Here is a 57,671-nt window from a genome sequence, read left to right on the forward strand (position 1 = left end):
GCCCGATGCGATGGTGGTCGATATCGGCGGCACGACGTCCGACGTTGGCATGCTGATGCAGGGTTTTCCGCGCGAGTCGGCAGTGGCGGTGGATATCGGCGGCGTGCGGACCAATTTCCGCATGCCCGACGTCTTGGCGACCGGCCTTGGCGGCGGCTCGCTGGTCCGCGACGACGGTGCCCGTATCGGCCCGGACTCGGTCGGTTATGAGATCACCGAAAAGGCGCTGGTTTTTGGCGGCGACACCCTGACCACCACCGACATCGTCGTTGCCGCCGGGCTTGAGGACATCGGCGACCGTTCGCGCGTCGCCCGCATTCCGGCGGCGACGATCGAGACCGCGCTTACCACCATGCATCGCATGATCGATGAGGCCGTCGATCGCATGAAGACCTCGGCCGAGCCGCTGCCGGTGATCCTGGTCGGCGGCGGATCGATCTTGATCTCCCGCGATCTGCCGAGTGCGTCAAAAGTGATCCGGCCCGAAAACGCCGCCGTCGCCAATGCGATCGGTGCCGCGATCGCCCAGGTCGGCGGTGAGGTGGATCGGATCTTCTCCCTCGAAGGCACTTCGCGTGAGGTCGTACTCGAGGGCGCCAAGCGCGAGGCGAGCGCCAACGCCGTGGCGGCCGGTGCCGCCGAGGGCACAGTGAATATCATGGACATCGAGGAAGTCCCGCTCGCCTATCTGCCGGGCTCGGCCACCCGCATCCGGGTCAAGGCCGTCGGCGATCTCGTGATTGGATGAAGCCCATGAAACTCGACACAAACGATCTGAAGGACTTGGCGGTCGGCGCAGCTTTTCTGGGAACCGGCGGCGGCGGAGATCCTTATGTCGGCCGGCTGATGGTGCAGCAGTGTCTGGACGAGGGGCTGGAGGTCGAGCTGATCGACCCGTCCGAGGTTCCGGACGAGGCACTGGTGATCCCGACAGCGATGATGGGCGCGCCGACCGTGTTGGTCGAAAAGCTGCCGAGCGGCGACGAGGCGGTCGCCTCGCTGAAGCGGCTGGAAAGCCATCTCGGCCAACGCGCCTTCGCGACGATGCCGATCGAGATCGGCGGTATCAATTCCACCATTCCGCTGGTGGTTGGCGCGCGTCTCGGCTTGCCGATCGTCGACGCCGACGGCATGGGCCGCGCCTTCCCCGAGCTGCAGATGGAGACCTTCGGCGTCTATGGCGTGCCGGGCAGCCCGATGGTGGTGTCCGATGAGGACGGTGATCAGGCGCTGATCCTCGCCAAGGACAACAAGGACATGGAGTGGCTGTCGCGCGGCGTCGCGATCCGCATGGGCGGCTGCGCCTATATCGCCGAATATTCCATGACCGGCGCCGATGTGAAGCGTACGGCTATCCCCAACACCTTGACGCTGGCGATGCGCATTGGCCGCACCTTGCGCGAGGCCAAGAAGCGACATCTGAACCCGTTCGAGGCGTTGCTCGAACTCTTGCCGCAGACGCTTTACCATCACGGCCGGATCATCTTCTCCGGCAAGATCGCTGACATGCAGCGCGAGACCCGCAACGGCTTCTCAATGGGCCGCGCCCGGATCGACGGACTTGGCGAGCATGCCGGCGTTATGGAGATCGAGATCCAGAACGAAAATCTGATCGCCCGCGTCGACGGCGTGGTGAAGGCGATCGTCCCGGATCTCATCTGCGTCATGGATTCCGAGACCGCCGAACCGATCACCACCGAAAATCTGCGCTACGGCCAGCGGGTGACGGTGATGGCGGTGGCAGTTCCGGAGATCATGCGCACGCCGGAAGCGCTGGCGATTTTCGGGCCGAGCTGCTTCGGCCTCGACCACCCCTTCACCCCGATTGAGACGATGCCGCGATGATCGAAGCCGTCACCCTCGCCGATCTCGACGATCTCGCCGTCGGTGCCGCAATCCTTGGCACCGGCGGGGGCGGCGATCCCTATATCGGTAAGCTCGTCGCCCGCGCGGCGATCGCCGAGCACGGGCCGGTGCAACTGGTGCCGCTCGACCAGGCGAATGACGACTGGCAGGTCCTGTCCTGCGGGGCCATGGGCGCGCCGACGATCCTGATCGAGAAGCTGCCCCAGGGCGAAGAAATGGACCAGGCCGTTGCCGCCTGGGAGCGCTGCACCGGCCGCGCCGTCGACGCGCTGATCCCGTTCGAGGCCGGCGGGGTGAACTCCACCGCGCCGCTGGCGCTGGCCGCCCGCCGCAAGCTGCCGGTGCTCGACGCCGACGGCATGGGCCGGGCCTTTCCGCGCCTCGAAATGGAAACCTTCAACGCCTATGGCGTGCCGGCCTGTCCGGTCGCGGTCGCCGACGAGAAGGGCAATGTGTCGATCGTCGAAACCGGCGATGCCGCCCAGGCCGAATGGATCGCGCGCGGGCTGACCATCCGCATGGGTGGGCAGAGCTACATCGCCAATTACGGCATGGACGGACGGACGGCGAAGCGGGTGTCGGTGCCCGGCACCGTGTCGCTGGCGATCGAGATCGGCCGTGTCGTCAGCGGCGCCAAACGCCGCCGCGAACGTCCGGTGGAGGCGCTCGTGTCTTATTTCGCCACCACTCATTACGAAGCGGCGGCGCTCATCGGCTCCGGCAAGGTGACCGATATCGCCCGCCGCGAGGTCAATGGCTGGTCGGTCGGTACCGTGCGGATCGAGACCTTCGACAAGGAAGACGCCGATATCGAGGTCACCATCCAGAACGAAAATCTCTCCGCCACCCAGGGCGGCCGGGTTCTCGCGGTGGTGCCGGATCTGATCTCGATCCTCGATCGCGACACCGGCGCGGCGATCTCGACCGAGCGGCTGCGCTACGGCCAACGGGTCGACCTCTTGGCGGTGCGAGTGCCGGAGATCATGCGCACGCCGGAAGCTTTGGCACTCTTCGGACCCAAGGCTTTCGGCCTCGATCACCCTTACGTTCCGCTCGGGATGGCGAAGGACGACTGAGGCGCTGCTCGGCGGCCGAGCCGGTCGACGGGCCGGCGGCCGATGGCCTATAACCGGTCGAAGATGCCACCCTTTCGCGGGAGGCGTCAGATCAACACGGGGACGTCACGGCCATGGGACGGATGGCCGTTGGAGGAAACGGCAGGGGCATGGCACGAATACCCGTCGCGCTGGCGCAACGGCTGCGTCCGCCCCGGCGTCCGGCACTGGGCATTGATCGGCCCTATTTGGTCGGCAAGGTTCTGGTTGCTCTGGACGGGCAGGTGGTGTTGCTCGAAGCGCCGGCCGGTTTCGGCAAAACCGAGCTTCTCGCTCAGGTGCATGCGCGGCTGAAGGCCGATGGCGGCCAGATCGGCTGGCTGACGCTGCCGGACGAGCCGATCGACACCGCCGAGCTGGCCGTCGAAATCGCCTACGCCTTCGGCTTTTCCAGCATCGACCGGGCGGTCGAGCGGCCGCTCGAAACGGTTCTCGACATGCTGGCGACGATCCCGGCACGACGGTTGGTGCTGTTTCTCGACAATCTTCATCCGGGCGTCCAACAGCCCGTCGCCAAGCTTTTGGCCGCTCTGCCTGACGCGATGCGCCTCGTTGTCGCGGCGCGGGACCATTCTGTGATCCCGCTGTCGCGGCTGCGGATGCGCGGTCTGGTGAGCGAGCTGAAGGCCGCCGACTTCGCTTTCTCGCGCAGCGAGGCGCGGCGCCTGCTCGACGGGCTGACGGGCGCCGAGCTGGAGGAGTTCTTGACGCTCTGCGAGGGCTGGCCGGCGATCGTCGGGCTGGCGGCCTCACGGCTGCGCGGCGGGATCTCCGGTGAAGAGCGTCTCGCCGTCCTCTCCGGCAATCACGCCGATTTCGCTGCGTTCCTCGACGAGGAGCTGCTCTCGGCGCTGCCGCCTCCGATCCTCAAGCTGCTCGACGTCGGGGCTTGCCTCGACGAGGTGCCGCCGGAGCTTGCCGGCGAACTGGCGGGGCTGTCGCCGGAGGAGGTGCGCCAGGCCTTCGTCGATCTGCAGCCGTTGGCTGCCTCTCTGCCGTCGCGGCCTGGCTGGTTCGCGCTGTTGCCGTTGCTGCGCTCGCTGCTGCTCCAGCGGGTCGGTGAGGCGCAGCTTCGCCACCGTCACACCCGCGCCGCCGCGTGGTTCGCCGCGGCCGGCCAGATCGAGAAGGCGGTTCGCTACGCCGCTGACGCCGGCGATTTCGCCTTCGCCGCCAATACCATTCGGGCGGCGGGCGGTGTCGGTCTATTCCTGCGGGCCGGCTACACGGTGCTCAAACGGCTGATGCAGGGGCTGCCCGCCGATGTCGTCCACGATTCGCCGGGCCTGACGCTGTGCGGGGCGCTGGTGCTTGCCAAGGAGGGACAGATCCATTCGGCTCGCCAGATCCTGGAAGAGCTGAAGACGCTGGCGCGGGAGGGTCAGCTCCACGAGGTGCCCGAGGCGGTGATCATCCACATCGACAGTCTTTTCGACGTCTATGAGGACAGCCATTTCGAGGACGAGCAGGTCGACTGGCTGGAACGCCGCGTGCGCTCGCACCGGCTGCGCGACACCTGGGAACGCGGCTGGCTGCACAACCATCTGTGCATCGCCCACACGCGCCGCGGCCTGTTGCGTCAGGCAGCCGCCCACGCCGCCAAGGCGCTCGAATGCTATCGCGAAGAGGGCGCGCATTATGCCCAGGCCTTCATGCTCATCCATTTGGCGCTGGTCAATCTTCTCGGCGGCCGCCTGACGGTTGCGACGCGCTATGGCCGCGAGGCCGAGCATATGATTCAGACCACCCAGTGGAGCGACGAGAACCTGCTCTCGATCGCTCGCATTCCGATGGCCGAGACAATGTTCCGGCAAGGTCATGTGATCGAGGCGGCCAGCGCGCTGGAAGTCGCGATGCCGGTCACCGCCGCTGGCGAAGGCTGGGTCGACGTCTTTTCGCGCGGCTATACCACGCTTGCGCGGTGCCGCCGCCTGCTCGACGGCGGTGAGGCGGCGTTGGAGGTCGTCGAGGCGGCGAAAGCCGTCGCCGAGGATCGCGGTCTGCCGCGGCTCGATCTGTCGCTTGATACGCTGCGGGTCGAGATTCTCACCAACGAACGGCGCTTCGAGGCGGCGAGCGACTGGCTCGCCCGTCTGCCGGATCCGCTCGACGACACGCTGTGGCCGGTGCGCCGGGAGAGGCGCGACGCGATGATCGCCGCTGCCCGGCTGACATTGCGGCGCGGCAGCTATCAGACCGCGCGCGATGCGCTGACCCGCTTTGTGGAGACGGTGGAAGACCAGGATGACGGCCTGACGATTCTGTGCGCCGAAATCCTGCTGGTCGAGGCGGTCCATAAATGCGGCGAGGGGGAGGCGGCCCTTGGCCATCTCGTCGCGGCGATCGACAAGGCGATGCCGGAGAACCTCATCGAGCCGTTTTCGTCCGAGGGCGAGGCGCTGAAGGGCGTCGTGCGCGCGATTGTCCGCCAGCAGGGATTGTCGGCCTTTTCCGCCGCCGCCACGGAATTCGTCAACCGGATCATCGCCGTCGACGAGGATGGCTCGTTCCGATCCAAGATCGGCATTCTGTCGCCGCGCGAAGGCGACGTCCTGGCGCTGCTCGCCCGCGATCTCAGCAACAAGGAGATCGCCCGTGAGCTCGATATCGGCGAGCCAACGGTGAAGTTCCACGTCAAGAACCTGTTTGCCAAGCTCGGGGTCGGCCGCCGGGCGATGGCGGTGACGGTCGGGCGGACCCTCGGCCTGCTGCACTGATCGCGAACCACGATCGTCCGCAAGGACCGTGATCGTTGCGGACCTCGCATCTCATGGGGCGATACCGGAACGGTCCGGGCGGCTGAAATGGGAGCAGCGGGCTCGTTTGAATGGCCATCGCGAACTATCATGCCGGGATGGATGATCAGGTAGCGATCCTTATCCATCCGGCAGCGGGTCGTCGCTGTCATGATGCGGGTTTTGGGGTAGCGTGCAGGCTGGCGACGTCCGGCGGTAGGAAGGTATGATGGCCGATCTCGACGCAACATTGGCTGAAATCCTCGGGCCCAGGGGGTGGCTTTCGGGCAGCGAAGCCGACAGCTATCGACGCGACTGGCTGGATCGCTATGGCGCGGAGCCGCTTGGCGTCGCGCGGCCGGCAAGCACCGACGAGGTTTCCCGTCTTCTCGCCGCCTGTCGGGTCGCGGGCGCCGCGGTCGTTCCACAGGGCGGCAATACCGGCCTTTGTGGCGCTTCGGTCTGTGGCCGCGCCGGCGGCGTGATCCTGTCGCTCGCCCGGATGACGGCGATCGGCGACGTCGATGGTGCCGGCGGTTCGGTCGAGGTCGAGGCGGGCGTGGTGCTGGACCGTCTGCACCAGACGCTGGGATCGTCTGGACTGATCTTCCCGATGCATCTCGGAGCCGAGGGCTCGGCGCAGATCGGCGGGCTGATCGGCACCAATGCCGGCGGCAGTCACGCAGCGCGCTACGGTATGATGCAGGATCTCGTCCTTGGGCTCGAGGTCGTTTTGGCGGATGGCTCCGTCTGGAATGGGCTGCGCGGCGTCCAAAAAGACAATGCCGGCTATCAGCTCCGCCGGCTGTTTTGCGGCGCCGAGGGCACGCTCGGCATCGTCACCAAGGCGGTCCTGCGGCTGCACCCGGCGCCGAAGGGGCGGGCGACGGCGCTGTTGTGCCTGGCCAGTGCGGACGCCCTCGTCGCCTTCGGGGCGCGGCTGCGCAGCGAGGCGGGCGAATTCGTCAACGGCCTCGAATTCTTCTGCGATCTCGGGCTCGATCTCGTCCTCAAAAATCTCGACGGCATCGACTTTCCGCTGGAAAGCCGCGCGCCGTTCTATCTTCTCGTCGAATTGACCGCGTCCTCGGCCAAGGTGCCGCTCGACGAAATTCTTGAAGAGGTTTTGACGGCCGGCATGGAGGAGGGGCTCGTCACCGACGGCGCGCTCGCCCAGTCCGAAGCGCAGCGCCTCGCCTTCTGGCGGTTGCGCGAAGAGCAGCCGGAGGGGCAGCGTCTGGAAGGGACGCAGCTCAAGCACGACATTTCGGTGCCACCGGGCAAGCTCGCCCGCTTCATCGCCGAGGCCGCACCGCTTTGCGAGGCGATCCTGCCGGGCGTGCGGCTCAATCCCTTCGGCCATCTCGGCGATGGCAATGTCCACTACAATTTGAGCCCGGCCGCCGGCGCCCCGGACTTCGCCGGTCACGGCCAGCGCTTTGCCGTGGAGCTCGGCCGGCTGGCGAGCGAACTGGGCGGCAGCTTTGCCGCCGAGCATGGTCTTGGCCGGGCGAAGATCGCGCTGGCAAACGCGCTGCGCGGGGCGGTCGAGCGCGATTTGATGGGGCGGATCAAGGCGGCGATCGATCCCGCCGGCATCCTCAATCCGGGCGTGATCGTCGACCCGGTCTTAGCAAGGCAAAATGTCTCGTAAGACGCGTTTTATCCCGATGTCAGCGGCGTTCGTCGATCGGCCGCAGACCGAAGCGCACCAAGCGGTTCTTGGCGCGGATCGTCAAACAACCGAGCTGTGAAGGCCTGTGCGCAGCCGAGGACCGCGCAACCCCGTCATCTGAATTGACGCGTAGATTAGATCCAGATGCGCAAGAAGTCGATCGCGTCGGCGTGGAGGTCTGGGGTCGCCGCCGCGATCACCCGGCCTTGCGACTCAAAGCCGAGGGGCTCGCCGCACCAATCGGTGATGACGCCGCCGGCGCCCTCGATCACCGGCACCAGCGCCATGAAGTCATAGGGCTGCAGTCCGACCTCAAGCACCAGATCGCAGTACCCGGAGGCCAGTAGACCGTAGATGTAGCAGTCGCCGCCGAAGCGCCGCATGGCAACGCGCGCGGACATCGCGGCAAGTGCCCCGGCAGTGTTGCTTGTCGTAAAGCCGTCCGGGCTCGTGGTATAGAGCCGCGCTGCGTCAAGCGCTCGGCAGTCGTTGGTGCGCTGCTTTGCACCTGCCAGCCGGGTTTCTCCCGGGGTGCCGATCCAGCGCTCGCCGGTTGCCGGAATGTCGATCACGCCAATCCGCGGGGCCCCGTCTACGGCCAGCGACACAAGGGTTCCAAACAGCGGAAAGCCGGTGATGAAGCTCTTGGTGCCGTCAATCGGATCGAGCACCCAGATGTGCTCGTCGCCGTTCTTGATGCCGAACTCTTCCCCATAGATGCCGTGGCTCGGAAAGTGGGCCTCGATCATCGCGCGCATTTCCGCTTCGATGGTTCGGTCGGCGATCGTCACCGGGCTTTCGTCGGCCTTGGAATCGACCGGCAGCGCGGTGCGGAAATAGCCAAGCGCGATTGGTCTCGCCTTGTTGCAGAGTGTTCCAGCGAAGTCAGCGAAGTCGTTCCAGTCGGTGGCGGCAATGTTGGGAGAGGCGGTGGGCATCAAAGCTCCTTTGGACGGCAGGCCAGCACGGATCACAGATAGTCGATCAGACGCGCGGGAGCTTCCATGCACCATATTTGTGACAACCGAAATCGACGGGTGGAGACACGGTTCTCCACCATCGCCCAGAGGCCCCATTTGTAGTCGGCAAGACCCTTGTGGACCACATCAGCCGGGCGAAATGGCTGCGCTTCGCCGCGCCGAAATAGGCTCCTACAGCATCGGCCCGAAAATCGGAATCGATGTTCGGCAAAGCACGATGCGTCAATCCAAAGAGTGAGAGGATCCCTTCGACGTCCGATCGGACGCATCCCGCCTGCAGTTCGTGATCGGTCTTGTCGTCGAAGACCATTTCGCCCGACCCAATGGCGATATAGGTATCAGGCACCGATTTCCTTGACCCAATCCCAATAAACCTTGGTGATTTCTTGGGTCTTGGGCCCCGGCTTGCCGTCGCCGATCACATGGCCGTCGATCTGCGTGACGGGGGTGACGCCGCCGAGCGTCCCGGTGACGAAGGCTTCGTCGGCCGAATAGGCCTGGGTCAGGGTGAAATCCTTCTGAAAGGATGGGCCGATCTTTTCGCCAAAGAGCGCGATGACATGGCCGCGGGTGATGCCGTTGAAGCTGAAAAGCCCCGGCGAGGTCCACAATTGGCCTTTGCGCACGATGAAGAAGTTGGTCGAATTGCAGCTTGCGACATAGCCGCGCTGATCGAGCATCAAGGCTTCGTCGGCGCCGGCGGCGATCGCCTGCACCAGCGCCTGGATCAGGTTGAGCCGCGAATGCGAATTGAGCCGCAAGTCGAAGACGTCCGGGGTCGAGCAGCGGAAGGTCGAGGTAAAGAGCTTCAGCCCGCTTTCAGCAAATTCGGTGCGCGGGCGCTTGATCTCGGCGATGATCACCACGGTCGCCCCCGACGCCATGAAGCGCGGATCCTGGTTCGGCGTGGTCTTGCGGCCGCGCGAGATCATCAGCCGGATATGGGTGTCGGTGGAAAAGCCGTTCCTCTCGCAGGTCGCCAGAAGCGCGTTCGTTACCGCCTCGCGAGTCATGCCGATGTCGAGGCTGATCGCCCGGGCGCCCTCAAAGAGCCGATCGAGATGCAGGTCGAGGGACAGGAGCTTGCCGTTGACCAGACGGATGCCTTCCCAGATGCCGTCGCCGAGGACGAAACCGGCGTCGAAGACCGAGACGGTCGCCTTGTCGCGGTGGACGAAGTCGCCGTTCAGCCAGATCAGGGCATCGTCGTTTCTCGGATCGCCCTCATAGGACTGGGCGCTGGAATGCGGGGGCATGATGGATCCTTTCGTCTGTGATGCTGCCGCTCGAATGACATGACCGTTTGCCGTTTCCCTCTCGGCCTCGGTTCAAACGCTACGCCGGCGTGAGATGTATGGCCATCGCCTGCCGCTTGGCGTCTGGCAGGGGCTGCGCGGCAAGCCGAAGTTCAATCAGGGGCATCGCACCGCCCATCGGCGCGGCGATGGGCGGTCCGCTGGCTACAGCATCGGCCCGAGCATCGGAATCGATTTTCGGCAAAGCACGATGCGTCGATTCAAAGGGTGAGAGCATCCTTTCTGCGTCCAAAGGGACGCAGGGCGCTGGAGGGTGGTTCTTTCGGATGAGCATTCGACACCGCTCTCGGCGCGATCATCGCCGAGATCCGCACGCATATGGTCCCTGGTGCTTTTCAAATGGAAGCCATGCCCATCGAGCGGCAGAAACGGATAGCGCCGGGGATTGGATCGTCGGCCGCCATGCTGCGGTCACTGCGGATCGCCCGGCGATGCGGGTTCAGACGGACGCGTCGGACTTAGCCTCTGAAGCCGCCAGCCATGCCCCGACCGTCTTGGCGTCGATGGGTTTGGAGAAGTAGTAGCCTTGGCAGTGGTCGCAGTGTTCGCGCTTCAAAATCTGATATTGACTGTCGGTCTCGACACCTTCGGCTGTGATGTCGGCGTTGAAGGTTTTGCCAAGGCTGATGATCGCGCGGATGATCGAGAGGCTGTTGGTCGAGTGGTCCAGCTCGGTGATGAAGGACTTATCGATTTTGATCCTGTCGAAATGAAATTTCTGCAAATAGGACAAGCTCGAATAGCCGGTGCCGAAGTCGTCAAGGGCAATGTGCGCGCCGAGATCCTTGAGGCGCTTCAGAACAGCGAGATTTTCTTCGGTGTCGCCGAGGAGAACCGATTCGGTGATTTCCAAAACGAGACGGTCGGCTGAGAGGCCGGAATCGGCGAGCCCCCGCTTGACCTCTGTGATGAGGTTGGGGCGAGCGAACTGACGGACAGATAAATTGACCGCGACTTTGACGTGGCGCGGCCATGTCGCGGCGGTTTCGCAGGCGCGCCGCAAAACCCAACAGCCGATTGAGCCGATCAGGTTGATACTCTCGGCAATGGGAATGAACTCGACCGGCGAGATTGGCCCGAGTTCGGGATGGTGCCAGCGCAGCAACGCTTCGCAGTCGACCGGTCGCTTGGAACGGGCATCCACGATCGGCTGATAGACGACGTCGAGCTGATGGCGCTCGAGGGCATGGATGAGATCCCGGCGCAGCCGCCGTTCGCGATCGGCCTTCTCTTCCATTTTCGGGTCGAACAGGACAAAGCCACCGACGCCGTTCGCTTTGGCGGCATAGAGTGCGAGATCGGCGTGCTTTAGCAGTGCGTCGGCTTCGCGACCGTCCTGGGGATGGAAGGCGATGCCGATGCTGCAGCCGACCGTGACCTCCTGTTCGTCGATGTCGAACGGCTTCGAGAGACTGGCGGTGACGGCGGTGGCGAAGTGTTCGATCGCGTCCCGGCTCGCGCAGCTGCGCCCGATGATCGCGAACTCATCGCCGCCGAGACGAGCGACGATGTCGTTGGGCCCCTTGATGTCCAACAGCCGATTGGCGACCTGGCGCAGCAGCGCGTCACCCGCCAGGTGCCCGAAACTGTCGTTGATCGCCTTGAATCGATCGAGGTCGAGGAGATGCAATGAGAAGCCCGGACTTCGATCCGCGTCGATCGAAAGTTCCAGATCGAGCAGATCCTGAAAGGCGAAGCGGTTCGGCAGTTCGGTGAGAACGTCGTGGCGCGACAGATAGCGATTGCGCTCCTCGATCTCGATTCGTTCGGTGACATCTTCCGACACGCCGAGGATGTAGAGCGGATCGCCGTTGCTGTCCGGCACGGGAACCTTCTGTGTGCGCAGGATGCGGGATCCCCGCGGCAAACTGATCTTGTGGTTTTCGACGACAACCGCGCGGGACCCGCTCTGCACCCTTCGATCGGCTTCGAGATATTTCTCGATCTCCGCAAAGGGCAACAGCTCGCTGGTCTGCTTGCCGATGACCGCGTCACGATCCTGATCGAGAAAGCGTTCGCCGGCCCTGTTGAGCAGGACGATCCGCCCGTCTTTAACGGTCTTGACCAGCAGCATGGAGGGAATGTTCTCGATGATCGCATCGAGGAAAATCTGCGTGCTTTTCAGCTCGTTGGCGGCTCGTTCGCTTTCCGTTACGTCGATGACGGCGACGACGATCGCGAGGCGGCCCTTGTATTGAATCCGCCGCGCGAACGTCAGAACCCGGATCCGCGCACCATCGGCCTTCACATGTGTCCAGGGTGTCGTGGGTTCGTAGGATTCTTGGACGCTGGTCAAAATCCTGGCGGCCTGTTGACGTTCCTCAGGCAGCCGGACGTCAAGGACCGACCGCGCCAACATCTCTTCGCGCGAATATCCGTAGAGTTCGCAGACCGCATCGTTCGTTGCAAGAAAGCGCAGATTGCCCGTGTCGATGATCCACATCGGAACGGGGCTCTGCTCGAACAGCATTTGAAATGAGGCTTCGCGACGCTTGCGTTCGGAAACGTCGCGAATAATGGCGCCCATATGGATCACGTCGTCGGTCGTCCAGAAGCCGGCCGAGAATTCGATGGGCACGTCTCTGCCGCAGGCGTTGCGAATACGGGTCTCAACCGTCGACAAGGCGGTATGGCGCTGCGGCCATTTCTCAAACCGCCGCGCGGCCGCAGCGATCCGCTTGACCAAGGATGCGGGCAGCAACTCCGCCAGCGGCTTGCGGAAAAGCTCGTGCTCGTTCCAGCCGATAATCCGCTTTGCCGCGGAATTGGCATAGGTGATGGTGCCGGGCAGAGCGACGTGCAGAATGGCGTCCGAGGTTGTTCGGCTCAAGGCGAGGGCGGCATTGTGTTCTTCGGTCAACCGCTTCAGTTCGAACTGGTCCATGACCAACTTGGCAAGCGTGAGCAGGCGCCGCTGGTCTTCGTCGGAAAAGTCGAGGCGGGCGCGAGTGTCCGCGATGCTGAGAGCGCCGATGACATAACCACGTGGCGTGATCAGCGGCGCTCCGGCGTAAAAACGGACGTGCGGATCTTCGACGACCTGTGGAGCGAATTTGAAACGGGGGTGCTCGTGTGTATCAAGGATGGTGGTGACACTATTGTTGTCGACAGTATAAGCGGAAAACGAGCTTTCGCGCGATGCCTCGTTATCTTCGAAGCCAAACCGCGATCTGAACCAGATGGAGTCTTTCTCGATGAGCGAAATGAATGCGTATCGGGCGCCAAAGATGTCCGACGTCAATCCGACGATGTGATCGCTGAGGTGAGGAGGCCGCTTCTTCAGAAATTTGTACTTTGAGACTTCTTCAAGACGAAGCGATTCATAATCGCTCAACGTCGTGTCGGCGGGCGCGTGGCGCATGTCCGGAGCCTACGATTTTCGAGAAAAGGTTTTGTGAAGAGGTCTGATTGATGCAATGTCATTCTGTTGCTCATTCAACCAAAGGAATACTAAATATTCAATAAGCTCGCCTATCGAATTGGGCGGACAAACGGCCAGTCGGTCACAGCGCTTGCCGCGGCTTTGCCGCATCGGCACTGCAGCGCCAGCCGTGACGTCAACCCGGCGTGATGGTCGACGCCTGGTCGTGGATCGTTCCTCCACGCCGGAGAGTTTCGGTGTTGTCGCTTGCGCTTCGGGCCGACGATGCGACCGAATTTCAACGCACAAATATCATAATATCAAAGAGTTATGGCGTCACCTGGGATCTGTTCGGACGCAGAGAGTTTTCATTTGAATTGATAATCAAAGCGAAATGCGCTTGTGCCCGCCGTCCGCGGAGGCGAAGCATCATCCGGTCCATAGCCGGCCGGCGGGCGTCATTATTCGGGATTTTCGAGGCTGAAGCGATCGGTCTCGTCATCATCGGCAACGAGTTCCGCGGAGCGGCCCCACCGCGTAATCATATGCAACTTATGATCGAGATGATTGGCGGACAGGTGGCCGTCGCATTCGTCGCGGATGTGCCGGGCACGGATGTCCTTGATTGGCGTGTGAAACGGTGGCGCCAAGTGAACGCGTGGATGCGGTCGCTCGGACGCAGGGCGCCTTAGTGCAGGCCGAACTCCGCCATCAATTCCTGCCGTAGCGCGACGAAGGCGCTGCTCGTGCGCTCGCGCGGCCGCGGCAGCGAAACGTCGATCAGCCGCGGTGCCTGCGTTCTGTTGCGCGAAAGAACAAGCACGCGATCGGCGAGAAACACCGCTTCTTCCAGGTCATGAGTGACGGTAACCATGGTGACGTTCTCTTCGCGCCAGATGCGCACCAACTCTTCCTGCATCGCCAGCTTGGTCATCGCGTCGAGCGCACCGAAGGGTTCGTCGAGGAGCAGGATCTCGGGCTGCGTGGTCAAGGCCCTGGCGATGCCGACTCTTTGAGCCATGCCGCCCGAGAGCTGCCGGGGATAAGCCTCTTCAAAGCCGGCTAACCCGACCAGGCGCAGATAGCGGCCGGCCCGCTCCCTTGCCGTTGCCGGCGCGGTCCCGCGGGCCTCGAGCCCGAAGGCGACGTTGCGCAACACCGTCAGCCAAGGCAGCAGCCGCGGCTCCTGGAAGATCACCGCGCAGGCGCTGCCGAGCCCGCCGGCCGGCTCGCCGTCGATCAGGATATCGCCGGTATCGGCGGTCTCCAGGCCGGCGAGAATACGCAGCAGCGTCGTTTTGCCGGCGCCGCTCGCGCCGACGATTGCGAGGCTTTCGCCGCCGCGGATGGTGAGATCGAAATTTGTCAGGATCGGAATGCTCCGTCCCTCGAGGGCGAAGCTCTTGTGAAGTCCGCGCAGGGCGACTTCGCCGCGCAGCGGCACCGGCAGCGTGGTCATTGTGCCGTCTCCTTCTGATTGATCGCCTGCCGTTTGTCGCCAGTCACCAGCAGCACCTGAGACGGGGTGAGTTGGCCGGGCTGTAACTGACCGCTGCGGGTCATCACATCGATCCAGAAGGCGACATCGCGATCGGTCGGTAGACCGCCGGGGCGAACGCCATAGCCGGAGAAATATTGCGCGAGGTCGGGGTTTTCGTTGCGGCTTTTCAGGACGCGGGCAAGAATGGTCTTGGTTTCGGCCGGATGCGCCCGGGCGTAGTCTAGCGCGCGGGCTGATTCCTTGACGAACAGCTGGGCGGCTTGGGGGTGCGCTTTGACGAAGTCCCGACGCAGCACGGTGAAGCCGCCGGCGATGGTGCCGAGGACGTCGGTATCCGTGAACACCGGCCGGATACCGCCATGGGATTGGGCAAGGCCAGCAAAGGTCGTCTGCCAGTAGCCGAAGGCCGCAACGTCCACTTGATGCGAGCGCAACACCTGTTCGAGCTGCGGACCCGGCACGGTAACGAGTTTTGCCGCATTGGCCGGCAACCCGGCCGAGGCGAGGGCGACCCGTGTGGTGTAGTCGAGATGGGCACCCAGCGTGTTCACGGCGATGGTCTTGCCGGCCAGATCCTGAATCGAATGGATCGGGCTGTCGTTCAAGACGGCGAAGGTGCTGTGGACGGTCTTGTCGATGCCATTGGTCGGATAGGCCGCGACGAAGGGATTGCCGCTGGCGATCGCGTTGAGCACGGCCGGCGTCGCCGCCGTGCCGATATCGGCGGTGCCGGAGGCGAGGGCGAAGAGCGATTCCGGGCCGCCCTGGGAATAGCCGACATTTTCAAAGCGGATGCCGGTGCCTTTAAAATAGCCGAGCTGCACGGCGAGTTCGTGGGCCGAGAGCTCGCCACGTTCAGCCATATAGCGCATGGTGACGGTGTCCTGTGCGCGGGCTTCGGCGGCTAAAAGGCCGAGGAACGGTGCGGCCAGAGCGAGAATGCGAAGTGTCTTGAGCATGTCGATGTCCTGTGGGTTCAAGGGAGGCGGAGGAAGGTTGCGCGCGCAAGCGCCGCCCTTGTCAGACGATGCGCTCATTCCAGCGGCACAGCCGCCGCTGCAAACCCAGGAGGAGGGCGTTTGCGGCCAGTCCCAGCAGCGCCAAAAGGACGATCGCCGCGAACATCAGCGGGATCTGAAAATTGTACTCGGCATTCATCACCTGGAAGCCGAGGCCGCTGCGGGCGCCGATCATTTCGGCGGCGATCAGCAGCAACAGGGCGGTCGTCGCGGCCAGCCGCAAGCCGACGAAGATCGCCGGAATGCTGGCGGGCAGGATCACCCTGCGAAACACCGTCAGCTGGTTGGCGCCATAGCTGCGGGCCATTTCAACGAGCTTCGGATCGACCTCCTTTACCCCGCCGATGGTGGCAAGCAGGATCGGAAACACCGTCGCCCAGAAGATGACGAACACCTTCGACATCTCGCCCAGCCCGAACAGCAGGATGAAGATCGGATAGAGCGCCAGCGCCGAGGTCTGGCGGAACAGCTGAAGGATCGGATCGAGCGCACGCTCGATCGGTTCAAGTTGGCCCATCAAGAGTCCGAGCGGAATGCCGAGGCCGACGGCGGCCAGAAAGGCGAGGCCCGCGCGCTGCAGGCTGATCGCCATGTCGCCGGCAAGCGTGCCCTCGAAGAGACCAGTCCAGAGCGCAGCTGCGACCTTATCGATGCCGGGGAGAATGGCGGGGCTCACCCAGCCAAGTGTGCTGGCGGTCTGCCACAGCGCCAGGAAGGCGGCGAGCGCGCCAAACCGCATGGCGAGGCGGCGCAGAATGGCCAGGGGCCTCAGCAAGATGAGAGGGCGATCGGCACGCGGTTTCAATAAGCCGGAAAAGTCGCGTGGCAGCGCTTCATAAGTCATCGTTTCGTCTCCTCGTTCACTCGGCTGCATCGGCGAGGCCGGCCCTAAACGTCCACGGATTGGTCGGACGCGGCAGGCGTGGCTGATGCGGGTGCGAAGGGCTCGAAGCGGCGCGCGGTGCACTCGAGCATGGCCGGGTGCTCCGTACGCCGTCGGCGAGGATCGGCCCGTCGGGCCATTGGCCGAAGCCGCTGGCAACATTAATGTGGCCAGCCGGACCGAGGTCGACCAAGGCCGATCCCCAAGCTTCGGCGTGTCGCTTGGCACGGGCAAAGGTCATGAAGGGATCATTGCGGCTGGCGACCACCGTGGAACGGAACGGCAGCGGATGATCGAGAGCGCCGTCGAATTCGCCGAACAGCCGGTCGTGTTTGGCGAGAAAGTCGACATCGGCGGGGGCGACGAGCAGCGCGCCCGCCACATGCGCCGCCGCAGGGCGCTGGGCGAGATGCGCGACGAGAATGCAGCCGAGACTATGGGCGACCAGAACCACGCCAGGGGTGGCAACGAGATAAGACTCGAGGCGGTGCAGCCACTCGGACAGGTGCGGCCGGTGCCAGTCGTCCTGTTCAACGACGCCGGCTTCCGGATCGTCGATCGCCCAAAGGCGCTGCCAGTGCTCCGGCTCGGAGCCGCGATATCCAGGCACGAGGAGAGTGCGGATCATATGGGATCTCCCGAAAGCGTCGGTCCTCATCATGCAAAGCTTACGAATGCGATCCGGGAACAGGAAGAAACAATCTACTAATTTGATAGATAATTCGGGTAATGGCTTTGCGTCTTTCGGTCTCGCCGGAAACGCCGCGGGTCTGATCAGCCTGCGGTGGTGTTTTGGGCTGCTGTTCGGTTATTCCCGCCGCTCAGCTGCGTGCGCAGGCGTGCGGCGAGCATAGCCGCCTGGACTCGAATGTCGGGAACGGCGGTGATTTCCCAGAAGCGCGAGCGCGTGACCGGCCCAGCGGCGTAAAGCCGTGGCACAGAACGGCCGCTGGGGTCGATCAGCGCGCAGCCGTCATCGACGTCAAGGCCGATGTTCAAGGCGTCGCGGCGAGCCAGGCCGCGGGCGATCAGTTGTGCAGACAGCCCATCGTCACAGCTTTCTTGGGGCCGCAAAATGCCGGTGCAATCGATCACCCGGACGATGTCAAGCTGCTCCTCGCGGCGGCTGTCACGGTGGCGAATGCGCGCTCGGTGGCCCATGGCGGTCGGCTCTGTCGCCAAGAGGCGCCCCGCGAGAATGCGCAGCCGACCCTCGGCGATCATCGTGCTGAGCCGGGCGTTGCTTTCGGGGGGAATGCGGTGGCGATGGACTTCCCAAAAACTCCGGGCGTGGCGCAGGAAACGCTGGCGGGCCTCCAGGGGTAGCGACTGCCAGATGCTTTGGATATGCGGGCGGATGCCGTCGATGACGTCGCGCCAGTCGGCGCCGTGCTCGATCCGCCAGCGAGCGGTCTGTCGGAACCAGTGGGTCAGATAGGACAGCTCGGTGCCGAAAGGCACGTCGGCCGCGTCGATCTTCAGCGGCTTTGTGCGCTGATGGGGGCGGGGCAAGAGGCCCCGCCGTGACAGGGCGGTAATCGGCCCGCTGTGTCCCTGTCGGGCGAGCTGGAAGACGCTGTCGACCATGGAGAGGCCGGTGCCGAGAATCAGCACCGGATCGTCGGTGCCGATCGTGTCCGACGAGCATTGCCAGGGCGAAATATAGGGGCTTTGCGGGCCGTAGGCCGGCACCGGATGACCCGTGGCAAGCACCGCCGCGTGACCGATGTGCAGCTCCCCCGTCGCCAGTTCGACGGCGACGCCGAATTCGGAGGTCTTGAGGCTGGTCACCTCGCCTTGCAGGACTTCCAGCCGGCCATCGCCCTGTGTTGGAAGCCAGTCGGTGACGAGAGCATCGAGATAAAGGCCGAAAAGCCCGCGGCGCACGAAGCAAAACGCGTCCGGGCAGACCGCGTCGGGCAGCGACGGCGCGTTGCTCTGCAGCCAGCGCCAGAAATGCTCGGGATCGTCGGCATAGGCGCTCATGCTGCCGGCGCGGGTGTTGAGAATGTGGTCGGGCTCGTCGGTATCGTAGGCGATGCCGCGACCGATCTGGGCGCGCCGCTCGATGATGGTCACGCGAAGGCCCGCGGTGTCTTCGCGCAGCAGATGGGCCGCAAGGATCACGCCCGTCGCGCCGCCGCCGACAATGATGATCCGGCCGGCGCTCATCGCGCGCCTCGCAGGATTGTGGATGGTCGGCCGACAGTTAGCCGTTGATCGCCAGTTGCTCGGCCGTCTGATCGACGAGTTGCGGCATGGATCGCAGCTCCGAAAGCGTCTTCTCGTCGAGAATGGCGGAGATCGCGTTGCGCACTTCGAGCATCACCAATCGAACCGAGCAGCTCTCCTCGTCCTGGCAATCGTTGCAGCGCCGATAGGCCGTCCGGCTGGCGCAGGGAATCGGCGCCAGCGGTCCGTCGAGAACGCGCAGGATATGCCCGACGCGGATCTGTGCGGCGTCGCGGGCCAGCGTGTAGCCGCCATTGCGGCCTTTGCGCGAGTGCACGAAGCCGGCCGTCCGCAGATCGCCCAGAATCGTATCCAGGAACTTCTTCGAAATATGGTTCGCCGTGGCGATCTCTTCCGACAGCGCAAAGGAACCGGAGGGTGTTCCGGCCAAATACAGCATGGCCTTCAGGCCATACTTCCCCTTCATGGTCAGCATGCGAAATCCGGTCTTGCGGCAGTGTGGCGATTATCCCCTTTCTCCATAGACGAATGGGGCGATGGGTCGCAAGGACGAAGGAGACAAGGCTTCGAATGGTCGCATCGTGGGCCATGCGTGCGCTCCTGCCTCAGCCGCGTTTTCGCGGCGATGGCGTCTCTGCGGAGGGTGACCCGTCAAGGACCAGCGCGACGGTTTCCGTTGGCAGGGCGGTGCTCACGCGTCGAGCATGGTGCTGGGCGGCGCCGCTGGTCAGGCCGAAAATGATGGCGAGAACGAAGGCGAAGGCTGCGATCGTGCACAGCCAATGCCGGAGGGTGACAGAGGCGGTCATGGCGACCTTTCGACGACTCTCGGACGTTGGCGGTTGCGGTGAATAGGATGTCGGCCTCGCGATGCCTGGGAGGATCGGGCATTGGCCGCCTCGCTCGCCAGTCGCACGTCCGCTCCAAAGCATGTTGGTCGCTGGCAGAGCGTCCCCGATGACGGCCCGGCGCAAAGGCCGAATGTCGGGGGTAGGGGTCTTCGCATCCATCGGGCGTCTCCATGCTTGGAAGGCGGAACCGCGACTGGGTGGGCCGAAGTGTGAAAGGGTAGCAGCAAAAACCAAATTGTCTACAAAATTTATAGGGATAATTCTGAAGGGCCTTTGATATCAGGCCTATTCCTCGGTATCGCGTTGTCTCAAGCCCGCGACTGGGACGCTTTCGGTGGCTTGTCGTCCGATCGCAGGCATCGCTTCGCAGTTGCCAGGCCCACCGCCATCGCTCGGCAATTACCTGGCGAGGAACGGGTGGTGCGGGCGCATGCGCCAAAACCCGGTCATCGCCGCCTGACGCCGGGCGCAAGCGAGAGGCGTTGGACGCGCCTGGTCAGCGCCATGTGGTCTGATCGCATCGGAACGACACGCTTGTGATCCGGCTAGTTTGAAGATGGGCGAGGGGCTGTTGGATCGTTCGCAGCCAAAACGTTTGTCGGTTGCCGCAAATGCTACCTCAGGATGCCGCTGCGGTGGCTTCCAAGTGTTGACAGAGCAACCCGTAAAAAAACTGTCATTCAATGTCACTATTCAGCGCCGGTCGAGCGTGTTTGGCGACCCCACGGCGGGGCCCGCGCATCGCACATCCAATTCGATCGGAGTATTCAGATGAAATCGTTCCGGCGCCTCGCCCTGTTGATGAGCGCGGCAAGCTTCACCGTGTCGGCCACCGCTGCTTATGCCGAGCCGTCCCAGGCGCTTATCGACGCCGCCAAGAAGGAGGGCACGCTGACCACCATCGCGCTGCCCCATAGCTGGTGCGGCTACGGCGAGGTCATTGAGGCTTTCAAGAAGAAATACGGCATTCAGGTCACCGAGCTGAATCCGAATGCCGGGTCGGGCGACGAGCTCGAGGCGATCAAAGCCAACAAGGGCAATAAGGGGCCGCAGGCGCCTGACGTCGTCGACGTCGGCTTGTCCTTTGGCCCGGCGGCCAAGAAGGATGGCCTGCTGCAGCCCTACAAGGTGTCCACCTGGGCGACGATCCCGAACGACGTGAAAGACGCCGACGGCTACTGGTATGGCGACTATTACGGCGTTCTCGGCTTCGGCGTAAACAACGACGTGTTCAAGGAGAACCCGACGAGCTTCGCCGATCTGAAGGACAAGAAATACGCCAATTCGGTTGCTCTCGAGGGTGACCCGCGCACCGGCAACAGCGTCATGATGTCGGTCTATGCCGCTGGCGTCGCCGAGGGCGGCAAGCCGGGCGCCGATGCGCTGAACAAGGGCATCGCCTTCTTCAAGGGCCTGAAGACGAGCGGCAATCTGGTGCCGGTCAACGGCAGCGCCCAGAACCTCGCCCAGGGTGCCACGCCGATCTATTTCGACTGGGACTACAACCTGCTCGCCATGCGCGACAAGCTCGGCGGCAATCCGCCGGTGTCCGTCGTCGTCCCGTCCGATGCCGTCGTCGCCGGCGTCTATGTCCAGGCGATCTCGGCCTATGCGCCGCATCCCAACGCCGCCAAGCTGTGGATCGAATATCTCTACTCCGACGAAGGTCAGCTCGGCTGGCTGAATGGTTACTGCCACCCGATCCGCTTCAACGACATGGTCAAGCGCGGCATCGTTCCGCAGGCGATGCTCGACAAGCTGCCGCCGGCAAAGAACTACGCCAAGGCCGTCTTCCCGACCCTCGCCCAGCAGTCGGAGGCCAAGAAGGCCGTCGCCAAGAACTGGGGCCCGGAGATGGGCGCCAAGTAAGGCACCCGGAACCTCTCAATGGGGATCGGCGGCGCAACCCGCGTCGCCGATCATCGGTATTTTGACGGAGGCGTTCGTGGCCGACATCGCCCGACAGCCAGATGAGACTCCCGCCGGGCTATCCGCCATGGAGCGTGCGGTGATCGATACCGCCGCCCCGGTTGCGCTTGGCCTCAGCCCAACGGCTGTTGCGGGTGCGTGTCGCGCCCGGTTAAATTGGGCCTGGCTCGGCCTTGTGCCCTTTGTCGGCTTCACCCTTCTGTTTCTGGTCGCTCCGGTCTTCTATTTATTCCATGGCGCGTTCACGAATGCGGCCGGGCAGTACACGCTCGAGAATATCGTGGCGCTCACGGGGGCGCAGATCGGCGCGGCCTATTGGCTGTCGATCCGCCTGAGCTTCGTCTCGGCGGCGATCGGCACGGTTACCGGCGGTCTGCTCGCCTATGCCCTGATCCTCGGGGGTATGCCGGCCTGGGTGCGCAAGGCCTTCAACAGCTTTTCCGGCGTCGCCTCCAACTTCGCCGGTGTGCCGCTGGCCTTCGCCTTCATTGCCACGATCGGCCGGCTCGGTCTCGTCACGTTGCTCCTGCGCGACGCGTTTGGGATCAATCTCTACGCTTCGGGCTTCAGCCTGTTTTCCTTCTGGGGTCTGGCGCTGACCTATCTCTACTTCCAGCTGCCGCTGATGGTGTTGATGATCACGCCGTCGATGGAAGGGCTGCGCCCCGAATGGCGCGAGGCGGCCGAGATCCTCGGCGCCAGCCGTGGCCAGTATTGGCGGATGGTGGGGCTGCCGGTGCTCGCCCCCTCGGTGATCGGCTGTTTCCTGCTCCTCTTCACCAATGCCTTCGGTACGCTCGCCACGGTTTTCGCGCTGACCGGTTCCAATTTTTCGGTCGTCCCGATCGTCCTTTACAATCAGATCCGCGGCAACGTGCTCTACAACCCGAATCTCGGCTACGCGCTGGCGCTGGGCATGGTGCTGATCATGGCCTTTTCGAACACGCTTTACTTCCTGGTGCGCAGTCGCGCGGAGCGGTGGCGCAAATGAAGACAATCCGCCTGTTCCCGACCATCATCACAGTGCTTGCGGGGCTATATTTCCTGGTGCCGCTGATCGCGACCTTCAAATTTTCGTTGGAGATGAAGCGCGGCGAACTGTCCTTCGCCGCCTACCAGTCGGTGTTCCAGAGCGATACCTTCGTTCAGGTGATCGGCTTTTCCGTTGTCGCCTCGCTCGTCGCGATCGTGCTTGGCGCGCTGCTCGTCGTTCCGACCGCCTACTGGGTGCGGCTCAAATTGCCTAAGGTCCGCCCGTTCATCGAGTTTGTCAGCATTTTGCCGTTGGTGATTCCATCGGTGGTGTTGGTGTTCGGCTATGCGCGGATTTATGGCACCGGATCGTTCTTGCCGCTGACCATGACCGAAACCGGGCTGAACGTGCTCCTGGTCATCGGCTATGTCGTGCTTTCGTTGCCCTATATGTATCGGGCGGTCGATAACGGCATGGCGGCGATCGACATCGCCACGTTGACCGAGGCGGCCGAAAGCCTTGGCGCTTCGCGCCTGCGCACCATCCTCGCGGTGGTGTTTCCGAATGTGCGCTCGGCGATCGTTTCAGGAGCGTTTCTCACCTTTTCGATTTCGCTCGGCGAATTCGTCATCACCAGCCTGCTCAACCGGCCGGCCTTCGGGCCGTATATGGTGCAGATCGGCCAGGATTATGCCTATCAGCCGGCAGCCCTGGCGGTAATGGCCTTCGCTGTCACCTGGGTCTTCATGGCGCTGATGGAATTCTTCGGCAGCCGCCGCCCGGGGCAAAGGATTTTCCCGAGATTGCGTGTTTCCCGTTTCCGGAGGGTCGGATCATGAGCTTTCTGGCGCTGGCTGCCATCAGCAAAAGTTTTGGACCCAATCAGGTCGTCAAGGACTTCAATCTCTCCGTCGGCAAGGGCGAATTCGTGTCCTTCCTCGGCCCGTCCGGCTGCGGCAAGACCACCGTCTTGCGCATGGTCGCCGGCTTTGAGACGCCGAGCGCCGGTACGATCCGGATCGACGGCCAGGATGTGACCCGGCTGCCCGCCAACAAGCGGCGCATCGGCATGGTGTTTCAGGCCTATGCGCTGTTTCCGAACATGAGCGTCAGCCAGAACGTCGCCTTCGGACTCAAGGTGGCGGGGGCCGATCGTGCCACCATCAGCCGCCGGGTCGGCGAGATGCTGGAGCTGATCAAGCTCGATCATCTCGGCGAGCGCTTTCCCTATCAGCTCTCCGGCGGCCAGCAGCAGCGTGTCGCCCTGGCGCGGGCGCTCGCGCCGAAGCCGAATTTGCTGCTGCTCGACGAGCCGCTCTCGGCGCTCGACGCCCAGATCCGCGTCTCGCTGCGCGACGACATTCGTGCCATTCAGCGCGAACTCGGCATCACCACGATCTTCGTGACCCACGATCAGGAGGAGGCGCTGTCGATCTCCGATCGCGTCGTCGTCATGCATCAGGGTCGGGCCGACCAACTGGGGACGCCGGCGGAGATCTATAACCGACCCGCTACCCGTTTCGTCGCCAATTTCGTCGGCAAGCTCAACACCTTCGAGGCGAGGATCGCCGATGCCGATGAGGGGCAGCTGAACTTTGCCGGAAAGGATTTCACGGCACCCACCCCGCTGCGCGGGCTGCGCAGCGGCGATCCGATCACTGTTGCTTTGCGGCCCGAAGCCTTGGCCTTGCACCGCCGCCACGACGATGAAGCCTCGCTGCAAGGCAAGGTGCTGGACTTCAATTTCCTCGGTTCGGTGATCCGCGCCAAGGTCGAAGTCGACGGCCGGCCGATCTGTCTCGACATGTTCAACCAGTCGGGTTTTACGATGCCGCCGGTCGGAACGGCGACGGAGCTTTACTTCTCCCGCTCCGATCTCCTGGTGCTGCCCGAATAAGGACACGGGACCAGCGATCGCGACGATCGCGGGCGCTCGTGTGATCGGTCGGACCGCTCCTTGAGCCGATCTCGGGTCAGCGCAAGACGCCGCGCGCGGCAAGATTGCGCATCAGCGCCCGGGTGCCGAAGGTCCAGGGCGCCGCATGGTCGGCGCGCGTTACGGTGTTGACGAGGCGGCCGAGTTTCGGCGTCGCGATTTCGACAACGTCGCCGATTTTGTGGGTGAAGCCGCTGCCCGGCGCGTCGCGATCCTGCACCGGCGCGAACATCGTGCCGAGAAACAGCATGAAGCCGTCGGGATATTGGTGACAGGCATTCATCGCGTGGCTGACGAGATCGGCCGGCGCGCGGCTGATCTCGGCCATGTTGGAATGGCCGGACAGGGTGAAGCCATCCGTGCCGATCACCGTCATCGTCAAGGTCGCCTGCTCGAGATCGGCCAGGTGGAAATTTTCGTCGAACAGCCGGATGAACGGGCCGATGGCGCAGGAGGCGTTGTTATCCTTGGCCTTGCCGAGGAGCAGCGCCGAGCGTCCCTCGACGTCGCGCAGATTGACGTCGTTGCCGAGCGTTGCGCCGCGGATCGTGCCGGTGCTGTCGACGGCGAGGACGATCTCCGGCTCGGGATTGTTCCAGGCCGAGATCGGGTTAACGCCGACTTCGGCGCCATAGCCGACTGCGGACATCGGCTGCGACTTGGTGAACACCTCGGCGTCCGGGCCGATCCCGACCTCCAGATATTGCGACCACAGACCCTCGCGCTGCAGGATCGCGCGCACGTCCTCAGCCTGCTGCGATCCGGCGCGGATCTTGGCAAGATTGCCGCCGATCAGGCTGCCGATGCGGGTGCGGATGGCCTCGGCGCGGGCCGGATCACCGCCGGTCCGCTCGTCGATGACGCGCTCGATCATGCTCTGCGCGAAGGTCACGCCGCAGGCCTTCAGCGCCTGCAGGTCGCAAGGGGCCAGCAGGCAGGCGGCATCGGCGCCGCTGCGCATTTCCTTGGCGTCGCTGCGGACGAATTCGGTGAGCGCGCCGAGCGTTTCGCCGTCAAGGCTGGCAAAGCGACCGACGGGATCGTCGTCGAGGAAGTCCGACATGGTTGATACGCTGGCGGTGACGTCGATCAGGAAGCCGTCACGGACGATCACAACGGATGGACCGGCAAGGTTCGGGCGCCAGACGCGGCCGACGAGCTTGGCCGTTGCGAAATCCTCGGGAAGCATGGAAATCCTCGAATTTGATGGACGATCATCAGGCTGCGTTGAGCCGTCGCTCCCAGCAACAGGAATTTTGGCATGAGGGCAAGGCACATGCCTCGCCGGGCAGCGGACGGCTGCGCTCGTGACGACCGCCGGAGCGAGGCGTTTGGTCATGACGGTCCCAACTCGGGGCATCGCGATGGTCGATGGCAGGGTGCCGTTGCCCTTTGCTGGCGACTCGGCCAAGATTTTTCACAAAGGTCTTCGGTTGCCGCCGGCAAAGGTCTGTAAGGCGGGTGTGGTTGTCGACGGGGCGTGGACGCTGCGTGTGGCCGACACGCGTACGATACTCACCCATGACCGCAACCTTTAAGCGATGATTGGCGCCAAATCTGACCGCCGCGTGTTCGTCCTGATCGCCGACGTCTTAAGTCAGCGTGAGAAGGCCGTAGCCGGCCATTCGCGCTCCGGCCTAAAAATTGTCGATCTGATCAATGCGATGATATTCATTCCCATCGTACTAATTTTGAAATATATTTATTTCAATTTCAAATAGAGATCATTTCAGTGTCTTTTGAGTCATAATTTTAGAGTTATGTTATAAATCAGCGTAAAATATCAAATTTTATCGTTGTCATTGTCATCTCATAAAGGGCATTCGTGTTGATAGGCGCCCACGCCACGCTGCGGATTTGTGATTCCGCATAAGTAATCTTCATCATGAAACGAGTTTGGAATGTCTCGCTTTGCGTGCTTCATTGTTGACGTGGTCATGATCTTCATCGTTTCATTGTTGGCGGTGGCGGTCCGGGGAGCATCGTTGAGTGCCCTTGTCGAGACGTATCATCACCTCGTTTTTGGCGGCCTGGCCGCGCTGAGCGCCTTGCTGGTCTGGCCCCTGTGCGGTTTGCCGCGGCGGCCATGGCGGTATTTCGGTGTCTCGGACGCCATGCGTCTGGTCGGTGCGGCCACGATGGTCGTTCTGTTGACGCTGTTTGCGACCTTCACCATCGATCGATCCGTCGCCTTGGCGCGCTCGGTCCCGATTTTGCAGTGGTCGATGTGCCTGGCCTTCTTGGTTCTGGCCCGCCTCATCGCCCGCTACGTGCTGGCGCGTTTGCCGACCCGCTGGGGGGGCGAATTTGGCGAGCGGGAATATGTCCTCCTCGTCGGCTTCAATCACCGCGCGGAGATTTTTTTGCGCTGCGTCGAGACGCTCTATGCGCGGCGTCTGTCCGTGGTTGGCATCCTGGAAGAGGACTCGGCGATGCGCGGCTGTGTCCTGCGTGGAAAGCCCGTCATGGGGCGGCCGTCGAACCTGCGCGCCACAGTTTTGCGGTTGCGCAATCAAGGGGTGGAGATCAGCCGGGTCGTCGTTACGGTCCCGCACGCCGACCTCTCGACCCGGTTCGAAGCCGACTGCGCCGAATTGGGTGAGGAGACCGGCCTCCGTCTCGAGCATTTCGATGGTCTCTTGGGGATCGACCATTCGCAACGGCCACGGTCACCGACTCATCCCGCAGCGGATTTGCATGTTGGCGGCGGTCTTCGCAGCGGCTTGCAGATTTTGGGCACGGCCAGGGGGCGATATCTCGCGGCCAAGCGGGCGATCGACATCACCGTCGCCTTTGGGGCGATCATGCTGCTCGCACCGCTCTATCTGCTGGTCGCGTCGCTGACGGCGATCGACCTCGGCATGCCTGTCACTTTCTGGCAGGAGCGTCCGGGGCGCCGGCGCCGACCGTTCCGGGTCTACAAATTCCGCACCATGCGCGATGCCTATGATCTTGATGGCAACGAGGTGCCCGAAGCGCTGCGGGTGACCCGAATTGGCAGGATGCTGCGCCGCATGCGGCTCGACGAATTGCCTCAGCTCTTCAACATTCTCGTCGGGCATATGTCCTTCGTCGGGCCCCGTCCGCTGCTTCCCGAAGATCAGCCGGACACGTCCGAAACCCGGTTGTCGATACGCCCCGGTCTGACCGGTTGGGCGCAGATCCACGGCGGGCGGTCCATCTCGGCGGGCGAAAAGGGCGTCCTCGACTGCTGGTATGTCCACCATGCCAGCCTTTGGCTCGACGTGAAGATCATCTTGTTGACGCTGCCCTTCCTGATCGGGGGGGACCGCAGTGTGACGCGCGACGCAGACGGGGTAACCGGCCGAGCCGCCGGGTCTTTGCAGAGCCTTTCCGACGCTGCGGTCGGTCCCTGAGGGCGGGGCATGAATGTTGCGATCGGCTTTTCGACCAACACATTGAATTCAAGACGTTAATCATTTTTACGCGCCCATCGTGGGCGCGATAAAGGCCGCAAGATGTCGAATGATCGGCTTGGTCACGCAAGGGACGACCAAGCAAATGGAGATAGGCTTATGTTGACGGACCCGGATATCGACACGGCCCGAATCCGTCCCTCGTCCTATGCGGTTCATTGTCGTGCCGGGCGCGAAAGCCGTGCGGTGGCAAATCTTGAGCGGCAGGCGTTCGATGTCTTTCTGCCGCTGTTGCGATCACGTCAGATCCGCAATGGCCGTGCCAGTGATGTCCTGCGCCCGCTGTTTCCGAGCTACATCTTCGTTTCCTTCGATCCTGCGGCGACCGCTTGGCGCCGGATCAATGGCACGTTTGGCGTCAAGCGCCTGGTGACCCTCGGAGACGCGCCGCAGCCAGTCGATCCGGCCTTCATGACGATGCTCCGACACGCCTGTGACGATCAGGGTGTCTTCTCGTTTCGGAATGCCAGCGGTTTTCGGCAGGGCGAGCGTGTGATGCTCGCGTCCGGGCCGCTGGCTGAAATGGTCGGGACGATCGAGGCCATGAGCGGGACGAATCGCGCGCTTCTGCTTCTGAGTATCCTCGGACGTTCGACGCGCGTTTCGGTGACTCTCGATGATTTGCGAAAAATTGCCTGAATCTGTTTTGGAAAACGGTAACCAAGACGTCGTGAGTGGCCTGGATACCATTGAGTTTGCAAGATCCAGTCGCTAAGGCAAGCTTGCGATTTGCGGTGATGAGTCGCGTCGCTTGGGCCGCGCACTGAAGGCGCCGGCTGAACTGAAACCATTGATCTATAAGTCGATACTTTTGGTCCCCTGTGTGACCGGGAGTGCGGTAGCTGTGGCTGGCTGTCCTGCGGTCAGGTCGCTTGGCCGGGCGGGGCCGACGAGGGGAAAATCAAAAACGTTGGCTCTTCTGGATGGAAGAGCAGTGTGTCGCACGCCTGTGGCCGACTCGAGGCCGGGGATGCGCGCGCGAGCGAGCACGTCTCGGCGGTCGAGCGCCGTGAGCACGTGATTTGCCCGCAAGCAGAGGATTGCAACCAGTATGAAACGTGTTCTTGTGTGTGGAGCCGGCGGCTTCATCGGTCACCATCTCGTCCAGCGTTTGAAAGCCGAGGGAGCCTGGGTTCGCGGAGCCGATCTCAAGTATCCGGGCTATAGCGCGAGCGGGGCAGACGAGTTCGTCCTCGGCGACTTGCGGAACCAGACATTCGTCGGCGAACTCTTCGATCAGCCGTTTGACGAGATCTATCAGTTGGCGGCGGACATGGGGGGCGCGGGCTACATCTTCACCGGCGAGCACGATGCCGATGTCATGCGCAACTCGGCACTGATCAATCTCAATGTCCTCGATACGGCGTCGCAAACCGGCTGCCGTCGGATCTTTTATTCGTCTTCGGCCTGCATCTATCCCGAATACAATCAGCTCGACCCGGATAATCCCAACTGCGCGGAAGACAGTGCTTATCCGGCGGCGCCCGATAGCGAATATGGCTGGGAAAAGCTGTTCAGTGAGCGGCTCTATCTCTCCTATGCTCGAAATTACGGGATGCAGGTGCGTATTGCGCGCTTTCATAATATTTTCGGCCCGCAGGGCAGCTGGAACGACGGCAAGGAAAAAGCGCCGGCTGCGCTCTGCCGCAAGGTCGCCGAGGCCGAAGACGGCGCCGCGATCGAGATCTGGGGAGACGGCCAGCAGACCCGTTCCTTCCTCTATATCGACGACTGTCTGGAGGCGGTGCTGCGCTTGATGCGGTCCGACTGGACCGGACCGGTCAATATCGGCTCCGAGGAAATGGTCAGCATCAACCTGTTGGCCGACATGATCGCGGCGATCGCAGGTAAAGCGCTCGGCAAGCGCCATGTTCCGGGTGCCGCGGGTGTGCGTGGCCGCAATTCCGACAACCGCCTCATCCGCGAGAAGCTGGACTGGGAGCCGACCTTGCCGCTGCACGCCGGCTTGGCAAAGACCTATGCGTGGGTCAGCCAGCAAGTGTCGGCCGCACAGTTTGGGATCGCCGCAGAATGAGGGGCCTCGCAACCGCGAGTTTGCCGACCGCGACGATCCTTGGCAGCCGGGTTCATGGCCCGACGCTTGATGAGGCGAGCCGGATCGTTGCGCAGTGGATCGCACGCCGCGACGGCCGCTGCCGTCACCTTGCGGTGACCGGATTTCATGGTCTTTGGGTGGGACACCGCGAGCCTGATTTTCAGGAGATCCTCAACGCGGCCGACCTGTTTTGCCCGGATGGCATCGCACCGATCCTGCTGTCACGCCTGTCGGGCAGGCCGCTGCCGCAGCGTGTCCCGGGACCTGACATCATGCAGAAGATGCTCGAAATCGCCCAAGCCACAGGCTACCGAAGCTATTTCTACGGCGACACCGAGACGACCTTGGCGGCACTGCGCGAGCGGCTCCGGACGAATTTCCCGGGCGCTCCGGTCGCGGGCTGTATCTCACCGCCCTTCCGCCCTTTGAGTGCGGCGGAGGAAGCAGCCCACATCGACGCGATCAACGCCTCAGGCGCCGACATTTTGTGGGTCGGTCTCGGTTGCCCGAAACAGGAGCGCTGGATTGCCCGCAATCGGGCACGACTGACGGTGCCGGTCGCCATCGGCGTCGGAGCTGCCTTTCGCTTCCACGCCGGCTTGGCCAGGCGCGCGCCGCGTTGGTTGGGTGAGGCCGGCTTCGAGTGGTTGTGGCGACTGGCGATGGAGCCGAAAAAGGTGGCGCGGCGAGATTTTTCCGACGGTCCGCGATTCCTCGTGGCGGCACTGAGCGAGGCGGTTCGCCTTCGCTATGGCGACAAGGACGCGGCGCGGTGAGAACCGGTCGGCATACGCTCTACAATCTTGGCGGGGCGGGAGCCTCGCTGGCGATCATGCTAGTGACAGTGCCGCTCTATATGCGCGCCGTCGGCGAGGCGCGTTACGGCATTCTCGCGATCGTCTGGCTGTTGCTTGGATATTTCAGCGTCTTCGATCTCGGCCTCGGTCGCGCCTGCGCCCAGGCGATTGCCGCGAGCGACCCGGATCGGGCAGACCACCGAAACGACATTGTCTGGAGCGCGCTGCTTGCCAATGCCGGGTTCGGGGGGATTGGTGGCGGCGCGCTGTTTCTGGCGGCGGGCTTGGTTCTGCCGAATGTGATGGCGCGGAACGGCGCGCTTCTCGGCGAGGTGATGGTTGTGCTGCCGTGGCTGGCGGCGGCGGTTCCGATTGCGACGACCACGGCGGTCTTCAACGGCGTCCTGCTCGGGCGGGGCCGGTTTCTGGAAATGAATCTCCTGGTCGTCGCCGGATCGGCACTGTTCCAGATCCTGCCGGTGGTCGTCGCAGGCCGCGTTGGGCCGCAACTCGAATATGTGATTCCAGCTGCCATCGTCGCTCGGATCCTTGGCGTGATCCCGATAGTGATCGTCAGTGCGCGGGTGTTGCCGATTGGCCGGCCGCGTCGAGCCTGTCTGGCGGAACTCCCGCGTCTGCTGCGCTTCGGCCTTTGGGTGTCCGGGGCCAGTCTCGTCGCGCCGCTTCTCGCAAGCGCGGACCGGATGATCATCGGGTTGCTGGCGGGACCGTCGGCGGTCAGCCATTACGTCGTTCCGCTCAGTATTGCCGATCGGCTGAACGTCCTGCCCCGGAGCCTCGCGCAGAGCCTGTTTCCGGAACTTGCAGCGGATCGTGACGATGCGCAGACGAAACGGCGTGTCCGGAATATCGTCCTCGGTCTCAGCGCGCTGCTCGCCCCGGCGAGTTGTGCCGCAATCGCCCTGTTGCCGGCCTTCTTGGCGCTTTGGATCGGTCCGGCCTTTGCCGCGCAATCGTCCTTGACCGGGCAAATCCTGTTTGTCGGCGTTTGGCTCAACGTGGCGGCGATCGTGCCGCACACCATGTTGCATGCAATTGGTCGGCCGGACTTGCCGCTGAAATTCTACCTGATCGAGATCGGTCCCTATCTGCTGCTGCTCTGGCTCGGCTTGAGCTTCGGCGGGATCGCCGGAGCGGCAGGGGCCTGGAGCCTTCGCACCGGCGCGGACATGGTCTTGATGATCGTCGGAACCGGACTGGGATGGTCGACCGTGTGGCGATTGCTGCCCCATTTCGGTTTGTTGTCGCTGGCGCTTTTGGCCGGGCAGTTCGCACCCGATCCGGCTCTCAGAGCGATCGTCCAAACCGGGATCGTCGCCGTCTCGCTCGCCTTGGCTTGGCACCGGTTCCCTCTCGACTTCTGGCGGGGTCGGCTCGGCTGGCGCGTCAAGCGCACCCAATCGCCGGATGGTCAGATCGGAGAGATCGCATGATCGGAACGCTCGCGGTAACGCAGAAATACGGCGCGCTGCGCCGGATCGCTCAGCAATCGGGGACGCGCGGTGTCGTCGGCGCCTGTATGTTGCGCGCCTATCGCCTGATGCGGGGCATGCTGCCGTGCGGCACGCGCGTGCGTTATGCCGGCATCGTCATCGGTCTCGATCGCAAGGTGACAGACCGGATGTTCCCCAGGTTCTTGGCAAGTCTCGCCGACATCCCCGATTACGAAGAGGCGCTCGTTGCCGGCTTGCGGCGGACGTTGCGTTCATCCGACCGGGTGGTGGTGGTGGGCGGTGGATGGGGCGTGACGGCCACTGTTGCCGCTCAGCATGTCGGGCGGTGGGGCTCGGTCCGCTGTTTCGAGGGCAGCGCCGAGGGCGTGCGCCGGGTTCGCAAAACCTGTCGGCTGAACGACGTTAGCTGTCAGGTGCGCATCGAACACGCGGTCGTCGGTGAAGCGCATCAGGTCTATGGCACCATGCCGACTGGCGCCGCGCTGGCGGGGCGCGACCTGCCGGATTGCGATTTGCTCGAACTGGATTGCGAGGGCGCAGAATTGGCGATCTTGCGGGATCTGCAGATTCGGCCGCGGACGATCCTGGTCGAGACCCATGGCGTTCATGGCGCGGCGTCTCAGGAGGTCGCGCGGGTTCTTTCGAAGCTCGGCTATCACGTTCGCGACTGCGGCTATGCCGAACCGCGGCTGCGCGAGATCTGCATGCCGCGGGATATCCGCGTTTTGCAGGCGACGCGGATTTGACGCGCATGCGCCGCACGGATCCGATCATCTTGCGCGTGGCCTTGACCCGCTGCCGGCTTCGCCATGGTCGCCTGCCAGCGCAGGCCGCCGTTGCGTTCGCCGATCATCGGTTGTCGTGACCGGAATGCGGATCTCCGTGGCACTGGCCACTTATAACGGCGCGCGGTATTTGGAGCCTCAGCTCGAGAGCCTTGCAGGCCAAACCCATTTGCCGGCCGAGCTGGTCGTCGGCGACGACGGCTCCAGCGATGCGACGATCGAGATTCTGGAGCGCTTTGCGCGCGTTGCACCCTTTCCGGTGCGCATCAGCCAAAACCCTACCAATCGGGGCCACGGTCAGAACTTTCTGGAGACGGCGAGCCGCTGCCGGGGCGATTGGATCGCATTTTGTGATCAGGACGACATCTGGTCCACGGAAAAGCTCAAGCGCTTCCAACATGCCTCGATCCGCCGTCCGCAGCTCGATTGGATGGTCTGCCGCAACCGCTATGTCGATGACCGGCTTCGCACGATGCGCCGTGCAACACTCGCGCTGAGCGAGCGCGGCAATTGGATGCCGTTGACCTCGCCGGTTCGCATTCATGACGGCCATCGAATGATCTTCCGGCGCTGGTTCGTCGATTTGCCGTGGCAGCGCCGTCCGGTTTCGACCGATGGCCGCCTGATCACCCATGATCGCTGGCTGAGCGTGATCGGCTATTTGTTCGGCCACCGGCATTTCCTGCGCGATCGGTTGACGCTTTACCGTCAGCATCAAGGCTCGGTGACGATGCAGGCGAAAGCCGCTGAGCGGAGCGTGGCTGTCGGCCATCGCTTGGACGCGCGGCGCGATTTCTTCGCTGAGCGCGACCGATTTTGGAGTGCCATGGAACATTGGTGCCTGTCATTGCCGATGGATAGCTGCGCCAAGGACGAGGCAAGCGCCGCAACGGCGGCGCGGCAGTGCCGGCAGATCGCCCAGTTCTATCGCGACCGCGCGCGCGTCTGCGATCGCACGCTCGATCGCCAACGCCGCGTCTCCGCCTACGGCGTGTTGGTTCAGCGCTCAGGAACTTACGCCGCCGTCTTCGGCCAGCCCCCGCTTATTCGCGATCTCTTTGCACTCATGGGGACACCATGACCCGAAAACGGCGATGCCTCATCACCCATCCCGATCTTGGTTCGGGCGGTTCGGAAGCACGGGCGATGACATTGATCGAAACGCTGCAGAGCCGATTCGACGTCGCTCTTGCCACCTGCCGTCCCTTCGAGTGCGATCGCCTCAACGATGCCTATCATTGCGCGGTCGATCCGGCGGGGGTCGAGGTCAGGATCGTGCCGATGCCGGCGCTGCTCAGACGCAGTGCCGGGGGCGATGCCCTCAAGGGGGCGTTTCTCACCCGGTTTGTCCGCCAGATCGCGCCGGAATTCGACGTTCTGATCAGTGCCTATAACTTTGTCGATTTCGGTCGCCCTGCGATCCAGTTCGTGGCCGATTTCTCCTTCGATGATGACATGCGACGCGCGCTCGATCCGGCCGCGGTGGGCATGCGGGGTCTGTTGCGCAATTCGCCGCTGAGCCGGGGCGCCTATCTGGCGCTCTGTCGGCGGATCGCCGGCGGGCAAGTCAGCGTCGTGCGGCGCGACGCGGACGTCGTCATCGCCAATTCGCAATGGACGGCACGGCTTTTGAAAGCGCGATACGCGATGGACTGCGATGTCATCTATCCGCCGGTTCATGCCGAGCCGATCAAGACGCTTGCGCGCAGCTCGGACTTCGTCATGCTCGGCCGGATTACGCCGGACAAGCGCGTCCTCGAAGCGATCGACATCCTCCATCGCGTGCGCGAGCGGGGACACCGCTTTGCATTCCACATCGTCGGCAAGATCGGTGACGATTCCTACGGCCGCAGAGTCCGGCGCCACGCGGCTCACCATGCGACCTGGGTGCGGCTGCACGGCGGGCTCTATGGCAACGCGAAATACGCGTTTTTGAGCCGCCATTCCTTCGCCATTCATGCGCATCGCCGCGAGGCTTTCGGCATCGCCGTTGCCGAGATGGTCAAAATGGGCATCGTGCCGATCGTTCCGGCCGCAAGCGCACCGGCAGAGATCGTCGGCGATGAGCGCCTGGCCTTCACCAATGCCGACCACGCGGTGGATGTGATCGATCGCCTTTTGCGCCAGCCGCGAACGGTGGGCGAGATCCGCCGTCAGCTCGCTGCCCGGGGAGCTTTGTTCTCCAAGAGCACGCTGGACACGGCGGCCCTTGAGCTTGTCGATCGCATGCTGTCGCCTTCGGCTTTTGCCCATTCGGAGGTGGCGGCGTGAAGCTCGCGGTCGTGATTCCGACCCGCAATCGGCCGAATGAGCTGCTGCGGTTGTTGGAGAACCTGTCGCTGCAGACGCGGCGTCCCGACCGGGTCATTATCATTGACGGCTCGGACGAAGCCGAGCGCGGTGCGATCGAGACCGGGGCGAGGGCGGCCTGGTTCACTGTTGACCTGCAGCGTCACTGGCCGCCTTCGGCCGCGGCGCAGCGCAATCGCGGCCTATCCCTGGTCCCGGCAGATTTCGATCTCGTGGCGTTGATCGATGACGACGTCACGCTGGATCCGCAGGCTTTGGCAATCGTCTGTCGATGGGCGCAAACGCTCAGTTCGGAGATCATCGGCTTGGGGCTCAATCCCGAGGACGAAGCCGCGGCCGCGGCTCCAGGGCGGTGGAAATCCTCCCGCTTGGCCCGGTGGCTGGGGCTCTATTCCGATCGCGTCGCCGTCGTTACGCCGTCGGGGTGGCACACCAGGGTGCGGCGTGTCGACGAACTGACCACGGTCGATTGGCTGAGCACCTGCGCGGTGGCCTGGCGCGTTGCGGCAATCCGCGAGCTTCGCTTCGACGAGTTCTTCCAGACCTACAGCTATCTCGAAGATCTGGAATTCAGCCTGCAGGCGGCTCGGCGCGGCCGGTTCGTCATGTTGCCCGACGCCGATTATCTGCATCTACCGGCACCGGGCGGGCGAAATTCGCGCCTCTGGTTCGGCCAGATCGAGATCCGCAATCGGCTGTACATCGTCCACAAGCATGGGCTGTCGCTTTCCCGCTTCTGGCTTGGCGTGGGGATCCGCGCGGCACTGACCCTGGTTTCGATGATCCACGACGCTGGCGAGGCAGCGCGCCTGTGGGGCAATCTTCAGGAAATTGCCGCGATTCTTTGGGGCAAGACCCCCGGCTTGCCTCAGGAGAGCCGGGGGCACCTGGCCGAGAGCCTCCGCGTCCTTGGCGATCGCCGCCATGACGGCCGGGGCCATCGGCGGACGCGATCCATCGAAAGGAATAAGTGATGGCGCGCGTGCTCGTGGCCGCCTATGCCTGCAATCCGTTGCGGGGATCGGAGGAGGCCGTCGGCTGGAATTTCGTCCGTTCGATCGCCGCCGATCACGAGACGACGGTGATCACCGCCGCCTTCCATCGCCCCGACATCGAGGCGGTCTGTGGCCGCTGCCCCAATCCGCGCTTCGTCTTCGTTGAGCATCAGCCCTGGCATTATGCGCCGACGACGCTGTGGAAGCGGATCGAGGGCTCGATCGCCAAGCCGATCATGAACTTGGCCTACGCCGCTTGGCAGCGGGACGCGTTTCATTTGGCCCGGACGCTTGCGCAGCGCGAGCGGTTCGATCTCGTTCATCAACTGACCTATGTCGGCTTTCGTTTTCCCGGTCATCTTTGGCGGCTCGGGCTCCCCTTCGTTTGGGGGCCGATTGGCGGCTTGGAGAACACCCCGTGGCGGCTCTTGCCGGCAATGGGCGTCGGCGGCGCGATCTACCATGCCGGCCGCAATCTGGTGAATTCGGCGCAGCGGCGCTGGTTGTCCTCGCCGCGCCGAGCGGCGGCCGTGGCCGGTCCTGGCCTGATCGCGGCGACCGGCGGCATCGCGCGGGAACTCAAGCAGCTCTATGGCGTCGACAGCACGATTGTCAGCGAGGTCGTCGCGCCGCTCGCCCTCAGCCCCGAGCAGCCCCGGCGGCGGAATGGCAACGAAGCTTTGAGGCTGGTCTGGAGTGGCCAGCATCTGCCTGGCAAGGCGCTCAATCTTCTCCTCGAAGCCCTGGCGCGGCTTTACAGCTCCCGGCGTTTCGAGCTGCATGTCCTCGGCGACGGCCCGCGCAACGCCGCCTGGCGGCGACGGGCCGCGGAGCTTTCGCTGGCCGATCGCTGCATCTGGCATGGCATGGTGCCGCGGGCCAGGGCGCTGGACATCATGCGCGAAGCCCATGTCCTGGTGATCACCAGCCTCAAGGATCTGACCTCGACGGTGCTGCTCGAAGGGCTGGCGCTTGGCCTGCCGGTGGTGTGCCCGGACCATTGCGGCTTCGTGGAGGTGGTGACGCCCAACTGCGGGATCAAAGTGCCGACGGACACGCCGGCAAATTTGATCCGCGGTCTTGCCGCAGCGCTGCGTGATCTCGAATCGGATGAAGGGCTGCGCCGCAGGCTCGCAGACGGAGCCCTCGAACGCGCCCGCGCGTTTGGTCCAGAGGGCAACCGCCGCCGGCTCACATCGGTCTACGACGCCGTTCTGAATGGGCGTGAATGCGCGTGAATTTGCGTGATCCGGCCTTGGCAGCGGCCGTAAATTTCGGGCGTCCCTTGGCAATGTCGCCGCTGCGCCGCGGTGGGGCCGCTCGGTGGCTGACGATGCCGTTTGCGCTCTGGATCGCGCTTTGGCTTTCGATCAATAGCGGTCCGTGGAGTCTTGCGGGGTTTGGTGACGGCCTCAACCCCAGCGTGAATGCCGTGCGGGCGTTGTTTCCGATCGCCGCGCTCGCGCTTGCCAGCGTGATCGTGCTCGGCGCCCGCCGGCGTTGGGTGCCGCGGGGGCTGGCCGAATGGGGCTTCTGGTTCTACGGTTTGGTCATTCTGCTGGTCTGCACGGGATCTGCGGCCTGGTTCGAGCGGGCCTATTGGGCCTTGGCGTTTCTCGCCACGCTCGCCGTCGTCGAGATCGGACTGCGACAGCCGGATCCTCTCGGCTTTGCGGTGCGCTTGAACCTGTTGTCCTGGGTGATGACGATCCTGGTGCTCGTCACGCTGCTGTTTCTTGCGCGCAACGTGCTTTTTAATTCCGATGGGTCGGCCTACGGCACCGTGGTGCGCTTCGAGCAGGCCTATGGCTATGTGATCTCCCGCGCGACAGGGCTGGCGCGGATGGCGGCGGTGCCCGCGATCATCGGGTTCGTGCTGGTGGTCTCGTTTCGCGCTTGGACGCGAGTGCTCGGCGCGGTGATGCTTTCGGCCGCGCTCTATGTCCTGTGGATCATGCAGGCCCGGGGCGCGCTCGTCGCAGCGGCCGGTGCCGTGACCTTCGTCTTCCTGTTTGGTCCGCGCAAGGGGCAAAAATTCGTCGCCGCGCTCGTCGCGTTGGTTGCATTCGCGGGCTTTTTGATCCTGCGCGGCGAGAGTTTCGGCGAGTTTTGGATGCATGTCACCCGCAACCAGGGAGCGGAAGGTTTCGCGTCCATGAGCGGTCGCACCCTTCTCTTCGTCAATGGTTTCGACCATTGGATGCATGCTCCGGTCTTTGGCTATGGTCCCCAGGCCGATCGCTCGTTTCTCGATGTCATCAACGCCCAGAATGCGTTGCTCTATGCGTTGCTCTGCGGTGGGCTGGTGGGCGCTGGTGGTTTCGTCGCCGCGATGGTGGTGGCGTGGGTAGCAATGCTGCGCGTCAATGTCGGATATCAGCGGATTGCGCCTCGCGATCGGCCGATGCTGATGATCACCAGCGGGATCCTGGTGTTCTCAACCTTCCGCAGCATCGTTGAAAATCAGGCTGCCGTCTTCAGCATCGACCTTTTACTGCAATATCCGGCGATGATCTATCTGGTGCTGCTCCACGCCGCCAGTCGCTGCCCGCGCCCGGTTATCCCGCCGGCGAGAGGGCATCATTCGTCTGCGTATCGAGATTCGGCGCTCCCCAAAACCGGTATCGCGAACGATGCCCTTGCCAGAAAGCGTGCCGGCGTGACCTTGCTGCCGATGCGAAATCTCTGACGTAAATCTATTTGAGCGCCCGCATTGCCGTGTTGCGATGATGGCGAATCAAGTATGTCTCCATCAATTTAAGGCCACTTTTGATGTTGAATGATTATCGATTGCCTACGACAAACAATTATGAGCCCTATCTCGCCGAAGAAAGCTTCAATCTCGATGATGTTTTCGCCATTATTCGCCGGCAGTTTTGGTTGGTGGGACTGTTTACGCTTCTCGGTGCCTTTGCTGGGGCCGGATATCTGGCAATTGCAACGCCGTTCTACACCGCCTCGGCGCAAGTTTTGATCGACGGGAAGGAAGCGCAAAGCACCCGCGAGGAAATGGCGCTCGCCGATGTTGCCTTCGACGACACGATGGTGAACAGCGAGTTGGAGGTTCTCCAGTCGCGCAAGCTGGCCGAGACGGTTCTCGATCAGCTCGATTTGCTTGACGACCCGCGTTTCAACGATGCCCCAGCTGGGTTGGCGGCGTGGATCAAGAGCGCTGTCATGGCCCTTGTCGGAGAGGTCGAAGCGCGCGCGGGGCTTCAGGTGAGCGCTTTAGCCGTGGCCGAGCCGAACAGCCGTGGCATCCGGATCCGGCGCACTGCAGTCGAGCGGCTGCTGCGAAATCTGACGGTGACGCGGGTCAGCCAGACACATGTCATCAACATCGCCTATCGATCGCCGAATGCGCACCTGTCCGCTGACATCGCCAATGCCTATGCGAAGGTCTACATTGAGGATCGGTTGGAATCCGACGCCCGGGCAATGCAGCGGGTTGGCCATTGGCTTCAGCGGCGGATTGCGGACGCCGAAAACTCTGTCAGCAGGGCCGAAGCCGCCATCCAGACGTTTCGTCAGGCGCATGATCGAATGTCATCCAATGGCGAGCTCCTGTCCGACCAGCAGCTGACCACTGTGAATGGGCAGCTCGTCGCGGCGCAGGCGGATGCCAACCAAGCCGCTGCCCATTACCTGCGGATCAAGGACATCATCGACAAGAAGGAAATGGATGCCGCCGTATCGGAAACTCTGGACAGCCCGGTCATTTCGGACTTGCGCAATCGTTATCTCGAAGCGGCCAAGCAGTATCAAGACATCGTCACGCGGCTCGGCCCGAAGCATATGCGGGCGGTTCAGCTGGAAACTGACATGCAGCAATATCGAGAGTTGATCTTCGACGAGCTGAAGCGCATCGCCGAGGTTTCTCGCAGCGATCTGGCCGTAGCTCAAAGTCGGGTGGTGCAATTGCAAGCCGAGATGCAAAAGCTGGCGGGTGCGACGGCTGCGGCGACTGACACCCAAATGCGACTGCGTGAATTGGAGCGAAACGCCACCAATCTGCGCAGCATGCGCGACACTCTAATCGCGCATTATGACGAAATGAGCGCGCGTGACTCCTTTCCGATCCCCACAGCCCGGGTGCTGACCGAAGCGGTCCCAGGGAGCGAGAGCTCACCGAAGGCAGCGATGGTGCTCTCTCTGGGCTTGTTTCTCGGCGCCCTTTCCGGTGGTGGCCTTGGGGCGCTTACCGAATATCGCGACCGGGTGTTCCGAACCGGCGATCAGGTTCGAGACGAACTCAGCGTAAACTTTCTCGGTATGCTGCATCTCTTGCGGCCGGCCGATGTTATGGGACAGATGAAGGATAAGAGCGTGGTCGCGGTGCCGCCGGGCGAAGAGGGGCTGCCGATTGTTCATGCTCATGATCCGATGCTGCGGCAAAGCTTCGAGGCACCCTTCACCGGTTTTGCCGAGACCTTGCGCGCGACAAAGATCGCCTGCGATCTTGCCGTCGGCGGCAAGGCGCCGAAGGTGATCGGCGTTGCCTCGATGCTGCCAAACGAGGGTAAGACGACGGTGTCGAAGAATCTCGCCTCTCTGATTGCAAGGGGGGGCACCCGCGTTCTGTTGATCGATGCCGATCTGCGCAATCCCGGGCTGACGGCCGGCGCTCTGAGCGGTGTGCACCAAGGGCTCATCGAGGTGTTACTGGAGCAATTGAACTGGCGGGACCTTCTGTGCCGCGAGGCCGAGACCGGTTTGCATATCCTGCCGACGCTGCGGTCGCGGGCCATCCACAACACCGGTGATCTGCTGGCGTCGCCCGCTATGCAGCAGGTCGTCGCTGACGCTGTGAAAGAATACGACTACGTCTTGCTTGATCTTCCTCCGCTTGGTGCCGTGGTTGACGCACGAGCCGCCGCCCATCTCTTCGACACGTTGGTTTTTGTCGCCGAGTGGGGCAAGACCGATCGCAAGCTGATGCGCGATGCGTTCGACGCTGATCCTCGCTTGCCAGAGATGTGCGCCGGCGTTCTATTCAACAAGGTCGATGCCAAGCAGCTGCGGCGCTACAAAGGGCAATATTATTCAAATTACTATTATGAGTATAATCAGTGAGTTGTTCGGGCGCTTCCGCGCTGCTGGCGGCGCTGCCTTGATCGGTTGGCAAGGGGTGCACGCAGGTCGCGCCTCGGGCGCATGGATTTTTACCCGTTTGGCTTGATATAAGACTCCGTTTGAAGACGACCGAACAGGAGTCGAGACAAATGGACGTCATCGAAGACATGCCGCTTTTGCGGCAGAAGGCGCTGATCGGCGGCGAATGGGTGAGCGCGGACAACGGCGAAACGGTCGCCGTCAGCAACCCGGCGAACGGCGCTTCTCTCGGCACCGTTCCGGCCATGGGGGCGGCGGAAACCAAGCGCGCCATCGCTGCCGCCGAAGAGGCTTTTCGCAGCTGGAGCAAGCGCACCCATGCCGAGCGGGCGTCGCTGCTGATGGCGTGGTTCGATCTGATGGTGAAGCACGAGGATGAACTCGCCACCATCCTGACCCTGGAGCAGGGCAAGCCTTTTGCCGAGGCCGTCGGCGAAATCCGCTACGGCGCCTCCTTCGTCAAATGGTTCGGCGAGGAAGCCCGCCGCATCAATGGCGGGATCATCCCGTCGCCGACGCCGGATCGCCGGATCGTCGTCCTCAAGCAACCGGTTGGTGTCTGCGGCATCATCACCCCGTGGAATTTCCCCAATGCGATGATTACCCGCAAGGTGGCGCCGGGCCTCGCCGCTGGTTGCACCATGGTGATCAAGCCTTCGGAGATGACCCCCTATTCGGCGCTCGCGCTGGGCTTGCTCGCCGAGAAGGCCGGCATCCCGGCCGGTGTCATCAATATCGTCACCGGCATGCCGACCGGCATCGGCAGCGCGATCACGGCCAGCGAGACCGTGCGCAAGCTGAGCTTCACCGGCTCGACCAAGGTCGGATCGCTGCTGATGGCGCAGTGCGCTCCGACCGTTAAGCGCCTCAGCCTGGAGCTTGGGGGCAACGCGCCCTTCATCGTCTTCGACGATGCCGATCTCGACAAGGCGGTCGAAGGCGCGCTGATCTCGAAATTCCGCAACGGCGGCCAGACCTGCGTCTGCGCCAATCGGATCCTCGTCCAGTCCGGCATCCACGACGCCTTCGTCGCCAAGCTGTCGGCCAGGGTTATGGCGATGCAGGTCGGCCCGGGGATGGCCGAGGGGACGGTCATCGGTCCGATGATAAACCGTGCGGCGGTGGAGAAGATCAATCGCCATGTCGACGATGCGCTGTCTAACGGCGCCAAAGTCGCCCATGAGCCGGTGAAGCTGCCGGACGGGCCGCAATATGCGGCGCCGATGGTCCTGACCGGTGCTACGACCGACATGCAGCTGGCTTCGGAAGAAACCTTCGGTCCGGTGGCGCCGATCTTCCGCTTCGAAAAAGAAGAGGAAGCCATCGCGATCGCCAATGGCACGCCGTTCGGTCTAGCTTCCTATTTCTATACGCAGGATCTCGCCCGCAGCTGGCGGGTCGGCGAGGCGCTGGAATTCGGCATGGTCGGTCTGAACACCGGCCTGATCGCTACCGAAGTCGCGCCGTTCGGCGGCGTGAAGCTCTCGGGGCTTGGCCGCGAGGGCGCCGAAATCGGCATTGAGGAATATTTGGAGACCAAGGCGTTCCACATCGCCGGCCTGAACTGAGCCGGCCTGAACTGACCGCATGCCGATCCAACGCATCGGCCCGAACATCGGAATCGGTTTCCGGGGTGGCGCGTTGTTTCCATGAGTGAGAGCGTGCCAAGGCCGGCGCCCATCTTGGGGGCGTCGGCCTTTTGTGTTTGGGCGCAGCCGCCTTGCGCGATCGGCACGTGCGGCGGAACTCGTTGCAGGGGCGGCGGCACGCCGCGACGAGAATGAAAACCCGCAGCGCCGTTTCAAATGGCGCTTCCGGCGATCAGCCGGCGGCCGCACCGCGCTCCGTGAGCCAGCGCCTGAACGCCGCCGACAGATCGGTCTGGATCGCCCCGACGCCGCAATCGATCAGTGTGCCCCAGACGTCATCTGGGCTTTGTGCCGCACGGCTGTCGCAAAAGTCGACGTTGTAGGACACGTCGAGCGTGTTGACCCACAGCCGAATGTCCTGGCGTTCCAGTTCGGCGCGGGCGGTCTGCAAATCCGCGAGCCGCTCGAACTTGACCTCGACCATGCTCGCCCCGAGCGGCTCGATGCGGCGCAGATCTTCGGCGAATTGGCCCGGCCGGGCGTTCATCAACGGCATATGGTTGACTTTGCCGATGAGCTCCAGCCGTTCGGCGAGGTGATATTTTTCGTCCGGATTGACCTCGGTCTTCATGATCACGTCTTCGGTCATGCCGAGATCGACGACGAGATCGGCAACGGCGACGAGATCGCGGCCATATTTCGTGTCGATATTGACGGTGATCCGACCGCGCGCCGCTTCCAGGGCTTCGGCAAGAAGCGGGATGGTTTCGTTGCTGGGGGTGGCATCCGGACCGCCGGCCCCCGTCAAAAGCGCTTTATTCTGGATAGCGGCATAGGGGAGTTTCGCCACGATGCCGTTGCCGGTCGTCGTCCGATCGATGGCGTCGTCATGCATGACGACGAGGACGTCGTCGGCGGTTGACTGGGCGTCGATCTCGACAATGTCAACCCCCAGGGCGATCGCGGCCTCGATCGCGGCGAGCGAATTTTCCGGTGCGCGGGTCCAGACGCCGCGATGCGCGACAGTGAGAACGTTCGGATTTCTGCGGGAGATGAGGGCGTCGAGACGGCCGCCGGCGTTCTTGGGAGGCAGCATGGGGATGGTCTTTCATTGCGGATTGTGCTCGGCGCGTCATCCTGTTCTTTTGCGGGAGAGATCGATGACGCGCAGCTTCGGTGGACAGGCGGTGAAGGCTCGGACGGGATCTCGGTTTGTCTCGTCAGCGAGGCCGGGTTGGCAATGTCAGGTGGGGGGAAATGCGATGCGCTGGCCGCTCGGATCGAACAATGCCAGTGATTCGGTGTTGATGTCGAAGCGGATGGCATCGCCCGGATTCCATCCGGCTTTCGCCTCCGGTGCCACCGCCGAGATCCGCCCATGTTCGGTCTCAAGATGATAGACAACCTCGCGGCCAAGCCGTTCGATGCCACTGACGGCTCCCGTGTGAGAGCCCGAGCCCAGCCGCAAGGCAGTCGGTTGAACGCCGAGGGTGATACTGCCGTTCGGGCAGGGCGCTTCCAAGAGAGACGCCTCGCCAAGGCAGACCACGCCATTTGACACATTCGCCTCCAGAAGGTTCATTGGCGGCGATCCGATGAATTTGGCGACGAAGGTCGTCTGCGGGTTGTGGTAGATCTCTTCGGGTGTCCCGGACTGTTCGATCCGGCCCTGATTCATCACCACGATCCGGTCCGCAAGGGTCATCGCCTCCACCTGGTCGTGGGTGACGAAGACCGAAGTCGCGCCGATCGCCCGATGTAGGCGGCTGATCTCCAGCCGCATGTCGGTGCGCAATTGGGCGTCAAGATTGCTCAGCGGTTCGTCGAATAAGAGCACGCGCGGTTTGCGCACGATCGCCCGGCCGATCGCCACCCGTTGGCGCTGGCCACCGGAAAGTTCGGCCGGCTTGCGGGCAAGCAGATCGGCAAGGCCAAGCGAAGCGGCGGTTTCGCGCACCATGGTTTCGCGTTCGGGGCGCGGCACCCCCTTCAGCTTCAACCCGTAACCGATGTTCTGCAGCACCGTCATATGCGGGTAGAGCGCATAGTTCTGGAACACCATCGCCACGCCGCGATCTTTCGGCGGCAGCTTTTCGACCGGGGTGCCGCCGATCGATACCGATCCGGAGCCGAGAGACTCCAGGCCGGCAATCATGCGCAGCAGCGTGGACTTCCCGCAGCCTGACGGGCCGAGTACGACGGTGAACGCGCCAGCGGCGAAGTCGAGCGAGAGGTCACGGATCACCTCGCTCGAACCGTAACTTTTTGAGACGCCTTTGAGCGAGATCGCGCTCGCGGCGGCGTGTTCGTGCGTCGACATCAATGACATTCCTTCTGACCGCTTCGACGAAGGGCGATTATTTTTCGCCGATGACCAGGCCGCGGACGATCAGACGTTGCAGCAAGGCGATGACGATCAAGGGAGGGATGATGACCAAAAGGGCGGCGGCCATCATGTACTGATATTCCGGGCTCTGGCCCGAGTTGAAGGCCGTCTGGAATTCGGTGAGGCCGACGACGGCCGGCTCCATCCGCGGATCTGTCGCGATCATCAGCGGCCAGATCAGCTGGTTCCACGCACTTTCGAACATGATCACCGTCAGCGCGCCGAGCGGCGCCTTGGAGAGCGGCAAAAGGATGTCGATCAAAAACCGGACCGGGCCGGCGCCATCCATCCGCGCCGCCTGGCTGAGTTCGCGCGGGATGCTTTGGAAGAACTGGCGGAACAGGAACGTTCCGGTTGCCGTGGCGATCAGCGGCAGCGCCATCCCGACATAGGTGTTGAGGAGATTGACCTCGAGGCTGAGCCGCATGCCGGTCAGCATCTCGATGAGGTCATTGACGCCGGTGATATCGATCAGGTCCTGGAATGGCGTGAAGACGTTCGAGGCGACGGCATAGGTCGAAACGATGCGCACCTCGATCGGCATCATCATCGTGGCCAGGATCATGCCGAAGATCACCGTTTTGCCCTTGAGGTCGAAATAGACGATGGCGAAGGCGCTGAGCACCGAGACGATCGCCTTGCCGCTGGTGACCAACACCGCGATGATCATGCTGTTGATGACCTGCTGAGGGATGTCGGTCTGGAACAGTACGTGGTGAAGATTGGCGAACAGCGCGGTCCCAGGACGCAGCGGCATGCCTTGGACAACCGTCGCAAAGGTCGACGTCGCCGTGGTGACGACCAGATAGAAAGGGCCGAGGGCGAAGAGAATGCCGATCGCGAGAACAATTGTCGCTGCTCGGTCGATCGAACGGGTGGTCTCGATCATGGCCGTCACCGTGCGTAGTTGACGCGCCGCTCGAGCAGGGCAAACTGCGCGACGACGATGAAAATGAACAGAAGCATCAAGATCAGCGACTGCGTCGAACTGCCGGAGAGGTCGTAGCCGCGGAAGCCGTCGACGAAGATCTTATAGACGAGCTGGTTGGTGGAATTGCCGGGGCCGCCATGGGTCATCGATTCGATCAGCTTGAAGGCCTGGTTGAAGCTTTCGTTGAACTCGATGACGATGCACAGGAAGATTTGCGGCGTGAGCAGCGGAAGCTGCAGGTCGAGGAGTCGGCGCCAGGGGCCGGCGCCGTCGACGGCTGCGGCTTGGTGGTAGCTCTCCGGGATGGCTTGCAGGCCGGCCAGCAGGATCGCGAAGTCGATCGGTATCCGGCCCCACATATAGGCGATGTTCAGCAGAATATTCGCGTCGAAGCCGTCGAGCACCGGATTCCACAGACCCGGTGACAGGGTGTTCAGCCAGGAGAAGACGCCGGTGGCCGGATTGAACAGATAGCTCAACACCACGCCCGCCGAGGCACCGGCCAGCGCCTGGGGCCAGAACAGCACATTGCGGGCAAAGCCGGACAGTCGCAGCTTGCGATCAGCCGCGACCGCCAGGACAAAGGAGAACAGGACCGTCGCGGCCGATGCAGTCAGCATGAAGACCAGCGAGCGGCCCGCAGCGGCGTAGAACTCGGTATCCTGGAACAGCCGCTGGAAATTGGCGAGGCCGACGAATTCCGCACTTCCACCAAATGGACGCTCCAGGAAGAAACTCCATTTGAGACCGATCACCACCGGCCAATAGAAGAACAGGAAGATGAGAAGGAGCTGGGGCAGCGATAAAAGGATCGGCCACCATCGCCCTTGAAACTGTCCGTCGCGCGCCATGTCTGAAGCCCTTTCGTCGTCTCGCTTACGAGAGGATCGGACGCGGCAGCGCCGCGTCCGATCCGGTCTCGGCGATGGTTCAGGGCATCTTGGCGCCGGCATAGGTGGCGGCGAAGCGCTTCAACATTTCGTCGCCACGGGCCGCAGCCGCGTCGAGGGCCTGCTGCGGGGTGCTTTCGCCGGAGAAGACCTTGGTGATCTCTGCGCGGAAGACTTCACGGAACTGAACGAAGAAGCCGAGGCGGATGCCGCGGGTGTCGGCGTTACCCGGAAAGTTCAGCGACTCGACGCCGAGTTCCGCGGCCTTCTTGCGCTCCGGATAATTGGCGAGGCCGCCATTTTCCATGAGCTTCACGCCGGATTTCGTCACCGGCAGATAGCCGGTATTGATCACCATCTGCATCTGCTGCTCGGGCGAACGCAGGAACGCCAGGAAGGCCGCGACGGCCTTGTAGGTCTTGGCATCGAAGCCTTTCATCGCGTAGAGCGCGGCGCCGCCGACGAAGGTGTTATAGCGCTTGGTGCCGGCGAAGATCGGCAGGAGGTGAACCGAGAAGGCTGCCTTGCCCTTGAGGGCGAGAGCCGTGTCGGTGTAGCCGCCGGTCGAGTTCAGGATCATCGCGCATTCTTGCGAGTTGAATGCGTTCCGGTAGTCGCCGGCCTTGGTCTCGCGGCTGAGGGTGAACATACCCTGCTTGTGCCAGTCGGCGAGGTCGGTGATCAACTGGACTTCGAGGCCCTTGTTGAAGACGTATTTCGCGTCGAGGCCGTCATAGCCATTGTGCTCGCTGGCGATCGGAATGCCCTCGGCGGCGGAGAACTCCTCCATCACCCGCCACGGGTGGAGGTCACTGGTCAGCGCGCAGGCGACGCCGCTGGCCTTCAGCTTTTTGGCCGCCTCGCCGACTTCTTCCCACGTCTCAGGCGCTTTGGTGATGCCGGCCTTCTTCAGCATGTCGTCGTTGGTATAGAAAACCAGCGTCGAGGAATTGTAGGGCTGGCCGTAAAGCTCGCCGGACCGGGTGGCGTAATAGGATTTGGCGCCGCTGATATAGTCGTTCCAATCGACCTTCTGGCCCGCATCGGCGGCGATCTTGGTCACCGGAATTACGGCATTCGACAACAAAAGATCGAGGGTGCCGCCGTCGAAGAACTGAACCAGCGCTGGCTGGCGATTGGCACGATAGGCTGCGATCGCCTTCTGGAACAGGCTCTCATAGCTGTCCTGGTAGACGCAGTTGACGTGATATTGGCTTTGCGAGGCGTTGAAGTCATTGCACTGCGCCTCGACGGCGCGCTGGCCGGCGGCGTACCAGAAGTCAAAGTTGGTGGCAGCTTGGGCGGGTGCGCCGAGCGCCAAGGTGCCGGCGAATGCGGCGGCGGCAGCAAACATCGTTCTCATCGGGAGGTTCTCCAGTCAGGGACCGATCGGCTCGGCCATCGCCGCGTTAATACAGACTAGGTGTAGTTTTTGTGACGACGCGGCAATTCGCCGTCGTGCGGAGACCTGATATCGGCTTGATATCAACGGTTTCATGATGAATTTCGAAGATTTTTTGCTATTTCTCGACAACGCCGCATGTTGAACTGCATGCCAATTGATTATAACGCGATAGTTGTGGAAAATGGCTCGCTTCGTTGATGGAGCAGGATGGGAATGGGCGGTCCCGCACCTCTCAAAAGCACGGCACGCAGCCGCAATGAGCGCATGATCCTGGAGGTCGTGCGGCGTAACGAAGCCATTGCGCGGGCTGCGATCACCGGCCATACCAATCTCACGCAGCAATCGGTCCATCGCATTGTCGAAGAATTGATTCGCGACGATCTCCTGTTGCCTGGCGATCCGGTGCGCGGCATGCGCGGCCAGCCGAGCCCGCAGATCATGCTCGATAGCGATGCGCGATTTTCCCTCGGCATTTCCGTCAATACCGACTCGGCGACCATTTCTCTTTGCGACCTGAGTTGCCGGATCCGCGAGGAGGTCCGGCTGCGGGTGCGTCCGATGAGCCGGACACAAACCCTCAAGGAACTGCGCGCCATCGCCGACCGGTTGCTGGCGCGAAATGGGGTGTCCTTCGATCGCATCGTCGGTCTGGGAGCGGCCGTCGCCGGCTATTTTATCGCCGATCGTCGTCAGGTGAATGCACCCGAACCGCTGCGCGACTGGTCGCTGGTCGATCTCGAGCCGATGTTGGAAGACGCGTTCGATCTCCCCGTGCGGCTTCAGAACAACGCGACCACGGCTGCGATAGCCGAGGCGTTGCGGGGGGTCGGCCTGCGCTGCCCGACCTTTGCCTATCTGTCGTTCAATTACGGCTTTGGCGGTGGCGTGGTGGTCGAGGGACGTCCGCTTCTCGGCGCGAATGGCAATGCTGGCGAGATGAGTAGCATTCTCAGCCCCGACGAGTCGGAGAGCCGCCCGGCGCTACGTTATCTTCTCGACGCGGTGCGAGAAAATGGTGTCAGTGTCGATTCGGTGGAAGACCTCCATCTGCGTTTCGACCCCGCATGGCCGGGCGTCGACGCCTGGATTGCGCAAACGCTGCCGAGCTTGAACCGGGTGATCAATGCGCTGGCTGCCGTCGTCGATCCGCAGGCGATCGTTTTTGGCGGGCAAATCCCGCCCGAACTCGGCCGCACGCTGATCGCGCGCGCCGGCTTCTGGGCGCGTCATCGCTACGGCGCCGGGCCGAAGCGGCCGGAGCTGTTGTTATCGCAGGTGACGGGCGATGCCGCAGCGGCGGGAGCGGCAATGCTGCCGCTTCGCGAGGCGTTCTTTGCGTGAGACCCTTTGGCCTGCGCGCCGTGCGTCCGACAAGGCGCGCAAAGGCCGCGCGATGTTATTGATTCGACTCATCAGCCTGAAAATCGGTTCCGGTTGCCGGGACGATGTCGTCGTGCGGTTGTCTTCGGCCAAACGGTTCGATCAGCCCCAGGTCGCCGGCCGGGACGGCGCGGTAAAGCGGATGAAGCCTCGGCCGGTTTCGGTCGGCTCGATCGTCGCTTGAACCTTGAACACCGCGCTGATCCGCTCGGCGGTGAGGACGTCGGCCGGGCGGCCGATCGCGACCAGCCGGCCACGTTCCATCACCGCCACGCGGTCGGCGAACATCGCGGCATGGTTGAGATCGTGAAGCGCGACGATGATCGTCGCATCCAGGGCTGTCACCAACGCCAGAATGGCGAGCTGATGCTCGATGTCGAGATGGTTGGTCGGCTCGTCGAGGATCAAAATTTGCGGCTCTTGGGCGAGCGCCCGGGCGATATGGGCGCGCTGGCGTTCGCCGCCCGAGAGCGAATGCCAGGATCGACCGGCCATGTCGGCCATGCCGACGGCGACGAGCGCCCGGTCGACGACCGCTTCATCGCGGGCGCCGCGGGGCGAGAGCGGCCCCAGATGCGGGATGCGGCCGAGGTCCACCACCTCGCGAACGCTCAGCCGTTCGCCGGTTTCGGCGTGCTGTTCGACGAGGGCGATCTGGCGGGCGACGCTGCGCCGATCGAGCCGGTGCAGCGGTGTCCCGTTCAGGGTGACGCGGCCGGCATGGGGCAGGCGCAGCCCGGCGAACATTGAAATCAGCGTCGTCTTGCCGGAGCCGTTCGGCCCGACGATGGCGAGGCATTCGCCCGGCTCGGCGGTGAGGGATACGCCGTCGACCAACGGGCGCCCATTCGCTCGCCGGACGAGGTTGGCGGCGGTCAGCGTCATCGTGCCGTTCCTCCGGCGCCGCTTGGTCGGTGGACGAGGATGAGGGCGAAGGCCGGCGCGCCGACCAGCGCGGTAATCACGCCGATCGGCAGCACCTGACCGGCGATGATGGTGCGCGAGACGACGTCGGCGCCGATCAGGAACACTGCGCCAACGAGGGCCGCGGCTGGCAGTAAGACGACATGTCGGACGCCGACGATCAGCTTGGCGGCGTGCGGAATGACCAGTCCGACAAAGCCGATCGATCCGACGATCGACACCATCACCGCGGTCATCAGCGCGGTGATGGCGATCAGTGTGGCCTGCACCCGGCGAACCGGCACGCCAAGAGCGGCCGCGGCATCGGTGCCGAAGGCGAACGCGTCGAGCGAGCGGGCATGGAGCAAGCAGACGGCGAGGCCGAGCCCGACGATCGGCATCGCCATCCATGCGTCCGGCCAACGCACGCCAGACAGATTGCCGAGCAGCCAGAACATGATGCCGCGTGCTTCGTCCGCCGATGCCGACTTGGTCACGACGAAGGAGGTGAGGGCGTTGAAGAGCTGGGATCCGGCGATGCCGGCCAGGATGATCGCCGTCGGGCCACGTCCGGCAAGGACCGCGAGCAGCGCGACCAGCGAGAAGGCGAGCAGGGCCCCGCAAAGTGCCCCCGCCGAAAGCGTCAGGAGGCCGCCGCCAAGGCCGAGGATTGCCACCGATACCGCGCCGGACGAGGCGCCGGCGGAGATGCCGAGGAGATAGGGGTCGGCAAGGGCATTGCGCAGCAGCGACTGCAGGACGACACCCGACACGGCGAGGGCCGCGCCGCAGGCGGCCGCGACTACAGCCCGTGCCAGACGATAGTTCCAGACAATGCCGGCATCAATCGTGTCGACGGGGTATCCGGCGCCGAAGAGATGATTGGTGATGGTCGCCGCGACGGTGTGAAACGGGATCTGCGTTTCGCCGATCGTTGCCCCGAAGATGACGGTGGCGCCAAGCAGCGCCACCGATAATGCCACGACGCCGAGCAGGCGGGCACCCGCCATCGCCCGGCTGCGGGCAAGGTTCATTTGGCGTATCCTGCGTCTTTGAGCGCTTTGGCCAAGATTTCGATGCCGTCGATGGTTCGGATCGTCGGGTTCATCGCCTGGGCGTCAATTTCGATGATGTGCCCCTGCTTTACAGCGCTCATCTGGCTGGCGACCGGGTCGTCGTGCAGGAACCGCTCCTTGACCGCAACGTCGTCGGCCGGAAAGCGCCGGCGGCTCATCTTGGCAAGGACGATAAAGGTCGGGTTGGCGCGGGCGATGGTCTCCCAGCCGACCGTCGGCCACTCGTCATTGGTCGTGATGACATTCTTCACGCCGAGGGTCGACATGATGTAGCCCGGTGCTCCGAGCTGGCCTGCGACATACGGATCGCCGGCACCGGCGGGGCTGGAGAACCAGAAGACCGCGGACACCGGCTTTTTCACGCCGGCGATCATCGCCTTGGCAGCCGCTTCGCGGGCCTTCAGTTTGGCGATAAGGGCCTGGCCGCGATCCTGGACATTGAAGATCTCGGCGAGATCGGCGATCTCGCGATCGATCAGCGCCGTGGTGAAGGGCTCGCTGCGGGTGCCGTCGCCGCCCGCTGCATTGTTCTTGCCGACGCAGTCCGACGGCGAGGTGTAGACGGGAATGCCGAGATCGGCGAACTGCTTGCGCGTTCCAACGACGCCGTTGGGTCCCACTTGCCACTGGAACTGGTTGGTCACCAGATCGGGGTGCTGCCCGACCACGCTTTCGAAGCTCGGATCGTTATCGGCCAAGCGCTTGACCTTGGCATTTGCGGCCGCGAACTGCGGCAGCACCGGCCCGACCCAGAGCGCAGTGCCGGCGACCTTTTCGGCAAGGCCGAGGGAATAGAGGATTTCCGTCGAACTCTGGCCGATCGAGACGATGTGCGAGGGGGCTTGTTTGAAGGTCAGGGTGACGCCGCAATTTTTCAGCGTCAGCGGATATTTCGTGGCGTCGGCTTTTGCCATTCCAGCGGACAAGGCCAGTGGCAGGGCAATGAGGGCGGAGGCGACAAGGCCTGCGAGCGAGCGTTTACGCGACATGAAATGATATCCTCTCAGGGATCATGGAGACAGCCGTCATCGGTCGGAGCGATCAGCCCCGTTGCGGACGAACGGAAAAAAAACAGCGAGGAGCCGTCAGGAGAGATGGCGCACGACACCAGGATCCGGCACGAGCCAGACTGAGCGTCGAGACGAGGAGGGAGGGCAAATGCGCTAAGTGAGCGCCGTCACGGCAGATCCTTTCCGAGCATCCCCGCTCGAGAGTGGATTGAAGGTCAGACGGCAGGTCTCCTGGCTCGCGGACGAAGGCACCTCTCATCAGCCTTCCCGTGGCGATGGTCACCACAGTGGCGCGGCTTCGATCGTCTCGAAGCCCACCGCGCCGCTATCGGGAGCGTCGCGGGGATGATCGGCATCCGCTTACAGTTGCGGGGGCAGCCACGGTTTCGGCCCCGATTTGGGTCGTCCTCACCGTGTTCCCTTTTAATCCCCGTCGTGTCGATGACCGGGGAACCGTCGTTAGCTGCCTAAGCGATCTTCCGGACAGGGTCAAGCGGTTTGGCGCGGCTTACACCACCAGCGGCGCATAGTGATGCGGCAGCCGCATCAGAACGAGATCCTTGCGGCGCACGACATGGGTCGGATAGGCGCCGCCGAGGCTGCCGGTCTCGATTTCGGCGACAGCGAGGCTGGCATTGTCGGCGACCAGAGCCTCTGTGCGGGGGAACAGGAAGGTGTCGGGGCCGAAGACACCGGACAGGCCAGGATAGCCGTCCATCGGTGCGAACACATTGGCGAAGGCGAAGTAGCAGTTGTTCTCGCCGCCGCGCACCCGGAACTGATGCCAGTGCAGCGGATCGGCACCGGTTGGAATCGGCGTCGGCTGGGCGATCGTGGTACCGTCATGGGCAAGATGAAAGCTGCCCTTCACCGCGGCCGGGCAGGCGATGACGTCGCAGCCGCGAAGAGCGAGAACCCGCCCGGCCTCGGGGAAATCGGCGTCATGGCCGATGAGCAGCCCGAGCCGGCCGAAGGGCAGATCGAACACCGCCCAGTCATCGCCGGCGCTCGCCCAGCCGCGATCGCGTTCGCTGAGATGGGTCTGGCGATAATGGCCGACAAGGCCGTCTGGGCCGACCAGAACGGCGCTGTTGTAGCGCGTCTCACCCTCCGCTTCGGCAAGGCCCACGACGATGAACAGGCCGGTCTTCGTGGCAATCTCGATAAGGCTGGCAACGGCCGGATGATCAAGCGCGATGGCGCTTGCGGCTGGATCGGCCAAGCCGGTCAAGGCCCGTTCGGGCAGCACCAGGAGTTCGGCGTCGTCGCCGGATGCTGTCTCGGCCAGCGTTTCGATCTGGCGCAGATTGGTGGCGCTGTCGCCTTCCGGGGCGAACTGACCGACGGCGATTTTGGCGCCGCGCCCGGCGGGCAGCGGCCGGTGGCCGTAAAGTTTGAAGAAGTCGCTGGGGTTCCAGGCGAAGGTGTTGGTCATCAGCTCCTTGTAGAGTTCCGGCCGGCGCTGGGCGATCACCGGCTCGCCACGCATCCGGCCTTGGCGGGCCCGATCGGGGTCAATCGTCGCGGTAATCACCCCATCGCCGCCGTCGATCACCGCCATGATCTCGGCCTCGGGGCCGATGATGCAGCTCCCGCCGGAGAACTGGACGCCACGCTCGAGCCCCCAGCGATTGCTTTCGATCAGATAGCAGCCATTCTCATAGGCTCGGTTGATCCAGTAGGGCGCCGGCGTGCGCTCGGCGAGCCAGTTGGAAATGTGACAGATGACATCGGCTCCACCCACGGCCGTCAGCCGGGCGGTTTCGATGAAATGGATGTCCATGCAGATCAACAGGGCGATCTTGCCGAGCCGGGTGTCGAACACCTGGTGGCCGCAATCGCCGCTGGCGGCCCATTTCGGCTCGGAAATGTAAGGGTGGGTCTTGCGATGGGTCCCGACGACGCCGTCCGGGCCGATCAGCACCGCCGCGTTGTAGTAAAGGTCGGTGGTCGGATCGACCTCGGGCATGCCGATGACGATGAAGACGTTGCGCCGCTTGGCGATCTCGGCGAAGCGCGCCGTCGTCTCGCCCGGCACCGGCTCGACCATCGATGCGACTTCCGCCCGATCGTACCAGCAATAGCCGGTGGTGCCCATTTCCGGTGTCACGATCAGTTCGGCGCCGGCATCGGCGGCCGCCTCGACCAGCCGGGCGAGCGCTTCGATGTTGCCGGCCTTGTCGCCCATCGTGGGCTCAAACTGCACGGCGGCGGCTTGGAAGGGCGTGGTCATCGCAGGATCTCCGGGATCATTGAGCGTCTTATGGCCATCTCTGCCCCGGTGCTCACCGGCCGGGGCAGAAGACGGTTGGGTCAGGCGGCGAGGCCGGCGATCGACTTCAGCACCGAGGCGCCGACCGTGTATTTCGGATCGACCATGTTGCCGAGGCGGACGCGGCCGCATTGGGTGAGCAGCATGTAGGCGTCAATCTCGTCGAAGCCGAAATCGGCCGCCATCCAACGGATCAGCTCGCGATAGGCGCCGCGGGCGGCGTCCTCCATCGGCCGGGACGAGCCGATGGTCATGTAGAAGGACTCGTTCTCCAGCCGCGGCGTCTTGATCGTCCAGCCCTTGATGAGATCGATGCGCAAGGTGGTGACCGTCGGATGCTCGATGGCGACGCCGCAGAGTTCGCCGTCACCTTGGGCCGCGTGGCAGTCGCCGACATAGAGATAGGCGCCGTCGGTGTTGACCGGCAGATAGATCACCGCGCCCGGCGCGACGTCCGGCAGATCCATGTTGCCGCCGTAATAGTCCGGGACGAGCGAGGAGATCGCTTCGATCTCCGGCGCCGTGCCGATGGTGCCGATGAACGGCTCGTAGGGCAGCGAGATCGTGTCGTTCCACTTGACGCCGGTGGCCTCGTCGACCTCGAGCTTTTTGACCCGCTCCGGCAGCGCCGGGTTCAGCATCGCCGTATCCGCGGTCGGCACCAGGCCGCCGAATTCCGGCATGATCACCGTGGTGCCGCGTGGCTGCGGACCCCTCGGCACGATGCTCTCGATGTAGACGGCGAGGCAGTCGCCCTTTTCCGCACCATTGACGTAGATCGGACCGTTCTGCGGGTTGAGATAAGGGAAGTTGAGGATCTCGCTCGGCTTGTCGGTTTCCTTCTGGATCTTGCCCTCGAAAGCATCGTGGGTCTCGGCCGAGACCACCGCGCCGGGATCGACGGTGAGGATCGGATCGGCATAGGCGCCGTAGACGTAGTGATAGCGGCCCTGGCTCGCTTCGGTGATGGAATGGCTCGTCAGGGCCTGGCCCTTGGCGACGGCCTTGCGGGCCATGATGGATTGGTCGAACCAGCTCATTGTCGTGTCCTCTTTCGATTGTCGTTCCAAGGGGGGCTGGCCGTCAGACCGCGAGATAGCGGCGGACAGTATCGCGATCGTCCAAAGCGGCCTTGTCGATTTCGGCTGTGACGGTCCCCTTGTCCATGACGTAGCAACGCTCCGCCATTGCTCGGATCATGTCCAGATTCTGCTCGACGAAGACCACGGTGATGCCGGTCTTGGCGTTGAGCTCGACAATAATGCGGGCAATGTCCTGGACGATGTTAGGCTGGATGCCTTCCGACGGCTCGTCGAGCAGGATCAGATCGGGATCGCCCATCAGCACCCGGCCGATGGCGAGCTGCTGCTGCTGGCCGCCGGACAGCGTACCGGCGCGCTGATGGCGCCGTTCCTTGAGGATCGGGAAGAAGCTGTAGATCTGCTCCAGCCGGACCTTCGCCTCGCGCTCGCCGGACTGGTCGATCGACTGGCCGACGAGGAGATTTTCGATCACGCTCATGCGGGGAAAGACGTCGCGCCCCTGCGGGACGTAACCGATGCCGAGCCGCGCCCGCTTGTGGGCGGAGAGGCCGTGAACCTCGGCGCCTGCGAACAGGATCGCGCCCTTTTGCGGCGGTATCAGGCCGATCAGGCTCTTCATCAGCGTCGACTTGCCGACCCCGTTGCGGCCGATCACCGCGACGATCTCGCCCTCGCGCACGCTGATATCGACGCCTTGCAGCACCGGTTTGCCGCCATAGCCGGACCGCAGGCCCATGGTTTCGAGAAGGACCTCCCTACGCATGGACCTCTCCGAGATAAATCGCGGCGACGCGCTCGTCGGCGACGATCTCGTCGATCGAGCCCTGCGCGAAGACCTTGCCAAAATGCAGCACGGTGACCTTGTGGGCGATCTGGCGCACGAAGGCCATGTCGTGCTCGACGGCGAGCACGCTGACGCCCTCGGCATTCAGCGCCTGGACCATCTCGCCGGTGGCGAAGGTCTCGTCCGGCGTCATGCCGGCGGTCGGCTCGTCGAGCAGCAACAGCTTCGGCTTCAGCGCGATCGCCATGCCGATTTCGAGCCATTGCTTCTGACCGTGGCTGAGCGCGCCGGCGAGCTGCTTTTCCGCGTCTTTGAGCTTCAAAAACTCCAAGAGCCGATCGATCTCTTCGTCGAGCGAGGCACCGACGAGATGATGCTGCAGCGCGATCTGCAGATTCTGCCGGACCCGCAAGGCCTGGAAGATGCCGGGCACCTGGAACTTGACCGAAATGCCCCGGCGGATCCGCTCGAACGGCTTTTCCTTGGTGATGTCGGCGCCGTCATAGAGGATGGCGCCGGCAGACGACGTGTGTTCGCCAAGCACGAGCCGGAAGAAGGTGCTCTTGCCGGCACCGTTCGGGCCGATCAGGCAATGCACTTCGCCGGTTTCGACGGTGAAGTCGACATTGTCGGTGACGTGCAGGCCGCCAAACCATTTGTCGAGCTTTTGGGTTTGAAGGATCGCCATCACGCCGTCTCCCG

At 63.4% G+C, this 57,671-nt stretch carries 47 protein-coding genes, 1 pseudogene and 1 riboswitch (2 of these 49 running past the window's edge); of the genes and pseudogenes, 23 read left to right on the top strand and 25 right to left on the bottom strand.

The features are described 5' to 3' along the window. The 5 genes from J1C48_RS07565 to J1C48_RS07585 form a co-directional block, all read left to right on the top strand. Window positions 1–748 carry the final stretch of a hydantoinase/oxoprolinase N-terminal domain-containing protein gene (locus J1C48_RS07565; RefSeq protein WP_207257222.1) on the top strand. The gene continues 794 nt to the left of window position 1, outside the view, so the window shows 748 of its 1,542 coding nt (coding positions 795–1,542); its start codon lies beyond the left edge, outside the window; it ends in the stop codon at window positions 746–748. A gap of 5 nt (window positions 749–753) precedes the next feature. After that, window positions 754–1,845 carry an S-methyl thiohydantoin desulfurase family protein gene (locus J1C48_RS07570; protein ID WP_207257223.1) on the top strand — a complete coding sequence of 364 codons (1,092 nt, stop codon included), beginning with the start codon at window positions 754–756 and terminating at the stop codon, window positions 1,843–1,845. Beyond that, window positions 1,842–2,942: an S-methyl thiohydantoin desulfurase family protein gene (locus tag J1C48_RS07575; RefSeq protein ID WP_210345346.1), complete on the top strand. Its 1,101-nt coding sequence runs from the start codon at window positions 1,842–1,844 to the stop codon at window positions 2,940–2,942. The genes J1C48_RS07570 and J1C48_RS07575 overlap by 4 nt, the downstream gene beginning before the upstream one ends. 149 nt (window positions 2,943–3,091) lie before the next feature. Next, a complete protein-coding gene (locus tag J1C48_RS19105) occupies window positions 3,092–5,698 on the top strand; it encodes a LuxR C-terminal-related transcriptional regulator (RefSeq protein ID WP_281433635.1) in 2,607 nt (868 codons plus the stop codon). Between the two features lie 247 nt (window positions 5,699–5,945). Then, window positions 5,946–7,370, top strand: a complete 1,425-nt coding sequence (locus J1C48_RS07585) for an FAD-binding oxidoreductase (RefSeq protein ID WP_207257224.1) — start codon at window positions 5,946–5,948, stop codon at window positions 7,368–7,370. A 155-nt stretch (window positions 7,371–7,525) separates the two neighbouring features. Here the strand turns inward: J1C48_RS07585 and J1C48_RS07590 are convergent, their stop codons facing one another. The 11 genes and pseudogenes from J1C48_RS07590 to J1C48_RS07635 form a co-directional block, all read right to left on the bottom strand. Beyond that, window positions 7,526–8,329 carry an inositol monophosphatase family protein gene (locus J1C48_RS07590; protein WP_207257225.1) on the bottom strand — a complete coding sequence of 268 codons (804 nt, stop codon included), beginning with the start codon at window positions 8,327–8,329 and terminating at the stop codon, window positions 7,526–7,528. Between the two features lie 46 nt (window positions 8,330–8,375). Next, window positions 8,376–8,717 (bottom strand): hypothetical protein, encoded by a 342-nt coding sequence (locus J1C48_RS07595; protein ID WP_207257226.1) that lies wholly within the window; start codon window positions 8,715–8,717, stop codon window positions 8,376–8,378. Then, a complete protein-coding gene (locus J1C48_RS07600) occupies window positions 8,710–9,627 on the bottom strand; it encodes an aminotransferase class IV (protein ID WP_207257227.1) in 918 nt (305 codons plus the stop codon). The genes J1C48_RS07595 and J1C48_RS07600 overlap by 8 nt, the downstream gene beginning before the upstream one ends. Before the next feature lie 499 nt (window positions 9,628–10,126). Further along, window positions 10,127–12,571, bottom strand: a complete 2,445-nt coding sequence (locus J1C48_RS07605; protein ID WP_231081719.1) for a sensor domain-containing protein — start codon at window positions 12,569–12,571, stop codon at window positions 10,127–10,129. A 60-nt stretch (window positions 12,572–12,631) separates the two neighbouring features. After that, window positions 12,632–13,048, bottom strand: a pseudogene (locus tag J1C48_RS19250) (GAF domain-containing protein); the annotation flags it as partial. Between the two features lie 688 nt (window positions 13,049–13,736). Further along, window positions 13,737–14,507, bottom strand: a complete 771-nt coding sequence (locus J1C48_RS07610) for an ABC transporter ATP-binding protein (RefSeq protein ID WP_207257229.1) — start codon at window positions 14,505–14,507, stop codon at window positions 13,737–13,739. Beyond that, a complete protein-coding gene (locus J1C48_RS07615; protein ID WP_207257230.1) occupies window positions 14,504–15,508 on the bottom strand; it encodes an ABC transporter substrate-binding protein in 1,005 nt (334 codons plus the stop codon). Before J1C48_RS07615 ends, J1C48_RS07610 begins: the two co-directional genes overlap by 4 nt. Window positions 15,509–15,569: 61 nt before the next feature. Then, window positions 15,570–16,412 (bottom strand): ABC transporter permease, encoded by an 843-nt coding sequence (locus J1C48_RS07620; protein ID WP_207257231.1) that lies wholly within the window; start codon window positions 16,410–16,412, stop codon window positions 15,570–15,572. Window positions 16,413–16,428: 16 nt separating this feature from the next. Further along, window positions 16,429–17,079: an alpha/beta hydrolase gene (locus J1C48_RS07625; RefSeq protein ID WP_207257232.1), complete on the bottom strand. Its 651-nt coding sequence runs from the start codon at window positions 17,077–17,079 to the stop codon at window positions 16,429–16,431. Between the two features lie 146 nt (window positions 17,080–17,225). Further along, window positions 17,226–18,623, bottom strand: coding sequence for an FAD/NAD(P)-binding protein (locus J1C48_RS07630; protein WP_207257233.1), 1,398 nt, complete (start codon window positions 18,621–18,623; stop codon window positions 17,226–17,228). A 37-nt stretch (window positions 18,624–18,660) separates the two neighbouring features. Continuing rightward, entirely contained in the window at window positions 18,661–19,119 is a 459-nt protein-coding gene (locus tag J1C48_RS07635; RefSeq protein ID WP_207257234.1) for an RrF2 family transcriptional regulator, read from the bottom strand. Between the two features lie 1,147 nt (window positions 19,120–20,266). Here J1C48_RS07635 and J1C48_RS07640 point away from each other — a divergent pair. From J1C48_RS07640 to J1C48_RS07655, 4 genes are all read left to right on the top strand, one after another. After that, a complete protein-coding gene (locus J1C48_RS07640; RefSeq protein WP_207257235.1) occupies window positions 20,267–21,364 on the top strand; it encodes an ABC transporter substrate-binding protein in 1,098 nt (365 codons plus the stop codon). A 127-nt stretch (window positions 21,365–21,491) separates the two neighbouring features. Then, entirely contained in the window at window positions 21,492–22,415 is a 924-nt protein-coding gene (locus tag J1C48_RS07645; protein ID WP_207257377.1) for an ABC transporter permease, read from the top strand. After that, window positions 22,412–23,236 carry an ABC transporter permease gene (locus tag J1C48_RS07650; RefSeq protein ID WP_207257236.1) on the top strand — a complete coding sequence of 275 codons (825 nt, stop codon included), beginning with the start codon at window positions 22,412–22,414 and terminating at the stop codon, window positions 23,234–23,236. The genes J1C48_RS07645 and J1C48_RS07650 overlap by 4 nt, the downstream gene beginning before the upstream one ends. Beyond that, on the top strand, window positions 23,233–24,294 hold the full coding sequence (locus J1C48_RS07655; RefSeq protein WP_207257237.1) for an ABC transporter ATP-binding protein: 1,062 nt from the start codon (window positions 23,233–23,235) through the stop codon (window positions 24,292–24,294). Before J1C48_RS07650 ends, J1C48_RS07655 begins: the two co-directional genes overlap by 4 nt. A gap of 76 nt (window positions 24,295–24,370) precedes the next feature. Here the strand turns inward: J1C48_RS07655 and J1C48_RS07660 are convergent, their stop codons facing one another. Beyond that, window positions 24,371–25,522, bottom strand: coding sequence for a fumarylacetoacetate hydrolase family protein (locus J1C48_RS07660; RefSeq protein ID WP_207257238.1), 1,152 nt, complete (start codon window positions 25,520–25,522; stop codon window positions 24,371–24,373). A gap of 796 nt (window positions 25,523–26,318) precedes the next feature. Here J1C48_RS07660 and J1C48_RS07665 point away from each other — a divergent pair. From J1C48_RS07665 to J1C48_RS07725, 13 genes are all read left to right on the top strand, one after another. Continuing rightward, window positions 26,319–27,710: a sugar transferase gene (locus J1C48_RS07665; RefSeq protein WP_207257239.1), complete on the top strand. Its 1,392-nt coding sequence runs from the start codon at window positions 26,319–26,321 to the stop codon at window positions 27,708–27,710. A 102-nt stretch (window positions 27,711–27,812) separates the two neighbouring features. After that, the gene (gene nusG, locus J1C48_RS07670; protein ID WP_207257240.1) at window positions 27,813–28,409 is read left to right on the top strand and encodes a transcription termination/antitermination protein NusG; all 597 of its coding nucleotides are present in this window, start codon (window positions 27,813–27,815) and stop codon (window positions 28,407–28,409) included. 412 nt (window positions 28,410–28,821) lie between these two features. After that, window positions 28,822–29,805: an NAD-dependent epimerase/dehydratase family protein gene (locus J1C48_RS07675; RefSeq protein ID WP_207257241.1), complete on the top strand. Its 984-nt coding sequence runs from the start codon at window positions 28,822–28,824 to the stop codon at window positions 29,803–29,805. After that, window positions 29,802–30,602, top strand: coding sequence for a WecB/TagA/CpsF family glycosyltransferase (locus J1C48_RS07680; RefSeq protein WP_207257242.1), 801 nt, complete (start codon window positions 29,802–29,804; stop codon window positions 30,600–30,602). The genes J1C48_RS07675 and J1C48_RS07680 overlap by 4 nt, the downstream gene beginning before the upstream one ends. Then, complete coding sequence (locus tag J1C48_RS07685) at window positions 30,599–32,077, top strand: oligosaccharide flippase family protein (protein WP_207257243.1); 1,479 nt, start codon at window positions 30,599–30,601, stop codon at window positions 32,075–32,077. The genes J1C48_RS07680 and J1C48_RS07685 overlap by 4 nt, the downstream gene beginning before the upstream one ends. Beyond that, entirely contained in the window at window positions 32,074–32,844 is a 771-nt protein-coding gene (locus J1C48_RS07690) for an FkbM family methyltransferase (protein WP_207257244.1), read from the top strand. The genes J1C48_RS07685 and J1C48_RS07690 overlap by 4 nt, the downstream gene beginning before the upstream one ends. Next, window positions 32,774–33,964 (top strand): glycosyltransferase, encoded by a 1,191-nt coding sequence (locus J1C48_RS07695; protein ID WP_207257245.1) that lies wholly within the window; start codon window positions 32,774–32,776, stop codon window positions 33,962–33,964. The genes J1C48_RS07690 and J1C48_RS07695 overlap by 71 nt, the downstream gene beginning before the upstream one ends. Further along, window positions 33,961–35,154 carry a glycosyltransferase family 4 protein gene (locus tag J1C48_RS07700; RefSeq protein WP_207257246.1) on the top strand — a complete coding sequence of 398 codons (1,194 nt, stop codon included), beginning with the start codon at window positions 33,961–33,963 and terminating at the stop codon, window positions 35,152–35,154. The genes J1C48_RS07695 and J1C48_RS07700 overlap by 4 nt, the downstream gene beginning before the upstream one ends. Beyond that, the gene (locus J1C48_RS07705; RefSeq protein WP_207257247.1) at window positions 35,151–36,167 is read left to right on the top strand and encodes a glycosyltransferase; all 1,017 of its coding nucleotides are present in this window, start codon (window positions 35,151–35,153) and stop codon (window positions 36,165–36,167) included. Before J1C48_RS07700 ends, J1C48_RS07705 begins: the two co-directional genes overlap by 4 nt. Further along, on the top strand, window positions 36,167–37,426 hold the full coding sequence (locus J1C48_RS07710; protein WP_207257248.1) for a glycosyltransferase family 4 protein: 1,260 nt from the start codon (window positions 36,167–36,169) through the stop codon (window positions 37,424–37,426). The genes J1C48_RS07705 and J1C48_RS07710 overlap by 1 nt, the downstream gene beginning before the upstream one ends. Before the next feature lie 464 nt (window positions 37,427–37,890). Beyond that, window positions 37,891–38,877, top strand: a complete 987-nt coding sequence (locus tag J1C48_RS07715; protein WP_207257249.1) for an O-antigen ligase family protein — start codon at window positions 37,891–37,893, stop codon at window positions 38,875–38,877. 101 nt (window positions 38,878–38,978) lie between these two features. Beyond that, entirely contained in the window at window positions 38,979–41,261 is a 2,283-nt protein-coding gene (locus J1C48_RS07720) for a Wzz/FepE/Etk N-terminal domain-containing protein (RefSeq protein WP_207257250.1), read from the top strand. A 149-nt stretch (window positions 41,262–41,410) separates the two neighbouring features. Then, window positions 41,411–42,868, top strand: coding sequence for an NAD-dependent succinate-semialdehyde dehydrogenase (locus tag J1C48_RS07725; RefSeq protein WP_207257251.1), 1,458 nt, complete (start codon window positions 41,411–41,413; stop codon window positions 42,866–42,868). Window positions 42,869–43,121: 253 nt separating this feature from the next. On the opposite strand, the gene J1C48_RS07730 is transcribed toward J1C48_RS07725, so the two are convergent. The 5 genes from J1C48_RS07730 to J1C48_RS07750 all read right to left on the bottom strand — a co-directional run bounded on the left by J1C48_RS07730 (window position 43,122) and on the right by J1C48_RS07750 (window position 48,459). Beyond that, entirely contained in the window at window positions 43,122–43,985 is an 864-nt protein-coding gene (locus tag J1C48_RS07730) for a glycerophosphodiester phosphodiesterase family protein (protein WP_207257252.1), read from the bottom strand. Between the two features lie 147 nt (window positions 43,986–44,132). Further along, window positions 44,133–45,209, bottom strand: coding sequence for an ABC transporter ATP-binding protein (locus tag J1C48_RS07735; protein ID WP_231081722.1), 1,077 nt, complete (start codon window positions 45,207–45,209; stop codon window positions 44,133–44,135). Between the two features lie 37 nt (window positions 45,210–45,246). Then, window positions 45,247–46,164, bottom strand: coding sequence for an ABC transporter permease subunit (locus J1C48_RS07740; protein WP_207257254.1), 918 nt, complete (start codon window positions 46,162–46,164; stop codon window positions 45,247–45,249). A 5-nt stretch (window positions 46,165–46,169) separates the two neighbouring features. After that, window positions 46,170–47,057 (bottom strand): carbohydrate ABC transporter permease, encoded by an 888-nt coding sequence (locus tag J1C48_RS07745; RefSeq protein ID WP_207257255.1) that lies wholly within the window; start codon window positions 47,055–47,057, stop codon window positions 46,170–46,172. Window positions 47,058–47,136: 79 nt separating this feature from the next. Then, window positions 47,137–48,459 (bottom strand): extracellular solute-binding protein, encoded by a 1,323-nt coding sequence (locus J1C48_RS07750; protein ID WP_231081723.1) that lies wholly within the window; start codon window positions 48,457–48,459, stop codon window positions 47,137–47,139. Between the two features lie 255 nt (window positions 48,460–48,714). Here J1C48_RS07750 and J1C48_RS07755 point away from each other — a divergent pair, with 255 nt between their 5' ends. After that, window positions 48,715–49,842: an ROK family transcriptional regulator gene (locus J1C48_RS07755; protein ID WP_231081724.1), complete on the top strand. Its 1,128-nt coding sequence runs from the start codon at window positions 48,715–48,717 to the stop codon at window positions 49,840–49,842. A 141-nt stretch (window positions 49,843–49,983) separates the two neighbouring features. Here the strand turns inward: J1C48_RS07755 and J1C48_RS07760 are convergent, their stop codons facing one another. From J1C48_RS07760 to J1C48_RS07795, 8 genes are all read right to left on the bottom strand, one after another. Further along, window positions 49,984–50,766, bottom strand: a complete 783-nt coding sequence (locus tag J1C48_RS07760) for an ABC transporter ATP-binding protein (RefSeq protein ID WP_207257257.1) — start codon at window positions 50,764–50,766, stop codon at window positions 49,984–49,986. Beyond that, a complete protein-coding gene (locus tag J1C48_RS07765; protein ID WP_207257258.1) occupies window positions 50,763–51,818 on the bottom strand; it encodes a FecCD family ABC transporter permease in 1,056 nt (351 codons plus the stop codon). Before J1C48_RS07765 ends, J1C48_RS07760 begins: the two co-directional genes overlap by 4 nt. Further along, a complete protein-coding gene (locus tag J1C48_RS07770; RefSeq protein ID WP_207257259.1) occupies window positions 51,815–52,849 on the bottom strand; it encodes an ABC transporter substrate-binding protein in 1,035 nt (344 codons plus the stop codon). Before J1C48_RS07770 ends, J1C48_RS07765 begins: the two co-directional genes overlap by 4 nt. 225 nt (window positions 52,850–53,074) lie before the next feature. After that, a riboswitch (cobalamin riboswitch) is annotated at window positions 53,075–53,343 on the bottom strand. 35 nt (window positions 53,344–53,378) lie between these two features. Continuing rightward, a complete protein-coding gene (locus J1C48_RS07775) occupies window positions 53,379–55,103 on the bottom strand; it encodes a nitrilase-related carbon-nitrogen hydrolase (protein WP_207257260.1) in 1,725 nt (574 codons plus the stop codon). A gap of 80 nt (window positions 55,104–55,183) precedes the next feature. Beyond that, window positions 55,184–56,182, bottom strand: a complete 999-nt coding sequence (locus J1C48_RS07780; protein ID WP_207257261.1) for an acetamidase/formamidase family protein — start codon at window positions 56,180–56,182, stop codon at window positions 55,184–55,186. A 43-nt stretch (window positions 56,183–56,225) separates the two neighbouring features. After that, complete coding sequence (locus J1C48_RS07785) at window positions 56,226–56,948, bottom strand: ABC transporter ATP-binding protein (protein ID WP_207257262.1); 723 nt, start codon at window positions 56,946–56,948, stop codon at window positions 56,226–56,228. Then, entirely contained in the window at window positions 56,941–57,657 is a 717-nt protein-coding gene (locus J1C48_RS07790) for an ABC transporter ATP-binding protein (RefSeq protein ID WP_207257263.1), read from the bottom strand. Before J1C48_RS07790 ends, J1C48_RS07785 begins: the two co-directional genes overlap by 8 nt. Further along, window positions 57,657–57,671: the 3' portion of an ABC transporter permease subunit gene (locus J1C48_RS07795; protein ID WP_207257264.1), read on the bottom strand. It continues 1,062 nt past the right edge of the window; 15 of the gene's 1,077 nt are visible here — the last part of the coding sequence; the start codon falls outside the window, past its right edge; the stop codon is at window positions 57,657–57,659. The genes J1C48_RS07790 and J1C48_RS07795 overlap by 1 nt, the downstream gene beginning before the upstream one ends.

It is taken from the genome of Jiella flava (genome assembly GCF_017349315.1).
Classification (GTDB): Bacteria; Pseudomonadota; Alphaproteobacteria; order Rhizobiales; family Rhizobiaceae; genus Jiella; species Jiella flava.

Bases quoted from the DNA above. Each gene is read 5' to 3' on its own strand.
- J1C48_RS07725 (WP_207257251.1), top strand. From the start codon at position 41,411: ATGGACGTCATCGAAGACATGCCGCTTTTGCGGCAGAAGGCGCTGATC.
- J1C48_RS07770 (WP_207257259.1), bottom strand. From the start codon at position 52,849: ATGTCGCGTAAACGCTCGCTCGCAGGCCTTGTCGCCTCCGCCCTCATT.
- J1C48_RS07765 (WP_207257258.1), bottom strand. From the start codon at position 51,818: ATGAACCTTGCCCGCAGCCGGGCGATGGCGGGTGCCCGCCTGCTCGGC.
- J1C48_RS07610 (WP_207257229.1), bottom strand. From the start codon at position 14,507: ATGACCACGCTGCCGGTGCCGCTGCGCGGCGAAGTCGCCCTGCGCGGA.
- J1C48_RS07760 (WP_207257257.1), bottom strand. From the start codon at position 50,766: ATGACGCTGACCGCCGCCAACCTCGTCCGGCGAGCGAATGGGCGCCCG.
- J1C48_RS07620 (WP_207257231.1), bottom strand. From the start codon at position 16,412: ATGACTTATGAAGCGCTGCCACGCGACTTTTCCGGCTTATTGAAACCG.
- J1C48_RS07630 (WP_207257233.1), bottom strand. From the start codon at position 18,623: ATGAGCGCCGGCCGGATCATCATTGTCGGCGGCGGCGCGACGGGCGTG.
- J1C48_RS07675 (WP_207257241.1), top strand. From the start codon at position 28,822: ATGAAACGTGTTCTTGTGTGTGGAGCCGGCGGCTTCATCGGTCACCAT.
- J1C48_RS07650 (WP_207257236.1), top strand. From the start codon at position 22,412: ATGAAGACAATCCGCCTGTTCCCGACCATCATCACAGTGCTTGCGGGG.
- J1C48_RS07730 (WP_207257252.1), bottom strand. From the start codon at position 43,985: ATGCTGCCTCCCAAGAACGCCGGCGGCCGTCTCGACGCCCTCATCTCC.
- J1C48_RS07690 (WP_207257244.1), top strand. From the start codon at position 32,074: ATGATCGGAACGCTCGCGGTAACGCAGAAATACGGCGCGCTGCGCCGG.
- J1C48_RS07575 (WP_210345346.1), top strand. From the start codon at position 1,842: ATGATCGAAGCCGTCACCCTCGCCGATCTCGACGATCTCGCCGTCGGT.
- J1C48_RS07750 (WP_231081723.1), bottom strand. From the start codon at position 48,459: ATGAGAACGATGTTTGCTGCCGCCGCCGCATTCGCCGGCACCTTGGCG.
- J1C48_RS07780 (WP_207257261.1), bottom strand. From the start codon at position 56,182: ATGAGCTGGTTCGACCAATCCATCATGGCCCGCAAGGCCGTCGCCAAG.
- J1C48_RS19105 (WP_281433635.1), top strand. From the start codon at position 3,092: ATGGCACGAATACCCGTCGCGCTGGCGCAACGGCTGCGTCCGCCCCGG.
- J1C48_RS07700 (WP_207257246.1), top strand. From the start codon at position 33,961: ATGACCCGAAAACGGCGATGCCTCATCACCCATCCCGATCTTGGTTCG.
- J1C48_RS07570 (WP_207257223.1), top strand. From the start codon at position 754: ATGAAACTCGACACAAACGATCTGAAGGACTTGGCGGTCGGCGCAGCT.
- J1C48_RS07600 (WP_207257227.1), bottom strand. From the start codon at position 9,627: ATGCCCCCGCATTCCAGCGCCCAGTCCTATGAGGGCGATCCGAGAAAC.
- J1C48_RS07695 (WP_207257245.1), top strand. From the start codon at position 32,774: ATGCCGAACCGCGGCTGCGCGAGATCTGCATGCCGCGGGATATCCGCG.
- J1C48_RS07640 (WP_207257235.1), top strand. From the start codon at position 20,267: ATGAAATCGTTCCGGCGCCTCGCCCTGTTGATGAGCGCGGCAAGCTTC.
- J1C48_RS07645 (WP_207257377.1), top strand. From the start codon at position 21,492: ATGGAGCGTGCGGTGATCGATACCGCCGCCCCGGTTGCGCTTGGCCTC.
- J1C48_RS07740 (WP_207257254.1), bottom strand. From the start codon at position 46,164: ATGATCGAGACCACCCGTTCGATCGACCGAGCAGCGACAATTGTTCTC.
- J1C48_RS07735 (WP_231081722.1), bottom strand. From the start codon at position 45,209: ATGTCGACGCACGAACACGCCGCCGCGAGCGCGATCTCGCTCAAAGGC.
- J1C48_RS07790 (WP_207257263.1), bottom strand. From the start codon at position 57,657: ATGGCGATCCTTCAAACCCAAAAGCTCGACAAATGGTTTGGCGGCCTG.
- J1C48_RS07785 (WP_207257262.1), bottom strand. From the start codon at position 56,948: ATGCGTAGGGAGGTCCTTCTCGAAACCATGGGCCTGCGGTCCGGCTAT.
- J1C48_RS07680 (WP_207257242.1), top strand. From the start codon at position 29,802: ATGAGGGGCCTCGCAACCGCGAGTTTGCCGACCGCGACGATCCTTGGC.
- J1C48_RS07605 (WP_231081719.1), bottom strand. From the start codon at position 12,571: ATGGACCAGTTCGAACTGAAGCGGTTGACCGAAGAACACAATGCCGCC.
- J1C48_RS07655 (WP_207257237.1), top strand. From the start codon at position 23,233: ATGAGCTTTCTGGCGCTGGCTGCCATCAGCAAAAGTTTTGGACCCAAT.
- J1C48_RS07635 (WP_207257234.1), bottom strand. From the start codon at position 19,119: ATGCTGACCATGAAGGGGAAGTATGGCCTGAAGGCCATGCTGTATTTG.
- J1C48_RS07660 (WP_207257238.1), bottom strand. From the start codon at position 25,522: ATGCTTCCCGAGGATTTCGCAACGGCCAAGCTCGTCGGCCGCGTCTGG.
- J1C48_RS07755 (WP_231081724.1), top strand. From the start codon at position 48,715: ATGGGCGGTCCCGCACCTCTCAAAAGCACGGCACGCAGCCGCAATGAG.
- J1C48_RS07775 (WP_207257260.1), bottom strand. From the start codon at position 55,103: ATGACCACGCCCTTCCAAGCCGCCGCCGTGCAGTTTGAGCCCACGATG.
- J1C48_RS07615 (WP_207257230.1), bottom strand. From the start codon at position 15,508: ATGCTCAAGACACTTCGCATTCTCGCTCTGGCCGCACCGTTCCTCGGC.
- J1C48_RS07585 (WP_207257224.1), top strand. From the start codon at position 5,946: ATGGCCGATCTCGACGCAACATTGGCTGAAATCCTCGGGCCCAGGGGG.
- J1C48_RS07745 (WP_207257255.1), bottom strand. From the start codon at position 47,057: ATGGCGCGCGACGGACAGTTTCAAGGGCGATGGTGGCCGATCCTTTTA.
- nusG (WP_207257240.1), top strand. From the start codon at position 27,813: ATGTCGAATGATCGGCTTGGTCACGCAAGGGACGACCAAGCAAATGGA.
- J1C48_RS07710 (WP_207257248.1), top strand. From the start codon at position 36,167: ATGGCGCGCGTGCTCGTGGCCGCCTATGCCTGCAATCCGTTGCGGGGA.
- J1C48_RS07625 (WP_207257232.1), bottom strand. From the start codon at position 17,079: ATGATCCGCACTCTCCTCGTGCCTGGATATCGCGGCTCCGAGCCGGAG.
- J1C48_RS07715 (WP_207257249.1), top strand. From the start codon at position 37,891: ATGACGATCCTGGTGCTCGTCACGCTGCTGTTTCTTGCGCGCAACGTG.
- J1C48_RS07590 (WP_207257225.1), bottom strand. From the start codon at position 8,329: ATGCCCACCGCCTCTCCCAACATTGCCGCCACCGACTGGAACGACTTC.